At 56.8% G+C, this 54,818-nt stretch carries 61 protein-coding genes, 1 tRNA gene and 1 pseudogene (1 of these 63 running past the window's edge); 33 read left to right on the forward strand and 30 right to left on the reverse strand.

Going from position 1 to position 54,818, the window contains the following annotated elements; translation table 11 throughout:
• The first annotated feature begins 224 nt into the window (after positions 1-224).
• The 3 genes from FJ145_06530 (at position 225) to FJ145_06540 (ending at position 1,051) form a co-directional block, all read left to right on the forward strand.
• Positions 225-362 carry a redoxin domain-containing protein gene (locus tag FJ145_06530; protein ID MBM4261085.1) on the forward strand — a complete coding sequence of 46 codons (138 nt, stop codon included), beginning with the start codon at positions 225-227 and terminating at the stop codon, positions 360-362.
• A 9-nt stretch (positions 363-371) separates the two neighbouring features.
• Positions 372-695, forward strand: coding sequence for a redoxin domain-containing protein (locus tag FJ145_06535; GenBank protein ID MBM4261086.1), 324 nt, complete (start codon positions 372-374; stop codon positions 693-695).
• A 116-nt stretch (positions 696-811) separates the two neighbouring features.
• Complete coding sequence (locus FJ145_06540; GenBank protein ID MBM4261087.1) at positions 812-1,051, forward strand: hypothetical protein; 240 nt, start codon at positions 812-814, stop codon at positions 1,049-1,051.
• A 71-nt stretch (positions 1,052-1,122) separates the two neighbouring features.
• On the opposite strand, the gene FJ145_06545 is transcribed toward FJ145_06540, so the two are convergent.
• From FJ145_06545 to lysW, 6 genes are all read right to left on the reverse strand, one after another.
• The gene (locus FJ145_06545; GenBank protein ID MBM4261088.1) at positions 1,123-2,286 is read right to left on the reverse strand and encodes an acetylornithine/succinylornithine family transaminase; all 1,164 of its coding nucleotides are present in this window, start codon (positions 2,284-2,286) and stop codon (positions 1,123-1,125) included.
• Entirely contained in the window at positions 2,283-3,074 is a 792-nt protein-coding gene (locus FJ145_06550) for a [LysW]-aminoadipate kinase (GenBank protein ID MBM4261089.1), read from the reverse strand. The genes FJ145_06545 and FJ145_06550 overlap by 4 nt, the downstream gene beginning before the upstream one ends.
• The gene (locus tag FJ145_06555; GenBank protein ID MBM4261090.1) at positions 3,071-3,709 is read right to left on the reverse strand and encodes a hypothetical protein; all 639 of its coding nucleotides are present in this window, start codon (positions 3,707-3,709) and stop codon (positions 3,071-3,073) included. The genes FJ145_06550 and FJ145_06555 overlap by 4 nt, the downstream gene beginning before the upstream one ends.
• 131 nt (positions 3,710-3,840) lie before the next feature.
• Positions 3,841-4,890, reverse strand: coding sequence for an N-acetyl-gamma-glutamyl-phosphate reductase (locus FJ145_06560; GenBank protein MBM4261091.1), 1,050 nt, complete (start codon positions 4,888-4,890; stop codon positions 3,841-3,843).
• A gap of 1 nt (position 4,891) precedes the next feature.
• Positions 4,892-5,734, reverse strand: coding sequence for a lysine biosynthesis protein LysX (gene lysX / locus FJ145_06565; GenBank protein ID MBM4261092.1), 843 nt, complete (start codon positions 5,732-5,734; stop codon positions 4,892-4,894).
• A gap of 1 nt (position 5,735) precedes the next feature.
• Positions 5,736-5,900 carry a lysine biosynthesis protein LysW gene (gene lysW / locus FJ145_06570; GenBank protein ID MBM4261093.1) on the reverse strand — a complete coding sequence of 55 codons (165 nt, stop codon included), beginning with the start codon at positions 5,898-5,900 and terminating at the stop codon, positions 5,736-5,738.
• 190 nt (positions 5,901-6,090) lie between these two features.
• Here lysW and FJ145_06575 point away from each other — a divergent pair, with 190 nt between their 5' ends.
• Positions 6,091-6,885, forward strand: a complete 795-nt coding sequence (locus tag FJ145_06575; protein MBM4261094.1) for a hypothetical protein — start codon at positions 6,091-6,093, stop codon at positions 6,883-6,885.
• Positions 6,886-6,962: 77 nt separating this feature from the next.
• Here the strand turns inward: FJ145_06575 and FJ145_06580 are convergent, their stop codons facing one another.
• The 10 genes from FJ145_06580 to FJ145_06625 all read right to left on the reverse strand — a co-directional run bounded on the left by FJ145_06580 (position 6,963) and on the right by FJ145_06625 (position 18,826).
• On the reverse strand, positions 6,963-7,574 hold the full coding sequence (locus FJ145_06580) for a DUF1565 domain-containing protein (protein MBM4261095.1): 612 nt from the start codon (positions 7,572-7,574) through the stop codon (positions 6,963-6,965).
• Positions 7,575-7,654: 80 nt separating this feature from the next.
• Positions 7,655-8,383, reverse strand: a complete 729-nt coding sequence (locus FJ145_06585; GenBank protein ID MBM4261096.1) for a PKD domain-containing protein — start codon at positions 8,381-8,383, stop codon at positions 7,655-7,657.
• Positions 8,384-8,905: 522 nt separating this feature from the next.
• Positions 8,906-11,047: a ribonuclease R gene (gene rnr / locus FJ145_06590; GenBank protein MBM4261097.1), complete on the reverse strand. Its 2,142-nt coding sequence runs from the start codon at positions 11,045-11,047 to the stop codon at positions 8,906-8,908.
• A gap of 13 nt (positions 11,048-11,060) precedes the next feature.
• The gene (locus FJ145_06595; GenBank protein MBM4261098.1) at positions 11,061-11,357 is read right to left on the reverse strand and encodes a DUF4911 domain-containing protein; all 297 of its coding nucleotides are present in this window, start codon (positions 11,355-11,357) and stop codon (positions 11,061-11,063) included.
• Positions 11,358-11,365: 8 nt separating this feature from the next.
• Positions 11,366-14,077: an AsmA family protein gene (locus FJ145_06600; protein ID MBM4261099.1), complete on the reverse strand. Its 2,712-nt coding sequence runs from the start codon at positions 14,075-14,077 to the stop codon at positions 11,366-11,368.
• 185 nt (positions 14,078-14,262) lie between these two features.
• The gene (locus tag FJ145_06605) at positions 14,263-15,465 is read right to left on the reverse strand and encodes a thiolase family protein (protein MBM4261100.1); all 1,203 of its coding nucleotides are present in this window, start codon (positions 15,463-15,465) and stop codon (positions 14,263-14,265) included.
• Entirely contained in the window at positions 15,462-16,208 is a 747-nt protein-coding gene (locus FJ145_06610; GenBank protein MBM4261101.1) for a 3-hydroxybutyryl-CoA dehydrogenase, read from the reverse strand. The genes FJ145_06605 and FJ145_06610 overlap by 4 nt, the downstream gene beginning before the upstream one ends.
• Positions 16,195-17,061, reverse strand: coding sequence for a 3-hydroxybutyryl-CoA dehydrogenase (locus FJ145_06615; protein ID MBM4261102.1), 867 nt, complete (start codon positions 17,059-17,061; stop codon positions 16,195-16,197). The genes FJ145_06610 and FJ145_06615 overlap by 14 nt, the downstream gene beginning before the upstream one ends.
• 70 nt (positions 17,062-17,131) lie before the next feature.
• Positions 17,132-17,911, reverse strand: coding sequence for a 2-(1,2-epoxy-1,2-dihydrophenyl)acetyl-CoA isomerase (locus tag FJ145_06620; GenBank protein ID MBM4261103.1), 780 nt, complete (start codon positions 17,909-17,911; stop codon positions 17,132-17,134).
• Between the two features lie 141 nt (positions 17,912-18,052).
• Positions 18,053-18,826, reverse strand: a complete 774-nt coding sequence (locus FJ145_06625) for an enoyl-CoA hydratase (GenBank protein MBM4261104.1) — start codon at positions 18,824-18,826, stop codon at positions 18,053-18,055.
• 110 nt (positions 18,827-18,936) lie between these two features.
• Here FJ145_06625 and FJ145_06630 point away from each other — a divergent pair, with 110 nt between their 5' ends.
• The 3 genes from FJ145_06630 (at position 18,937) to FJ145_06640 (ending at position 21,071) form a co-directional block, all read left to right on the forward strand.
• Positions 18,937-19,713 (forward strand): TetR/AcrR family transcriptional regulator, encoded by a 777-nt coding sequence (locus tag FJ145_06630; GenBank protein MBM4261105.1) that lies wholly within the window; start codon positions 18,937-18,939, stop codon positions 19,711-19,713.
• Positions 19,714-19,726: 13 nt separating this feature from the next.
• The gene (locus FJ145_06635; protein MBM4261106.1) at positions 19,727-20,254 is read left to right on the forward strand and encodes a peroxiredoxin; all 528 of its coding nucleotides are present in this window, start codon (positions 19,727-19,729) and stop codon (positions 20,252-20,254) included.
• Positions 20,255-20,345: 91 nt separating this feature from the next.
• A complete protein-coding gene (locus FJ145_06640) occupies positions 20,346-21,071 on the forward strand; it encodes a hypothetical protein (protein MBM4261107.1) in 726 nt (241 codons plus the stop codon).
• Positions 21,072-21,077: 6 nt separating this feature from the next.
• On the opposite strand, the gene FJ145_06645 is transcribed toward FJ145_06640, so the two are convergent.
• The 4 genes from FJ145_06645 to FJ145_06660 all read right to left on the reverse strand — a co-directional run bounded on the left by FJ145_06645 (position 21,078) and on the right by FJ145_06660 (position 24,537).
• Entirely contained in the window at positions 21,078-21,959 is an 882-nt protein-coding gene (locus tag FJ145_06645; protein ID MBM4261108.1) for a deoxyribonuclease IV, read from the reverse strand.
• Positions 21,960-21,981: 22 nt separating this feature from the next.
• Entirely contained in the window at positions 21,982-23,601 is a 1,620-nt protein-coding gene (locus tag FJ145_06650) for a DUF885 domain-containing protein (GenBank protein MBM4261109.1), read from the reverse strand.
• A 269-nt stretch (positions 23,602-23,870) separates the two neighbouring features.
• Positions 23,871-24,230 carry a hypothetical protein gene (locus FJ145_06655; protein MBM4261110.1) on the reverse strand — a complete coding sequence of 120 codons (360 nt, stop codon included), beginning with the start codon at positions 24,228-24,230 and terminating at the stop codon, positions 23,871-23,873.
• Positions 24,231-24,237: 7 nt separating this feature from the next.
• Complete coding sequence (locus tag FJ145_06660; protein ID MBM4261111.1) at positions 24,238-24,537, reverse strand: hypothetical protein; 300 nt, start codon at positions 24,535-24,537, stop codon at positions 24,238-24,240.
• Between the two features lie 119 nt (positions 24,538-24,656).
• On the opposite strand from FJ145_06660, the gene FJ145_06665 reads away from it, so the two are divergent.
• From FJ145_06665 to FJ145_06720, 12 genes are all read left to right on the forward strand, one after another.
• Complete coding sequence (locus FJ145_06665) at positions 24,657-25,067, forward strand: EVE domain-containing protein (GenBank protein ID MBM4261112.1); 411 nt, start codon at positions 24,657-24,659, stop codon at positions 25,065-25,067.
• 42 nt (positions 25,068-25,109) lie between these two features.
• Entirely contained in the window at positions 25,110-26,147 is a 1,038-nt protein-coding gene (locus tag FJ145_06670) for a methyltransferase domain-containing protein (protein ID MBM4261113.1), read from the forward strand.
• Between the two features lie 509 nt (positions 26,148-26,656).
• Complete coding sequence (locus tag FJ145_06675; GenBank protein MBM4261114.1) at positions 26,657-27,364, forward strand: hypothetical protein; 708 nt, start codon at positions 26,657-26,659, stop codon at positions 27,362-27,364.
• Between the two features lie 20 nt (positions 27,365-27,384).
• On the forward strand, positions 27,385-28,383 hold the full coding sequence (locus FJ145_06680; GenBank protein MBM4261115.1) for a cupin domain-containing protein: 999 nt from the start codon (positions 27,385-27,387) through the stop codon (positions 28,381-28,383).
• Positions 28,384-28,425: 42 nt separating this feature from the next.
• Positions 28,426-29,430, forward strand: a complete 1,005-nt coding sequence (locus FJ145_06685) for an ABC transporter substrate-binding protein (GenBank protein ID MBM4261116.1) — start codon at positions 28,426-28,428, stop codon at positions 29,428-29,430.
• Positions 29,402-30,940 (forward strand): UbiD family decarboxylase, encoded by a 1,539-nt coding sequence (locus tag FJ145_06690; protein MBM4261117.1) that lies wholly within the window; start codon positions 29,402-29,404, stop codon positions 30,938-30,940. Before FJ145_06685 ends, FJ145_06690 begins: the two co-directional genes overlap by 29 nt.
• A gap of 252 nt (positions 30,941-31,192) precedes the next feature.
• Positions 31,193-31,783, forward strand: a complete 591-nt coding sequence (locus FJ145_06695) for a hypothetical protein (GenBank protein MBM4261118.1) — start codon at positions 31,193-31,195, stop codon at positions 31,781-31,783.
• A 31-nt stretch (positions 31,784-31,814) separates the two neighbouring features.
• Complete coding sequence (locus FJ145_06700) at positions 31,815-32,600, forward strand: glycosyltransferase family 2 protein (protein MBM4261119.1); 786 nt, start codon at positions 31,815-31,817, stop codon at positions 32,598-32,600.
• Between the two features lie 44 nt (positions 32,601-32,644).
• A complete protein-coding gene (locus FJ145_06705; GenBank protein MBM4261120.1) occupies positions 32,645-32,881 on the forward strand; it encodes a hypothetical protein in 237 nt (78 codons plus the stop codon).
• Positions 32,770-33,153: a hypothetical protein gene (locus tag FJ145_06710; protein MBM4261121.1), complete on the forward strand. Its 384-nt coding sequence runs from the start codon at positions 32,770-32,772 to the stop codon at positions 33,151-33,153. Before FJ145_06705 ends, FJ145_06710 begins: the two co-directional genes overlap by 112 nt.
• 19 nt (positions 33,154-33,172) lie before the next feature.
• Positions 33,173-34,021 carry an SDR family oxidoreductase gene (locus FJ145_06715; protein MBM4261122.1) on the forward strand — a complete coding sequence of 283 codons (849 nt, stop codon included), beginning with the start codon at positions 33,173-33,175 and terminating at the stop codon, positions 34,019-34,021.
• Entirely contained in the window at positions 34,015-35,091 is a 1,077-nt protein-coding gene (locus tag FJ145_06720) for an SIS domain-containing protein (protein MBM4261123.1), read from the forward strand. Before FJ145_06715 ends, FJ145_06720 begins: the two co-directional genes overlap by 7 nt.
• A 1-nt stretch (position 35,092) precedes the next feature.
• Here FJ145_06720 and FJ145_06725 read toward each other — a convergent pair whose 3' ends face one another.
• The 6 genes from FJ145_06725 to sfsA form a co-directional block, all read right to left on the reverse strand.
• Positions 35,093-35,515, reverse strand: coding sequence for a response regulator (locus FJ145_06725; protein MBM4261124.1), 423 nt, complete (start codon positions 35,513-35,515; stop codon positions 35,093-35,095).
• A gap of 215 nt (positions 35,516-35,730) precedes the next feature.
• Positions 35,731-36,816, reverse strand: coding sequence for a cupin domain-containing protein (locus tag FJ145_06730; GenBank protein ID MBM4261125.1), 1,086 nt, complete (start codon positions 36,814-36,816; stop codon positions 35,731-35,733).
• 76 nt (positions 36,817-36,892) lie between these two features.
• A complete protein-coding gene (locus FJ145_06735; GenBank protein ID MBM4261126.1) occupies positions 36,893-38,164 on the reverse strand; it encodes an ABC transporter substrate-binding protein in 1,272 nt (423 codons plus the stop codon).
• Positions 37,945-39,006 carry a cupin domain-containing protein gene (locus tag FJ145_06740; protein ID MBM4261127.1) on the reverse strand — a complete coding sequence of 354 codons (1,062 nt, stop codon included), beginning with the start codon at positions 39,004-39,006 and terminating at the stop codon, positions 37,945-37,947. Before FJ145_06740 ends, FJ145_06735 begins: the two co-directional genes overlap by 220 nt.
• Before the next feature lie 224 nt (positions 39,007-39,230).
• Complete coding sequence (locus tag FJ145_06745; protein ID MBM4261128.1) at positions 39,231-40,199, reverse strand: aldolase; 969 nt, start codon at positions 40,197-40,199, stop codon at positions 39,231-39,233.
• Positions 40,200-40,705: 506 nt separating this feature from the next.
• Positions 40,706-41,401, reverse strand: a complete 696-nt coding sequence (gene sfsA, locus FJ145_06750) for a DNA/RNA nuclease SfsA (GenBank protein MBM4261129.1) — start codon at positions 41,399-41,401, stop codon at positions 40,706-40,708.
• 92 nt (positions 41,402-41,493) lie between these two features.
• Here sfsA and FJ145_06755 point away from each other — a divergent pair, with 92 nt between their 5' ends.
• Together FJ145_06755 and FJ145_06760 are read left to right on the forward strand one after the other, a co-directional pair.
• Positions 41,494-43,716: a xanthine dehydrogenase family protein molybdopterin-binding subunit gene (locus FJ145_06755; protein ID MBM4261130.1), complete on the forward strand. Its 2,223-nt coding sequence runs from the start codon at positions 41,494-41,496 to the stop codon at positions 43,714-43,716.
• A gap of 95 nt (positions 43,717-43,811) precedes the next feature.
• Positions 43,812-44,303 carry a GNAT family N-acetyltransferase gene (locus FJ145_06760; GenBank protein ID MBM4261131.1) on the forward strand — a complete coding sequence of 164 codons (492 nt, stop codon included), beginning with the start codon at positions 43,812-43,814 and terminating at the stop codon, positions 44,301-44,303.
• A gap of 30 nt (positions 44,304-44,333) precedes the next feature.
• On the opposite strand, the gene FJ145_06765 is transcribed toward FJ145_06760, so the two are convergent.
• A complete protein-coding gene (locus FJ145_06765) occupies positions 44,334-45,044 on the reverse strand; it encodes a dienelactone hydrolase family protein (protein ID MBM4261132.1) in 711 nt (236 codons plus the stop codon).
• Between the two features lie 20 nt (positions 45,045-45,064).
• The gene (locus FJ145_06770; GenBank protein MBM4261133.1) at positions 45,065-45,760 is read right to left on the reverse strand and encodes an HAD-IA family hydrolase; all 696 of its coding nucleotides are present in this window, start codon (positions 45,758-45,760) and stop codon (positions 45,065-45,067) included.
• A gap of 52 nt (positions 45,761-45,812) precedes the next feature.
• On the opposite strand from FJ145_06770, the gene pncA reads away from it, so the two are divergent.
• The 8 genes from pncA to efp all read left to right on the forward strand — a co-directional run bounded on the left by pncA (position 45,813) and on the right by efp (position 50,836).
• The gene (gene pncA, locus FJ145_06775) at positions 45,813-46,400 is read left to right on the forward strand and encodes a bifunctional nicotinamidase/pyrazinamidase (GenBank protein MBM4261134.1); all 588 of its coding nucleotides are present in this window, start codon (positions 45,813-45,815) and stop codon (positions 46,398-46,400) included.
• On the forward strand, positions 46,397-47,197 hold the full coding sequence (locus FJ145_06780) for a 3'(2'),5'-bisphosphate nucleotidase CysQ (GenBank protein ID MBM4261135.1): 801 nt from the start codon (positions 46,397-46,399) through the stop codon (positions 47,195-47,197). The genes pncA and FJ145_06780 overlap by 4 nt, the downstream gene beginning before the upstream one ends.
• Before the next feature lie 4 nt (positions 47,198-47,201).
• Complete coding sequence (locus tag FJ145_06785) at positions 47,202-47,525, forward strand: hypothetical protein (GenBank protein ID MBM4261136.1); 324 nt, start codon at positions 47,202-47,204, stop codon at positions 47,523-47,525.
• A 113-nt stretch (positions 47,526-47,638) separates the two neighbouring features.
• On the forward strand, positions 47,639-48,118 hold the full coding sequence (locus tag FJ145_06790; protein MBM4261137.1) for a Rieske 2Fe-2S domain-containing protein: 480 nt from the start codon (positions 47,639-47,641) through the stop codon (positions 48,116-48,118).
• Positions 48,119-48,133: 15 nt separating this feature from the next.
• A complete protein-coding gene (locus FJ145_06795) occupies positions 48,134-48,499 on the forward strand; it encodes a Rieske 2Fe-2S domain-containing protein (protein MBM4261138.1) in 366 nt (121 codons plus the stop codon).
• A gap of 19 nt (positions 48,500-48,518) precedes the next feature.
• Positions 48,519-48,863 (forward strand): histidine triad nucleotide-binding protein, encoded by a 345-nt coding sequence (locus tag FJ145_06800; protein MBM4261139.1) that lies wholly within the window; start codon positions 48,519-48,521, stop codon positions 48,861-48,863.
• 73 nt (positions 48,864-48,936) lie between these two features.
• Entirely contained in the window at positions 48,937-50,160 is a 1,224-nt protein-coding gene (locus tag FJ145_06805; protein MBM4261140.1) for a Glu/Leu/Phe/Val dehydrogenase, read from the forward strand.
• Positions 50,161-50,275: 115 nt separating this feature from the next.
• A complete protein-coding gene (efp, locus tag FJ145_06810) occupies positions 50,276-50,836 on the forward strand; it encodes an elongation factor P (GenBank protein ID MBM4261141.1) in 561 nt (186 codons plus the stop codon).
• Here the strand turns inward: efp and FJ145_06815 are convergent.
• Entirely contained in the window at positions 50,829-51,425 is a 597-nt protein-coding gene (locus FJ145_06815) for a dephospho-CoA kinase (protein ID MBM4261142.1), read from the reverse strand. The two genes, efp and FJ145_06815, sit on opposite strands and share 8 nt — an antisense overlap.
• A gap of 156 nt (positions 51,426-51,581) precedes the next feature.
• On the opposite strand from FJ145_06815, the gene grxC reads away from it, so the two are divergent.
• Positions 51,582-51,842 carry a glutaredoxin 3 gene (grxC, locus tag FJ145_06820; GenBank protein MBM4261143.1) on the forward strand — a complete coding sequence of 87 codons (261 nt, stop codon included), beginning with the start codon at positions 51,582-51,584 and terminating at the stop codon, positions 51,840-51,842.
• A gap of 44 nt (positions 51,843-51,886) precedes the next feature.
• Here grxC and FJ145_06825 read toward each other — a convergent pair.
• Positions 51,887-51,962: transfer RNA gene (locus FJ145_06825), tRNA-Cys, on the reverse strand.
• A gap of 111 nt (positions 51,963-52,073) precedes the next feature.
• Between FJ145_06825 and FJ145_06830 the strand changes: the two are divergent.
• The 3 genes and pseudogenes from FJ145_06830 to FJ145_06840 form a co-directional block, all read left to right on the forward strand.
• Positions 52,074-52,316, forward strand: a pseudogene (locus FJ145_06830) (YfhL family 4Fe-4S dicluster ferredoxin).
• Positions 52,317-53,529: 1,213 nt separating this feature from the next.
• Positions 53,530-53,955 carry a ribosomal-protein-alanine N-acetyltransferase gene (gene rimI, locus FJ145_06835; GenBank protein MBM4261144.1) on the forward strand — a complete coding sequence of 142 codons (426 nt, stop codon included), beginning with the start codon at positions 53,530-53,532 and terminating at the stop codon, positions 53,953-53,955.
• Positions 53,956-54,350: 395 nt separating this feature from the next.
• Positions 54,351-54,818, forward strand: the 5' portion of a protein-coding gene (locus FJ145_06840; GenBank protein MBM4261145.1) for a CarD family transcriptional regulator. It continues 15 nt past the right edge of the window; only the first 468 of its 483 coding nucleotides appear in the window; it begins with the start codon at positions 54,351-54,353; its stop codon lies off the right edge, out of view.

The raw sequence follows: 54,818 nt of genomic DNA on the forward strand, positions 1-54,818 counted from the left end.
ACGAACAGCGGCGCTGACCAGTCGCCGGGTCACCCGCTCGATTATACCGCCCCAAACTGCCGCCCAGCATCCGCGTCTACGTATGTGCCGTTGACCGTCGGTGCGGAACCTTAGAGCGGAGTTATGGAGCGACGCAAATCGTTGAAACCAGCGCAGATATTTGGGTATATTGATCGGGACGTCATCGTCAGACGGCAAATTCTACAAAAGGAGTAAAAGACGGCATGATTGAAGTTGGCAAACAAGCGCCTGACTTCGAGCTGGTGAGTCACTTGGCCGGAACCAAGTTCACCCTCAGCCAGTTCAAAGGTCAGAAAAACGTCATGTTGGTGTTCTATCCCCTGGATTGGACTCCCACTTGAAGCAGGGAGGTGCCTGGACTCGAAGCTCTGAAGAGCGATTTCCAGGCCTGTGACACCCAAGTTTTGGGTGTGAGTATCGATAGCAGATTTTCCCACGACAACTGGGCGAAATCTTTGGGCGGTGTGTCGTTTCCGCTGCTGCAGGATTTTCATCCGAAAGGGGCGATGGCGGAGAAATACGGTGCCTATATGGCTGACAAAGGCATCACCGATCGCGCCACCGTGATCGTCGACAAACAAGGCGCGGTGCGCTACTCGGTGTCGGTCACGCCGGCCGGCGAGCGCAATCCGAAGGATCTTTTGGCGGAATGCCAAAAAGTTAACAAAGGGTAAGCGCATCGAACAAAGAGTTTCTCGCGCAAAGCTCGCAGAGGCCGCAAAGGAATTAAATCGATTCCGAGCATGGCGGCTTTTGCGTTCTTTGCGCGAGACAATCGACGAGTAGCAATATGGCGATGGAACTTTTTTTCTACAACGAATGCGGATTTTCTCAGAGCGTGCTCAACTGCATGGTCAATCTTCATTGCGAAGATAAGATCGTCAAGAAAAATATCCGGGAGAACCCGGACAATGAAAAAGAGTTGATCGACTGGACCGGCGCTAAGACCGTTCCGGTTTTGGTTGTCGATGGCAAGCCGATTAAAGGCTCGGAAGCGATCAATCAGTTTCTTGTGGGGAAGTTTCTGTAGTTGGTATTGGATCAGTGCGCAAAAAGGGGATGGATGACCTCCATCCCCTTTTTTTTGAGATTTGCTTTTGCTTAACTCACTTTTGGCAAGACCGCAGCGACCTTGTCGGCGACGAAATCCAATTCTTCCTTTGATATCGTGAGCGGTGGCAAGAAGCGCAACACCGTCGCGCCCGCCGGCATGGCGAGCACGCCAAGCTCCATCAGCTTGACCAAATAGGGCTGGCCTTTTTCTTTCAAATCCATTCCCACCATCAAACCCATGTGGCGGATCTCGCGGACATTGGCGAATTTTTGTTGGCCGAGTTTACCAATGAAATATTCGCCTTTTTCGCGCGCCTGATCGGCGAGTTTGTTTTCGGTCATAAAATCGATAGCGGCGCTGCCGGCAGCGCAAGCGAGCGGGTTACCGCCGAAGGTGCTGCCGTGTTTGCCCATCGGCGGTTGAATTTTTTCCGAGCAGACAACGGCGCCCATGGGCACGCCGCCTGCGATGCCCTTAGCCAGGCAGAGAATGTCCGGCTGTAGATCGAAGTGCTCGCAGGCGAACATTTTACCGGTGCGGCAAAAGCCGGTTTGTACTTCGTCGATGATCAGAAGAATATTTTTCTCGTCGCAGAGCTGGCGCACCTTGGTGAAATAGTCGCCCGTGCCGGGATGGACGCCGCCTTCGCCTTGTACGATTTCGAGGATAATGCCTGCCGTGTCGTCGGTAATGTTTTCTGTGAGCTTGTCGAAATTGTTGAACGCGACGTATTTGAAGCCCGGCACCAACGGCTCGAACTCTTTGCGATATTCCGGATTGAACGTCGCGGTGGTCGAGCCCAGGGTGCGGCCATGGAACCCGCGCATGGCGGTGATGAATTCTTTTTTCTTGGTGGTGAAGCGGGCGAACTTGATCGCCGCTTCGATGGCCTCCGTGCCCGAGTTGCAGAGAAAAGCACGCGTGAGATTCTTTGGCGTGACCGAAAGCAGCTTTTCCAGGAAACGCGCGCGGGTGTCATTGTAGAGCGTCATCGAGCAGCTGATGAGCAGGCGCGCTTGTGCGGCAATCGCGGCAGCGACGCTTTCGTTACAGTGGCCGACGTTGGCGACGCCGTGGCCGGCAATGCAGTCGATGTATTCCTTGCCGTTCGAGTCCCAGACCTTGGCGCCTTGGCCGCGCACCAAGACCAGATCGCGTTTGGGATAGACGTCGAACTCGTGGTTTTTTTCCAATTCAATGAAGTCAGTCATTGGATCGTCGTTCCCTTTCCCGCCAAAGCGTCTTGGATCGGATGGGCGACGCGGCCGTCGCTTATCAGAATTCTCTGCGCGCCCGATTCGGCGAGCTTCTTAAGAGCGAGCATTTTGCGTTTCATGCGACCTTCGACCTGGGCTTCGCGCGCGTCGAGCTCTAGCTTCGAAATCGTTCTTACCAGTGAGTTTTCGTCTTTGAGATCGTCCATAAAGCCCGGCGCTTCGATGAGCTGAATCACAGTCTCCGCGTGCAGTTCGTCTTGCAGCAGGGCGACAATGTCGTCGTTCTCGGAATTGATCGCGAAGTTGTTTTCGTCGATGATCGGGATGCAGATCACCGGCACGTAGCCGTTGTCCAACAAAAGTGTAATCAGACTTTTGTTGACGGCCTTGGGCTTGCCCGAGAAGTCGCGCATCATGAGGGTCTTTTCATTTTGCCGCACGCGGATGCCTTTGTTGCGCGCGCCTTGCACCAGCTTGCCGTCGAGGCCCGACAGTCCGACGGCGTTGATGCCATGCTGCTGGCAGAGCTCGACGAGTCGCTTGTTCTGGATGCCGGCGTAGCCCATCATGATCGCGTCAATGGCATGCTCGTCGGACAAAACGCTGGAGTAGCCGGAAACCGAAGTGACGGTCTTGGTGGGAAAACCCATTTTCGCAGCGATCTCGTCGCGCACTGCGTTGGCGCCGTGGACGATGAGGAATTTTTCATTCAATGCGGCGAGGTCTTCGACCACGCCTTTGAGATTGTTTTCTTTGCCGCCGCCGATTTTGACGATGATCATGTAACTGCCTGCACGGTGTTGTTTTCAATGGATTGCCAGGCCGCATCGCCCGGCAGCGGATCGGAAGCCACGATCAATGTGCCGTTCTCAGTGGCGCGCCGCATGGTGAAGTAGTCCGGGTCTTCGTTGAAGATGGACGCGACGTAGGCATTGTCCTTATCGGCCAGAATGATGTTCATGGCGCGGATGTATTTCGTGCGCTTGCGAATCAGCTCAGTGCCGCGCTTAAGCGCTTCGAGCATATCGCCATGATCGAAGCGCTTGATGAAATTGAAAATCTTCTCAGCGCCAATGCGCCCCTGCTCGGCGATTTTCACACCGCGCAGCTCGCCGTTAAAAATAAACACGTAGCGATCGTCGTAGAAGGGCATGTTGTTTTCGACGACGATGCCTTCGTCTTTAAAGGCGCTGCGCGCATGGGCGACTAGCAATCGACTGCTGCCAAAGGAGGGAAAATCATCTTCCCAGATTGGTTTAATGTTCTTGTAGTAGCGCCATGCGCCGTTGTCCAGATAGGCGCAGCCCCAGCCGTGGCCTTGGAACTCGCGGCTATTTTTCGCGATGTGGGCGAAGCGCCGCAATTGTTCGGCGATGTCGACGTCGCGGTCTGATTTGACGAGTAGGAGACGGCACATGACTAAAAGATTTGTTCACCACGAAGCACACGAAGATCACGAAGTTCGGAAAACAATAGGCTGAGACCTTCGTGTTCTTCGTGACCTTCGCGGTGAATCATTGCATTTTTGAACATGACGCGACTCTTCGATCAGAGCGGATGAAGCCCAGTGAATTCTAAACCCATGGTTTCATCGAGGCCGTGCATCAAATCAAACGCTTGCACGGCCTGGCCGGCGGCGCCTTTCATCAGGTTATCGATGGCGCTGATGATGACCAGGCGATTTGACTTTGGGTCGCGCTCGAAGCCGATGTCGCAATAGTTAGTCCCGGCGAGCCATTTTGGCTCGGGGTAGCGATGCGTGCCGTCGGCTTCTTTGACGATACGAATGAAAGGCTCGTTGCCGTAGAACTGGCGCAGCGCTTTCCAGATGTCTTTGTCTTCGAGCTTGTCTTTCAGAAATAGGTGCGACGTCGCCAGTGCGCCGCGGACCATTTCGATGGATGTAACAGACATGTGTACTTGATTGGATTCAGCCAGGCCCAGTTCCTGCAGCACTTCGCCGGTGTGGCGATGGCCCGCCGGCATGAACGAACGCACGGCGCCGCTGCGCTCGGGGTGGTGCGACGAAGCGCTGGGTTGATTGCCGCCTTCGCTCGAGCCGACTTTGACTTCGACCACGGTGCGCCCAGGTTCGATCAGGCCAAGCTTGTAAAATGGATAGAGTCCCAAGATTGTCACGGTCGCGTTGCAGCCGGCGCTCGATACCCAGCTCGCTTTCTTCATTTCATCGCGATGGAGCTCGGGAATACCATAGACGAACTTGCCGAGCAGATCGGGGCGCGCGTGCGATTTACCGTACCACTCTTTGTAGGCGCTTTCGGAAGCGAGGCGAAAATCTGCGCTCAGGTCGATGAGTTTTGGCGCGAGCGCTTTGAAGGAATCTATCTTGCCCATGGATTCGCCGTGCGGCAGACAAAGAAACAGCAGGTCACAAGGTTTCAACTCCGCCATCTTGGTGAACTGCAGCGTCGTGCGCTTGCGCAGGTTCGGGTGAGATTTGAAGACCAGTTTGCCGGCGGAGCGTTCGGAGGTGATCTGGGTTACTTCGGCATTCGGATGTCCGAGCAACAGTCGGAGCAATTCGCCGCCGGTGTAGCCTGAGCCGCCGACGATGGCGACTTTAACTTTCTCGGCCATCTTAGTTCTTAGCCGCCTTGAGCACGTAATCGACGATCAACGCCGGAATATTCACGCCGGTGGTGGCGATGCTGTTGCGAAATTCCATCGTGTAATTCACTTCGTTGACCTGTAGACCGTGCTCGGTTTCAAACACATCGATGGCGACGACACCGCCGCCAACGGCGCGTGCGGCGCGCACGGAGAGATCTTTCAATTCATCGGTCAGTGGGCAATTGGTTGCCTTGCCGCCCTGGGCGGTGTTGGTGATCCAGTGCTCGGAATTGCGATAGATTGCCGCGATGCATTCGTCGCCGACGACGAAGCTGCGAATGTCGCGGCCTTTTTTGTCGATATACTTTTGCGCGTAGAAAATCGAATGGTGATAGCTGCCGAGGGTCACTTTATGTTCGAGAATGGTCTCGGCGGCGTCGCGATCGTTTACTTTCGATAACAGTCTGCCCCAGGAGCCGACTGCCGGTTTCAGCACGACCGGATAACCCATCTCTTCCATGGCTTTGACGGTCGAGTCTTCGGTGAAGGCGATGCGCACTTCGGGCTGCGGCACTTTATTTTCCTCCAGCGCGATCGAGGTGAGGATCTTGTCGCCACAGATGGTCGCAACTTTGGAGGTGTTGACGCATTTGACGCCGGCGCATTCGAACAGCCTTAAAGCATGGAGCGCGCGGGAGTGATTGATCGAGCGCTCGATGACGACGTCGTAGTCGAACTTGTCTTGGCCCAAATTGAAGGCGAGCTTGCGATCGTCGATCATCGCCAGCTCGACGCCGGGGCGGCTTTCGAACTCTTTGATCAGCAATTTCTCTTCGGGGCGGATCAGCGAATGGAGAAATCCAACGTTCATGTCACTCGCCCCAATCTTCTTCTTCTTTGGGTGCTTCGGCGAGCACGAACGGATTGACTCCGGTGACTTCAAGCTCGGAGCCGCACTCAGCGCAGGGAATCAATTCTCCTTCGACGGTGTCGTCACCAAGCGTTACTGTGGCGCCGCATACTGGGCACTCGGGCATGCCAAATTCCTCCTGAAAGTTACTCTCCCGTTGTAGTCCTCGAAAATAGCGAGCGCCCGAATCAACGGGCGCTCATGTAGGACCTTCGGGCAGTGTCCGAGCATACATTTTCCGTCGAATCAGCTCAAGTTATGATTGGGCAGCGGCGCGGTTGCGAAGCCAGCAACTGACTATCATAATATTTCGCTAGATGTCTTTCTTAGCCGCCTCTTACAACGTTCTTGCGACAGCCTATGTCGAGCGCGCCTGGTATCCACGCACGCCGGCGCTGCTGCTCAATCCTGCTGCTCGGGTTCCGGCGCTGGTTCAGCATATCGCCCGCCTCAATGCCGATCTTCTCTGCCTGCAAGAGGTCGAGCCGCCGGCGTTGGCGGCGCTGCGGGCGACGCTCATTGGCCGCGGCTACGACTTCCAATATGCGCGCAAACGCAACAACCGGCCCGACGGTTGCGCGATCTTCTATCGGCACAGCTCCTTCGAGCTGGTGGAGAGCCAGACCATCGTTTTCGCCGACGGCGGCGGCAGGGCCGATTCCGGCTACGTGGCGCTAGCCGCGACGTTTCGTTTTGAGGATCGTTTGCTGCAAGTGATCAGCACGCATCTCAGTTGGGATCCGCCCGGCGTGAACTCAGTCGAGCAGCAGCTGGGTTATCGACAGGTGCGCCAATTATTAGCAGAACAAGCGGCGACTGCCCCGCGGGCCGACGGTCTGATTCTCGCCGGTGATTTCAATGTGACCCCTGACAGCGCGCTGGTGCAATCGATCGAGCAGTCCGGCTTGCAGCGGGCGCACCGCGGTCTCGACCGAGCCTACACCTGCAACGTCAACCGCGACGCGCGGGTTATTGACTATATTTTCCACTCCGGTTCTCTAAGGGCCGAGGCGTTGGCGCCCATGTCCATCGACGATCACACGACTCTACCCAACGCCGATCAGCCTTCGGACCACATCGCCATTCTTGCGCGATTTCACTGGCAGAGTTAACCCCAAACCGACAAATACTTCGCTTGTTGTTGCGTTCCGTTGCGGAGACAGCGTTGGGAACGGCATTCCGTAGGGTGTCATGCTGAGCGAAGCGAAGCATCTGCTTGGTCGCCCAACGCAATCGGCAGATGCTTCGCCGTCGGCTCATAAAAGGTGATGCCGTTTTCCCCGGCGTTGAGCACGGTGAGGTTTTCCAGGACGATGTTGGTTCCGGAAGTCGCGCGCACGCCGTTGCGCGCGCTGTTCTGCACGATCAGTCCTTTGACTGTGACGTAGCTGCGGTTGTCGAGCTGCAGCAGCGCATCGGTCGAGCCCATCGCGATGGCCGTGCCGTCAAGAATCGCTTTCTCGCCGGTAAAATTCTCGTAGGTGATTCTCGCATTGGCCGTGCCGCCGTTGGCGAGCCTGATGCGCTCGTTATAGGTGCCGCCGCGGATCAGCACATGATCGCCGGCAACAACCGTGTTTGCCGCCTTTTGGATAGTGCGCCAGGGTTGACTCTGTGTTCCAGCGTTCGCGTCATTGCCCGAGAGAGACACGTAGTACGTCGCAGCCAGGGCGTTGGCGCCGAGCTGCGCGCAGCATAGGAAAACCACAGCCATCAGCCGGACGAAGCGGTATTGGAGTCGGTGCGGCGGCGGACCGCTGTGTGTCGCCGGGTTCCTTTTTGTTAACTGCAAAACTTGCATGGCATAGCTGGTTTTCTGTCGATTCGCCCGCCGCCGGCGGCCGCGAGCGCCTTCAACCTGATATTGATTCCTTGCTCGGTCTAAGTCTTTTGCCCTTTGTGCCAGATGAGTTGGAAAGTGTTGGTAAAAGTATTCGACCCGCCTGGGCCGGTCACCGTAAGACTGGCGGTGTAGGTTCCCGGCGCTGTGTAGCGATGACTCGGATACCTGCTCGTGCTCGTGGCGCCGTCACCAAAGTTCCAGTTCCAGCGGTTAATTTTTCCCTTTGATATATCGGTGAACACGACCGTTAGAGTTTTTCTATTGTTCACGAGAGCGACTTTGAACCGGGCCATGGGTGCCGGCACGGGCAAGGGGATGCTGGCGCGGACTTCCGGCGAAAAAGAACTCTCATTTTGCTTTGAGGGGTCGTAGGCGGTGACAGCGAAATAATAAGTCTCCCCGGGATTCAGGTCGGAGACAACATAGTTGGTTTGATTGCCTACGTCCACCACCTTGGCGTAGTTCCCAGATGTTTGCCCATAGTAAAGCATGTAACCGCCAACCTGCGCCTCGGAGTTGGCCTCCCACTCGAGTGTCACTTGCGCCGCGAAGGAGTTGACGGCACATGTTAACAGCAGAGAAAACAGCGCCGCCAGCGAAATTGGCAGCCGGCATTTGAGGCAAACGAGGGTGGCGCCGTAGTTGGACCGGTTGCGCAAGCAATAGAGCGGTTTTGACCGCGAAGGACGGACGTCGATCATTGTCATTATGTCACTTGTCGAGAATTCTGCGATGAAAGGCCTATCAGCCTTTAGGCCGAAACGCATTCGCCACTTGCACAAGCAACAATTATTCCGCGCGCGAGTGAAAAAAATGCGTCGCACGTTGCTGCCTCCACCGGGGCATTTTGGACTTCAAATGCCGAGTTGAGAAGAGCGAGCGTGGCGCCATGTAGTTTTATTCCATCACCTGATGCGAAGGTTTTTTCGACGCTAAACCGATATGAGGGCGCAGCGCCGCATCGGTCCAAATGAGTGGTTCAACGAAACCGGAGCGATTGTTCCTGGACGTTTTCAGCACGGTCGCAGAGAGCCACAATCAACTTGACTGGCTGTGACGATTTGGTCTATAGCTTCCGCTGTTGGCATAAATTGTCGCGCAGGATATGAACGCATCGGGAGGAAGGAGATCGTTTATGCGAAAATCAGCGGCGGGGATGTTTGGTGGTTTTAGCTAGCAGCGAATTTTGGCCGGCACCTGGGCTCGCGCTTTGCCTGCGGGTTCTCATACCCGCAGGCAAAGCGCGACGAACGATTGTAGCTGCACACGCCGACCCGGCGCCGTCACAGCTACAGCAACTCAAAATCGATCTCACTGCGAAACGCATTGATGCGCGCGACTTTGACCCGCACGTTGTCGCCGAGCCTAAACCTTCGGCCATGGCGCCGGCCTTTGATGAGATATTCTTTCTCGTAATAGTCGTAGTCGTCGTCGGTCAATGACGATAGTTTGACCAGCCCTTCGATGAAGTAATCGTCCAATTCGACGAAAAAACCAAAGTTCGCCAGACTGTTCACGAAGCCGCCGAACTCTTCGCCAAGCTTGCCCATCATGAACTGGGCTTTTTTCAAGTCGACCATTTCCCGTTCCGCGTCCATGGCGTTGCGCTCGCGCTCCGAGGTATGCTTGCCGGCTTCGACAAGATATCGCTCCAGATCGGCTTTCGCGTTCGGTTTCAGTTTCTCGCCGCGCAAGCTGTTGGCGAGCATGCGGTGGACGATGAGATCGGGATAGCGGCGGATCGGCGAGGTGAAGTGCAGGTAGCAGCTCGATGCCAAGCCAAAATGGCCGATATTTTCCGGCTGATAGATCGCTTGTTTCATCGAGCGCAGCAGCACGCGATTCAACACGCGCTCCTCAGGTTTGCCTTTGCACGATTCCAGTAGCCGTTGGATCTCGCTCGGCTTGACCGTTTCCTTGCTGATCGGCAGGCGGTAGCCGAGGCTCAAGAGAAACGGCGCCAGCGCTTCAAGCGCTTCGCGATCAGGTCCCTCGTGGACGCGATAGAGTGTCGGCAACTCTTTTTCAGTCAGATGGCGCGCCACCGCTTCGTTGGCGGCGATCATGAACTCTTCGATGATGCGGTGCGCGATGTTGCGCTCGGCGCGGACTATGTTTTCCGGCGCGCCCTGGAGATCGAGAACGATCTCCGCTTCGGGCAGATCGAAATCCAAGTTGCCGCGCGCCTTGCGCGTCTCATAGATCCGCAAGGCCAACTCTTCCATCAGTCTGAATTGATCGACCAAAGGGGCGTAGCGCTCCAGGCAGGCGGGATCGTTGTCGACCAGAATGCGGCGCACATCGGTGTAGGTCATGCGCTCATGGCTGCGAATGACCGAGTTGAAAAAACGGCTGGCCGTGACTTCGCCTTTGGCGTTGAACTCGATCCAGGCGGTTTTCGTCAAGCGGTCTTCGCGCGGGTTCAAGCTGCAGATGCCGTTGGACAACGCTTCGGGTAGCATGGGAATCGCCCGGTCCGGGAAATAGACGCTGGTGGCGCGGGCGTAGGCTTCTCGATCGATGGCGGTCTCGGGACCCACGTAGTAGGCGACGTCGGCGATGGAGACAAACAGCTCATAACGGTGGTCCGTCTTGCGCACGAAAACCGCGTCGTCAAAGTCGCGCGCGTGCTCGCCATCGATGGTCACGATCGGCAAGGCGCGCAAGTCTTCGCGGGCGGCGAGCTCCGCCGCATCGATCGCGAAGGACGCTTGCTTCACTTCGCGATCGACTTCCTCGGGAAAGCTCGCCGACAGGCCAAAACGAAAGACGATCGACTGGGTTTGCACTTCGGGATCGTCGGGATCGCCGATCACTTTGACGAGCGTCGCCTCCGGCGGCGACATCGCGGTGCCGTAGCGGGAAATCTCCACCGCAATGATCTTGCCTGAGTCCGGCTTGAGGGCGCCGGTTTTTAGCGGCATGGCACCGATGCGCGTGTCCATCGGCACCAGATAGCTTTTGCCGGCAATCTCTTCGTAGCTGCCGAGCAGGCGCTGCAGGCCGCGCTCGGTGATTTGCACGATATGGGCTTCGCTGGCGCCGCGTGCTTTGCGATCGAGGCGCACCATGACCCGGTCGCCGTGCATGACCCGGCGCATTTCCCGGCGGTTCAGGTAAACGTCATCGCTGTCTTTGTTATCGGGAATTAGAAAGCCATAGCCGTCCGGATGGGCGTGAACTCTACCGGTGAGCAGATTCTGGCTATCGGGCAGGCCATAGTGATTTTTCTTAAGCCGCACCATGCGGCCGGCGCGGCAGAGCTCGCGCAGGGCGTCTACGATATTCTGCAATTCATGATTGGCGAAACCGGCGCGCCGTTGGATTTCCGCCGGCGTCAACCGCGTGCGCGGTTTCTTGGCAAAGAGCGCAAGAATGCGCTCTTGCGCTCCTGCGGCGGGAGCGTTGGGTTGGGTGGATTTTTCGGTCATCAAAAAACGTCGCTCAGGCTGTGGATTCGGAATCGTCCGGGGTATTGTTGGCCGGTTCGAGCTCGAGCATCAACCAATCGTCGGTCTTTTCGGCGGGACGCGGAATGACCCGAATGGAGATTTCTTTCTCAAGTGAGCTAATGATCTGGCGCGCCACCTCGAGGTAGGCGGGCATGGTCAACAGGACGATCACGGCCTGCTTGCGATACACCGTGCGAATGATGCCCACCTCTTCGTAAGATTCGATCACGAACTTCACGTAGGCGACATTTTTCGGGTCGGTTTCGAGGTAAATCTCGTGCAAATCCATATCCGGTCCTAGCGCAACATCTCTTCAAGCGAGCGTGGCAGCCACTCGTCTTTCTTCTTTTCGGCGCCTTTTTTTTCCTCGCTGCCGCTTGAGCCGCCGCGGACTCCCGTGCCCCAACGCAAAGCCTGGGCTAAAGCGCGATTCTCCGGGCGAATACGGAGGTTGGGCAGCGTGCCGTCAACGCGGAACGCGATGGCGAGCCGGCCGCGCCGATCGACAAAATAACGCAGCATCTTGTATTCCCGCTGAAGCTCCTGGGTAAGACTCGGCGAAAGCACCAATAGTCCGTTCCAACGGGTGCTGCGATCGGTTGCCACCCAGCCGGCGCCGGTAATGGTGTAATTGGGCGTCGCCAGTATCAAGTCGTCGCTCGACAGCCGTTGCGCGCGCCATTTGAAGCTGCCCTTGAAGGAGTCAAAAACCGTCTCGGGGCGTTCGACCAAAGCTTGTAGACCGGCAGGGAGCCGTGACGACGGCGTGCCACGGTTGCCGTGGCCAAACAGTTGGGCGACCAGGTTGAAGTTTTTAATCAGACCCTTGTTGATGAGCACTTCGCCGTCGCCGGTGAAAGGGTGCTCAGCACTGGATTCCATCGGATAGCCGCCGGCCAGGCGGCCGCGAAAATCGAGCCGGCCGGCAACTCGGGTTTTGAGGCGGGGAAACTTCTGTTCGAGCAAAGCGGTTAGGTCGACGGACTCCAAGCGCGGCGACCACTCGACGATTTGGCTGCCGTCGCGGTTACTCGCCCAGGTGCCGACAGCTTGCACGGTGCCGCCAAGCGTGCGCAGCGAAAGCTGCCTGACCCGTGTGCCCTGCGGTGACCAAACCAATTCCGCGCGCAAATCTTGAAAGGGTAAGTCCTCCAGAGTTCCCCCTGACGAGTTGACTGTTGCGCTTAGCGCTGGCGTGGCGTTTTGCCATTCAAAATTGCCATCGGCAACGAAGTTTCGGAGCAGATTTGCATGATTTGCAAACAGCGGCGCAAAGTCGGCGGCTTGGATGGCCTGGGCGCGCGCCCGAAAGGCCCCACGCAGTTCGGTTAAATCGACCAGGGTCACATCGAGGGCCAAAGGCGAGGCGCCGTAGCGCAACGTGACATTGTCCGCGCGAGCTTGGTCGCCGGTGAAATGGACCGTGCCATTGACGGCTTGCAAGGCTTGCCCCCTCTGCTTGGGGCGCAAGGCGGCGTCGTGTAATTGCAGTGTGCCGCGTAGGAGCCAAGGGTTGTCGCTGTTGGCCAAATCTTTGTTGAAGCGTAAATCCCAACTTGCCGCGCCGCTTGCCGAATGGTCCGGCTGGGGTTCTAAGAAAGCAATCAGCGCGGCGATGTCGCTGCGGCTTTCACTGGCGCGCAGCGCGACGGCGTCCGACGCAATGTGGCCGGTGAGCGTGGTCGCGAACCCGCCGACGTAGAGTCTTGAGTCGTGCACAACCACGTCATCTGCGCGCCGGGCAAATTGCCCTTGCCAAAGAGCGCGGGTTCCGGCGGGTTTTTTCAAGTGGTGCGCGTAGCTGAGCTCGGCGGCGCCAGCGTCGATGCGCGCGCCCACGCGCAAGAAACGCCAACTCCCGGCAAGGTTGCTACTGACGCCGATGGAACCGCTGGCTTGGAAGCGCTGTGAGAAAACATTCTTCAGATAGCTGAGGCGACGCAGCTGGGCGATATCGATGCCCGGCATTTTTACGGTGCCCGCAACCTCAGAGCCGGCCCAATCGCGATCGGCGGGAATCTTTACCGTTCCTTGAGCAATCGCATTGTACTCGGTGGCGCCGAAGAGCGGCACTTTCAGCAGCACCTCATTCAGGATCGGCGCTCGCAATGTCCCAGTCAGGCGCGCCCGCAGGGTGGACGGTGCCGTGATGCCGAGCTCCGAGAGCAGGTTGTCCTTGAGCCCGGGCAGGGCTGCTACCACGAGGGGCAAGTGCAAAGAATCGAAGCGCAGGTCGAGATCGAGCTGGCGCTCGGTCCAGAGTTCCGGTTTGGGCGGCGCACTTACGCTGCCCTGGATGGTGATGTCCTGAGTGAGGCCTCCGGTGAGGGCACCGGTAATTTTTACGCGCATCGGGCTGGCGACGCCCAGGCCAGTGGCATGCATCTGCACGTTTCTAATTTGCAACGTCGCCGCCGAGCTACCGGAGCGGTCAACGCAATAGAGCTGTCCATCGACGATTTGCACGCTGCGGATGGTGAAATTGACGCGATCGCGGAGCTTTTCCGGCCCCGGCGCGGCGATGCGCGGGAACGTGCTCAAGGCTTTCTTACGTTCCACCAGCGCAGTTACGTTCACAAGGCCGTTCTCGTCGGCGATAACTTGAAACTCCGGCCCGTCAAGCGCAAGGGAATCGATGACCAACCGGCCTCGGGCCAGGTCGAGCAAGCTCAAACCCAGATGCAGCGCGCGGGCGCGCAAAAACGGCGTGGCGGCGAAGCGGCGGTCGTCGTCGATGCGAAATTCCTTGGCGACAAAGCCGAGCCCGCCCCACAGGGTTGCTTCCAAACTGTCGAAGTTGACGTCCTTGCCGAGAATGCGGTGCAATTCCTGTTGGACGGTGTCGCGGTGGCGCGCCGCCAGATTGTCAAAGACCTGCAGCAAAACAAAGCAAGCGCCAACCAATAGCAGCACCCCGAGCAAAAGATGTCTGCGATAACGGCCCACGGCGCGCAGCAGCAACGGCAAGGAAAATCTGCGTGTCGTAAATGGGGCCACGATCGGATTCATAGGGGGTTAAAGGCGAGGCCAAGCACACCGTCCCAGGGGCGAACCAATGTCGCGCGCTGATGGTTTGGACCAGGAGAGCAGGCGGTTACGTCGGTCCTGTCGATGTCGGGACACAACGTCAGTGTACAGCGGAGCCTGAGAAGGGCAAGACCTTCAAGGTTTGGCGGATTTTCTGAAGCTATAGGCTAGTTCACGCGCTCGACGATCGTGGCGATCCCTTGGCCGACGCCGATGCACATGGTGGCCAGGCCATAGCGGCTGCCGCGCTTTTGCATCTCGTGCACCAACGTCGCCATCATGCGCGCGCCGCTGCAGCCGAGGGGGTGGCCCAAGGCGATGGCGCCGCCATTGACGTTCAACTTGTTCAGGTCGATGCCGAGCTCGCGGCAGCAGGCGAGGACTTGAGAGGCGAAGGCTTCGTTCAACTCGACGAGATCGATTTGATCGATGGTGAGGCCGGCGCGTTTGAGCGCTTTCTGGGTGGCCGGGATGGGGCCGATGCCCATGTAGTTTGGATGGACACCGGCGGCGGCCGAGGCGACCACGCGGGCCAGCGGTTTGAGTTTCAACTGCTCGGCTCTTTGCGGCGAGGTGACCAACAACGCGGCGGCGCCGTCGGACAGCGGCGATGAATTTCCGGCGGTCACGCTGCCGCCTTTTTTGAAGGAGGCCGACAGCTTAGCGAGAACCTCCAATGACGTATCGGAGCGTGGGTTCTCGTCTTTGTCATGCACCAAAGTTTTGCCGTTGCGCTGCGGAATTTCAAACGGAATCATCTCTTCTTTGAAGCGCCCGGCTTGCTGTGCCGCAATGGCTTTTTGGTGACTCGCCAACGCGAGCTTGTCCTGGTCTTCGCGGCTGATGTTGTATTTCTCGGCGACGTTTTCGGCGGTCTCGCCGTTGTTGATCAGCGAATAGAGCTCGCCCATGCGTTTGTTGGGAAAGCGCCAGCCGAGCGAGCTGTCGAACATGTTGATATCGCCGCGCTGAAATGCATTGGCCGGTTTGCCCATGACCCATGGGCCACGGGTCATGCTCTCGACGCCGCCGGCGACGTACAAATCGCCATTCTCGGTTTCGATCGAGTGCGCCGCCTGATTGATCGCTTCGAGGCCGGAGCCGCACAACCGATTCACCGTTGCGCCAGGAATCGTGTAGGGCAGCCCGGCGAGCAGCGAAGCATTACGCGCCACGTTGCGGGAGTCTTCGCCGGCCTGATTGGTGCAGCCGAAGTAAACGTCCTCGATCTGCTCTTTGTCGATGCCGGTCTTCTCGACCATTTTCGCGATCACGTAGGCAGCGAGATCATCGGTGCGAACGTCTTTTAAGATGCCGCCGTGGCGGCCCATGGGCGTGCGCACGGCTTCGACAATGACGGCTTCTTTCATGGTTTCACCTGAGTTTCATTATAGCTGTAGAATCCGCGGCCGCTAGTCTCGCCCAAGAATCCGGCCGTGACCAGCCGTTTGAGCAGCGGCGCCGGGCGGTAGCGATCGTCGCCGGTTTCGCCGAGCAAGCCTTCTAAGACCGCCAACACTTCGTCGAGGCCGATCTGATCGGCCCACTTGAGCGGTCCCTGAGGGTAATTCACGCCGAGGCGCATGGCGACGTCGATTTCTTCGGCCGACGCCACGCCTTCTTCGAGGGCGCGCGCCGCTTCGTTGATGATCAAACTCAAAATGCGCGGGAAGGTTAAGCCGGCGGTGTCCTTGACCAGAACGGTTTCCTTGCCCAGAGATTTGAAAATTTCCGCGGCACTGCGCGCTGTGCTTTCGCTGGTGCGCAGGCCGCGCGCCAACTCGACGACCTTGCGATCTTTCAATGGATAAAAAGTCGCGAAGCCGATAAGGCGCTCAGGCTTTTTGATCCACGATGCCAACTCGGTGACGCCGAACCCTAAGCAGGAACTGACGATGACCGCATTGGCGGGTAGAAAGTCGTCAAGCTTTTGCAGCAAGGCCTTCTTACGATCTCGATCGCCGGCGCAGGTTTCGATGACCAAAGGGGTCGTCGGCTCTAAATCGGCTGCGTTGGCCGAGAAGGCAGCCTCGAGGTTCTTTTCTTTGCAGGCCGCGGCGAGATCCTGGGCCAACCGGCTGTTGCCGACGATGGCGAGATTACTTTTTGGCATAGACGTAAAAACCGCGGCCGGTCTTTCTCCCCAGGTTGCCGCCGAGCACCATGCGCTGCTGGATCGGGCTCGGGCGAAAGCGCGGGTCCTCAAAAAACGAACGGTAGAGCGATTCCGTCGCGGCGAAATTAATATCGTTGCCGATGAGATCCATTAACTCAAACGGCCCCATGCGGAAATTGCCGGCCTCTTTCATAACCTTGTCGATGTTTTCGACCGAAGCGTCACCGTCGCCCAGGATGCGCAGCGCTTCATTATAAAAGGGCCGGGCGATGCGGTTGACGATGAAGCCAGCGGTGTCCTTGGCGCGCGCCGGGGTTTTGCCGATGGCTTTCATCAGCGCGGTGGCTTTCTCAATCGTTGCGCTGCTGGTGCGATCGCCTTGAATGACTTCCACGAGTGCCATCAGCGGCGGCGGGTTGAAAAAGTGCAGCCCCAGCACGCGTTCCGGGTGCTGCGTGCTGGCAGCGATGGCGGTGACGTTAAACGAAGAAGTATTGCTTGCTAGCAGTGTTTCCACACCGCAAACGGCATCGAGCTGCCGGAAAATATCGCGCTTGAGCTCGAGCTTTTCCGGCGCGGCTTCGATCACCAACGCGCAGCCTTTGCAGTCGTCGAGGCTGGTGGTGAGTTGGAAGCGATCGAGGATTTCTTTCTCTTGTTCCGCGCTCAATTTGCCGCGCTCGCGGCTGCCGGCGAGGAAGGCTTTGATCTTGCCCATGCCGGCATCGATGAATTCCTGTTTGATATCGTAGAGCAGCGTCGGGAAGCCGGCCTGCGCGGCCACCTGCGCGATACCCGCGCCCATGGTGCCGGCGCCGAGGACGGCGATCTTTTCAGTTTTGTTGGCCATAAGATTCTGTTTCGAGTTTCGGGTTTTGGGTGCCGGGTTCAACTCGAAACCCGAAACTCGCAACGCAAAACTATTTGCCGGTAAACACGGGTGTCCGTTTTTCCAAAAATGCTTTGACGCCTTCGTCGTAGTCGGCGCTGCGACCGGCGATCTCCTGCAAGTGTGCCTCGTATTCCAAATCGGAATCGACGTTGGGCAAATTCGCATGATTCACCGCGCGCTTGATCAAACCGATACCGCGCGGCGCCTTGGCGACTTGCTCGGCGATCTGTCTTGCCGACGCGGCGAATTCCACCGTGGGAAACACACGGGCGACCAGACCGATGCGCTGCGCCTCTTTGGCGTCGACGGTGTCGCCAAGCAGCAAAAGCTCCATCGCTTTGCTCAAGCCCACCAGGCGCGTCAGGATGAAACTGCCGCCCGAGTCGGGCGCGAGACCGACGCGCACGAAAGATTGGATAAACTTGGCGTCCTCCGAGGCAACCCGTAGATCGCAGGCCAGGGCAAAGTTGCAGCCGGCGCCGGCGGCGACGCCGTTGACCGCGGCGATGACGATCTTTTCCATGGCGCGAATCTGTTTGATCATCGGGTTGTATTTTTCCCGCAGCGACGCACCGAGCGAGCCTTTTTGATCGGGGGTGCGACCTTTTAAGTCTTGGCCGGCGCAAAAAGCCCGGCCGGCACCGGTGATCATCATACAGCGTACTTCTTTGTCGCGCTCGCCGTCTCTTAGCACGTCGAGCACTTCCTTGTTCATCTGCGGAATGAACGCGTTGAGCGACTGCGGCCGGTTGAGCGTGATGGTGCCGACGCCGTTTTGTTTCTCGTAGAGAATCGTTTCGTAGGCCATGATAGATTAGCTGGATTAACTATTCACCACGAAGGCACGAAGGTCACGAAGTTTCGGGCTGAATATAAATACTTTTTTATCTTCGTGTTATTTGTGTCTCCTTCGTGGTGAGTCATTGTTGGCGCCCGTGAACACAGCGAGCTATCTTCCTTTGAATTCCGGTTTGCGTTTTTCGAGAAACGCTTTCATGCCTTCGCTGCGGTCCTCGGAGGCAAACAGCAAATAGAAAGATTTGCGCTCGTATTCCAAGCCCTCGTCGAGGGGGGCGTTGGCCGACTTCAATACCGCTTCCTTCGCAGCCTTGATCGCCAGCGCCGGTTTGGCGGCGATTTTTTTGGCGATGGTTTTGGCTTCTTCGAAGACTAACTCGTTGGGGACGACCCGATTGACCAAGCCCAAGCGCTCCGCGTCGGCGGCGCTGAGCATATCGCCGGTGAGCACTAACTCCATGGCGCGGTGTTTGCCAAGCACGTGGGTGAGCCGCTGGGTGCCGCCGCTGCCGGGAATGATGCCCAAATTGACCTCTGGTTGACCGAAGCGGGCATTTTCCGAGGCGACAATGATGTCGCAGCTCATCGCGAGTTCGCAGCCGCCGCCGAGGGCAAAGCCGTTGACGGCGGCGATGACCGGCTTGGTAATCTTGTTTATCTTGTCACGGTAAGCGAGGCGTTCGAGCACGGGCGCATCGAAGGGACCTTTGCCGGCCATTTCTTTAATGTCGGCGCCAGCAGCGAAAACTTTTTCGCCACCGGTGACGACGATGACGCGAATATCCGCGTCGGCATCCAGTTCCTGCATCGCCAACGACAAATCTTTGACCAATCCGTAGGAAAGCGCGTTCAATGCTTGCGGGCGATTGAGGGTGACAACGCCGATGGCGCCGTCTTTTTCAACGATGACGTTTTCGTAACTCATGGCGTAAGCGTTCTAAGACATACACCAAGGGTATGGGTGATTCAAGAAATGCTGGGAAGACTTTCACCACGAAGACACGAAGGCCACGAAGGAAAAAAAGAAGATGATTTTTGTCCGAACTTCGTGTCCTTGGTGCCTTCGTGGTGAAATTAGAATTCGGCTCGTTGACAGCCCAACGCTTTGCCAATATCTTTTTTGCGATGTCCAATCGGGTTGAACCGGCGACTCGTCATCACGACGAAAAGCTTCAAGACATTCTGAAAACCTCGGCGCGGATTTTCGCCGAGAAAGGCTTTCACCACACCTCGGTTCGCGATATCTCGCGTGCCACCAAGATGAGTCTGTCCGGGCTCTACTACTATTTTACGACCAAGGAAGACCTGCTCTATCTGATCCAAGAGCGGTGTTTTTTGACGCTGCTGCAGAGTTGGGAGCAGACGCCGCGCGGCGAGCTCGATGTGCGCGCGCGGATTCGTGCTTTTGCTGAGAATCATTTGAATTTCTTTCTGCACAACATGCATGAAATGAAAGTCATGGCCCATGAAGACGAGTCGTTGACCGGTGACTTCGACGATAAGATTCTCGTGCTCAAGCGGCGCTACGTCAAAGTGATCATGGATTTGATCGGCGAGCTACAGGCGCAGGAAGGCGCGCAGGGGATCGATTTGCGCGTCGCGACCTTTGCGCTGTTTGGCATGATGAACTGGATCTACACCTGGTATCAGCCGCGGCGCGATTTGCCGTTTCCGCAGTTGATCGAGCAAATGCTGCGTATCTATTTTTTTGGCGTGCTGCAGGGCGGCGCGGCGGATGCCCCCTGGTTCGCGGCGGGAGCGGCGATGGCGGACAAAGATGCGTTTTCGCTTTGGCAAAATCATTCATCGTAAGAGGTAGAGCCTAATGTTGCGCATCGGCGAGAAAGCCCCTGAGTTGAATCTGCAAGGCGTTGCGAACGGCAAAGTCGCAAGCTATTCGCTGCGCGGGTTCCAAGGAAAATGGCTGGTGCTGTTTTTCTACCCCGCCGATTTCACATTCATTTGTCCGACCGAAGTGACGGGCTTTAGCCAATTGGCCAGAGAGTTTCGCGCCGAAGGCGCGGAAATTCTCGGTGTCAGCGTGGACTCGATCGAGAGCCACCGCAAATGGGCCGAGGAATTGGGTGGGTTGAACTATCCGCTCTTGAGCGACGAGACGCGAACCTTGAGCCGGTCCTACGACGTGCTCGACGAAAAAGAAGGTGTCAGCGCCCGCGCCACCTTCATCATCAGCCCCAGCGGCGAAGTAAGCTACGTGGTCGTCAGCCACACCAACGTCGGCCGCAGTGTCGAAGAAACCCTGCGCGTCGTCAAAGCGCTGCGCTCCGAGCGGCTGTGCCCGGCGGGATGGAAGCCGGGTGAGGCGACGGGCGACGTGAGCTTGAAATTCTGAGACAAACTCGATTCCAAATTCAAAATTCCAGATTCCCAATCCGAAAATCTTGAATCTGGAATTTGTAATAATTTGTAATCTGTAATTCACCATGGCCGTTTCCCTCGAAGAAAAGAAAGCCGTCATCGAAAGCCGCTCACGCATTCGTGAGCTGGTGTTCGGCGTGCAGGATGGTTTGATCAGCACGGTGGGCTTGCTTGCCGGTGTGCAAGGCGCGACGGAAAGTACGGTGGTCGTTATCATTACCGGCCTGACGGCGATGTTTTCCGGCGCCATTTCCATGGCGGCCGGGTCCTACCTTTCGTCCAACGCGCAGAAAGACATTTTCGACAAAGAGCTGCGCGAAGCGGAGCTCTTGGCCGCGCAGGAACCCTATGTCGCGGCTGAAGGGCTGCTCAAATCGCTCAGCGACGAAGGCCTCTCGCGCGAGCAAAGTTACGGCATCGTCAAGCAGCTCTTACAGCAGGAGCAGGTTTTTCTGAGAACGTTTCAGGAAAAAGTATTCGGTCTTGGCTCGGCCGACATCAACCAGCCGCTCAAAGGCGCGCTGGTCATGGCGGCGTCGTTTATCTCCGGTGCCGTGATTCCGATCCTGCCGTACTTGTTCATCAAGGGAAATCAGGCGCTCTATCTTTCCATCGCGCTGTCGGCGCTCACGCTCTTTGGCGTCGGCTATTTTAAAGGCGTGCTCGCCGCCAAGTCGCCGGTGGCTTCCGGCATGCAATTTTTTTGTATCGCCGTGAGCGCGGCCGGCTTGGGTTATCTAATTGGCTTGGTGGTGCAGTACTTCTTTCCCGGCGTGCAGATTGCCGCGTAGTTGGTCTCAGCCTTTAATCAAGCTTCTGAGCAGCGTCAGATTCTCGCGGTCTTCTGTTAGCTCTTTGTCCTTCGGTGTTTCTAGGCACATCGGCAAGCCCCAGAAGCGTGGGTCGTTCATCAGCAAGCGAAACGCTTCGACGCCGATGAAGCCTTTGCCGATATGTTCGTGGCGGTCGACCCGCGAGTGAAAGTCTTTTTTTGAATCGTTTAGGTGAAAGGCGGCGAGGCGATCGAGGCCGATGGCTTCGTCGAATTCGGCAAATGTCCGCTCATAGCCTTCTTTAGTGCGAATGTCATAACCGGCGGCGAAGGCATGTTCGGTGTCGAAGCAAATGCGTATGCGGTCGCCGGCTTTCGTCGCGTCGATGATCTTGCCCATGTGCTCGAAGCGGTAACCGACGTTGGAACCTTGGCCGGCGGTGATCTCCAAAGTGACCTTGACGTTGAAGCCTGGGCAGGCCTTGTGCACTTCGTCGAGCGACTGGGCGATGGTCTTGATCCCTTCCAACTCGCCGGCGCCGACGTGAGCGCCGGGGTGGGCGATGAGATTCGACACGTTCAAGGTCTCGCAGCGCTCCATCTCGTCGATGAACGCGCCGATCGAGCGCTTGCGCATGGCGCTGTCCGGCGAGCCTAGATTTAACAAATAGGAATCGTGCGCGACGATGGTATCGATGCCGGTTTCTTTGCGGTTGATTGTGAATTGATCGATTTCGTCTTTGCCCAGCGGCTTCGACGCCCACTGGCGCGACGATTTGGTAAAAATCTGGATGGCATTGCAGTCGACCTTCTTGCCGTCGAGCAGCGCATTGCCAACGCCGCCGGCGATGGACATATGGGCACCGAGCAGCGGGCCTTTCTTCTTCGGTTTGGTGGAATTCGCCATTGGTGAGCGGTCCCCTCGCGCCTCAAGCCACCTGCCGCGAAAAATGTCGTCTTTCGACGAGCGGCAACGAGATGCTGCCGGCGCTCAACAGCTTGTCGTGAAATTCGCACAAGTCGAATTTGCTGCCGAGGCGCTGACGTTCCTGTTCGCGCAGGCGATTGATAATCGACCAGCCGAGCGCGTAGCCCATCGGCACGGCCGGTGACTGGCTGTACCAGTTCAAATCGCCGCAGGCTTGGGCGCGGGGAAAATGCAGCTCGCGCGTCATCAAGTCGGCGGCTTCGTCGTAGCTAAGTCTGCCGGTTTGGGTTTTGACGTCGATGATGATGCGAAGGGCGCGCCAGAGCCGGTCTTTGAGCATGACGAAGCGGTGCTCTTTGGATTTTAGAAATCCTTGCTCTTGCATGAGCTGCTCGCAATAGAGCGCCCAGCCTTCGTAGAACACCGACGACTCGTTCATTAGCCGCGGCAATGTCGCCGCTGCCGCTGTGCAGTTGGCGATGGAAAACTGCAGGTGATGGCCGGGGTAGCTCTCGTGCACCGAAGTGTTCTCCAAGCCGACCCAGTTGTGCTCGCGCAGCAAATCGCCATCGGCGGCGGGCGTGACGTAGTAGTAGCCCACCTGGTTGGGATCTTTCGGCGACGGCGACATATAAGCCGCAAACGGAATCTCGTGGCGGCGAAACACCGGCGTGTTCACCACATGCAGCTCTTCTTTGGCGGGGAACGTGACCAGCTTGTTGGCGCGGACAAATTCCCGCGCGGCTTTCATCGCCTTGTCGTAGGCCGATAGAAGGTCGTCGCTGCTTGGATGGTGCTCCTGAATTTTTCGCGCTGCCTCTTCGATACCTCTGCCGGGCGCGAGCTCTTGCGCTAGCGCTTGGAGCTCGCGTTTGGTCTTGGCGAATAATTCTTCGCCGAGCGCAAGCAAGCTGTCGGCATTGTAATCGAGAAAGTGTTTCTGTTTGAGCAGTAAATTGAAATGCTCGGTACCGACGGCGTAAATGCCGCTGCTGCGAGGTAGAAGGTCGCGTTCGATAAACGCGACGTAATCCTGGATCGCACTTTTGGCCTTGTCGATGGCACTGTGCAGCGCGGCCTTGTCCGGCACCCCGGCGGCGACTTTGGGATGTTCAGGGAGGCTGTCGAGAAACGTGATGCCGCCGTTGGCGCCTTCGATGGCGTTCTCAGTCCAGAGTTTGGGCGGGTTGGCGTCCTTGCGGCCCAGGTTGGTGATGCCCTGCTCGATGACCGCGGGAATGCGATTCAACCGGCTCAATAAATTGCCCGGCAAATCATTGGTCTCGCGCACCGTCAGAATGTAGATCGCGTCAGTCGGCACATAGGTGTCGGGCCATTTGAGACGATAGTCTTGCTTGTTGTGCTCGTAGTTCTGAATCGTCAATTTGCCTTGCAGCAGCGCATGATCGATGGTCTCGTCGGCGCTGAGATCGCCGGTTGGAATCTGCCGGAGCGTGTTGAGCGACTCCTCGACGAAGGCTTTCTCGGCGAGATAGGCCGCGTCGGAATAGTCGTTCAACAGGTGGTCGTATCCTGCGATGCCGTAATAGATGGCATCGGTGGGATGGAGGTCGAAATAGCGCTTGAAGTACGAAGCGCAGAAATCACTGAATTGGGACATAGTATAGTTCCTAGCTTAGACTGTTCGCAGCATGAGCGCGATCGAGGCGAAACCCTTCCGGAGCAAAGGCAACAGGGCATTGCATCAACGCCGCGATGTAGGGGCGACCGGCGGTCGCCCTGCTCTGCGAATCGCAGTGGAAAGGTCGAAGAGATCCCAAGCATCGGCGAATCAAACCGAACGATCTACGCTGATGCCTCCGCTCCTCCAGAGTTCCACTTCGATCGACACAGTGTCATGGGTTTTCCCCGTCGCATGAATAATTCGGGCTAGGGAGTCAGCTGCACCTTGTCGATGAAATATTCGGTTTCGCCGAAGCAGGAGCTCGGCACGCCTTTGTGCTGCGCATAGCTGAGCGTAACGCGCTTGCCCATACTGTCCATCAGTCGTTTGGCCACTATGTCGTCGCGCACGGAAAAAAGAAACTTCTCCGGAATGGCGCCGGGCACTGTGGTTAGCAAGAGCTCGCCCTCCCAGGTTTTGCAGATCCAGCCCTTCTTGGAAAATTTCTGAATGAACCCAGCTCGTTCGCCAGTGGAGTAGGACCAATTGAGCGTAACCCAAGTGTAAGCAGCGGCCAAGCCTACTACAATAGCAAAAAACGACAGCAAGCCGACGATGACTTTCATGATTTATTTATTCCTCAGTCACGGACTCGACGAAATATTGCTCGACCCGCGCTATGAGGCGCGCCGGGTCCGGAGATAAACGGCGTCGTTCGTCGGACTGGTAGAAGGCCTGGTTGTTGGCCTGCCAGTTCGCCGCGTCGTCGTGGCTTAAGAACCAGACAAACTGATTGGTTGCCGCCACGGTCCAGCCGCCGTCGACGCGAAAGCCGAACTTTTGCCGCAGCGGCTTGATGTGATCGCGCCATTCGGTGGCGAACTCCTGCAAGGCGCCGCGATTGATCGTGTAGATATGCAGCTCAGTGGGCATGATTGGCTCGGATCAGCTAAACGGTAGTCGCTGGATATATAGAATTGGCGTTATCGTCAAGGGATTGTATTGCTAGGGCGTGTCGTTTTATAAACCGAATGCAGGAGGGGTTTGGTAATATGGCAACGCGTTGGTTATTTAAAAGTGAGCCATCGGTCTATTCCTATCAACAATTGGTCAAAGACAAGAAGACCGTGTGGGACGGGGTGGCCAATTTTCTGGCGCTCAAGCATGTCAAGGACATAAAAAAGGGCGAGCTGATTTTTATTTATCACACCGGCGACGAAAAAGCCGCAGTGGGCGTGGCGCGCGCGTTAAGCGGTGCCTATCCCGATCCTGAAAAAGACGACCCGCGGTTGTTGGTGGTCGACGTCGAGCCGGTGCGGGCGCTGGCCAAGCCGGTGACATTGGCGCAAGTCAAAGCCCATCCGAAGTTGAAGAACTTTGATCTGGTCAAGAACTCACGGCTGTCGATGATGAAAGTCACCGACGAGCAGTGGGAGATCATGGAAGAGATGGCCAAGAAATAAATTCAAAATTACAAATTCAAAAATATAAAAGTAGGAAAAAAGATGGCGGACGAACATAAGCACGGACACAAGGGCGAGCATGCACATGGGCATGACCATGGCCACGATCATGGACACTCCCAGTCCCATGGCGAGCATAAGCAGGATCACGAGCCTAAAGCGCATAGCCACGATCACGGCCATGAGCATGAGCATAGTCATGGCGAGCACTCGCATAGTCATGATGCGCATGGCCACGGCCATGGTCACGCGCATGGCCATTCGCACGATCACGGCCATGGACTCGATCATAAGTCGCGCTTTCACGATCCGGCGCACGCGCGAGACTTCGATAGCCGCGGCTTGTCCGACATGCGCACCGACTTGACCGAGAAACTCATCGAAGCGTTGACGCTCAAGGGCGGCGAAGCGATTCTCGATTTGGCCACCGGCACCGGCCGGGTGGCGCGGCCGCTGTCCAAGAAGCTCAAAGGCGGCCGCATTGTCGGCGTCGATGAAGCGATGGCGATGCTCGACGTCGGCCACCACCACAAAGATCCGATCGAGCATTATGAACAGTCCGCCGGCCAGGCGGACAAGCTGCCGTTCAAGACCGGCACCTTCGACCGTGCCTTTGTCTCGTTTAGCTTGCACCATTTCGGCAATCCCGCCGGCGTAGTAGCCGAAGTGCTGCGGGTGTTGAAGCCGAGCGGGCGTTTCGTGGTCGTCGATCCGATCATCGAAGAAGCCAAGGACGCGGTCGATAGCGCGTTGGAGGCCAAGATCAATCAGGTTTTCCGGCGCACCCATGGCGACGGTTTCAAATTTCACACCTCCAGCAGCATTCAACGCTTGCTCTCCAAGGCGGGCTACCGCGTGCCGCGGGTGAATGTGCTTTCCTATTCCTTCAATCAAGAAGGCATGGACGGCATCCCCACCGGGCGCCATTGGCTCGAGGCCGCGCTGGAATTAGAGAAGGAAGCGCCGGAGCTGGCCGAGCGCATGAAGAAAAACTATTTTACCTGGCATTCGCACGGCGATCATGCCCATGTGAAGGGCAGTTTTTCCTACGCCGTGATCACCGGAGTAAAGCCGGCGTAATTAGCCGTCTGGCGTTTAGCGTCTAGGGTTTCGCGTGCTTGGCCACAACGCTAGACCGCAGACGTCAAACGTAATCTGCCAACGGAGTAATTGTGAAGAAAGCCGACTTCCGAACCTTCTACAAAGATGCCCACGCGGTCGAGTGTCTAACTGAGCGGGAAAAAATGCTGATGGGGCTGGCCGTCGCAATCATGCGGTTGTGCGATCCCTGAGTGGAGCGCCGCCTTGCGGACGCAAGGAAAGCCGGCATGACGGAGGAAGAATTGGACGCCGCCGTCGATGTCATCGCCGCCGTCGATGCCGGGGTGTTGCAGTCGCTCAACCAGCGCATCAAGGCGCGCGCCAAGGTCTGACCATTTCTGGTATCGGTCCGGTGGAATTTTAAGGACGCGGTGGCGGCGCTGAACCTTCTGCCGGGCCCTGATGGCGCTTCGAGCTTGACAATACTTCGAACGATCAGTTAGTGCTAACAAATTGAAATTGAACGGCAAAATTCGGGAGGAGTTACTATGAAACCGCAGGAATGGCGCCAAGCGCTGGGCGAATGCGTGCGCGATTTGTTTCGCTCGCCGGAGATGGAGCATTTCTATTCGATACCCATGAACATCAAACGGGCGCAGATTTACCTGTTGCAGCTGAGTCTCTACGTCCGGCAGCGGCGCAATTTTTGGCCGCAGGTCGCCGCCAATTGCAACGAGTTCGACGTGAAACAACGGATTATGGAACATGAGCATGAAGAGTTAGTCGAGGACGAGCATTCCAAACACGGTCATCTCGATTTGATTTTTCGCCAGGGCAAGGAGCTTGGATTGAGCGTCGACGACGTGCTCAACGCCGAGCCGCTGCCAACCACCAAGGCGGCGATTTACGGTTGGTTCTGGATTGCGCGCAATCGCCCCTGGCAGGAAGCCATTGCGGCGTCGACCATCGCCGAGTGGACCAACGATGATCGCTTGCTTGGCGATTTGGGCGGCGCCAATTGTAGCCGGCTCTACAAGATCTGGTCGCGCGATCTGAAATTCACCGACAAGCAAATGCCCAACTTTACCGCGCACAGCAAAGCCGATGTGAAGCACTCCGATATGTTCATCGACGTGTTGGAAAGATATGTCGAGCCGGGGCGGGAAAAAGACGTGCTCCATACGGCGAAGGAATCGATGGATTTGCACCGCGCTTACTTTGGCGGCATGGCGCATGCGATGGAGAAAACTGCGTAAGTTAATCAATCGGGGTTGCAATGAAGCTTGAAGAGCTTGACAGCCAGCTTGAGAAGAATCAACTCTCGGGCTTTTGGCGCACGCGCGTGCCGGGGCACGCGTCCGAGGCGCCCTACCTATGGAAATGGGAGCCGCTGCTCGACGGTTTGCTCAAGGCGAGTGAGACCATCGGCATCGATCAAGCGGAGCGGCGCGCGATTCGCTTGGTGAGCCCGCATTTGCCGATCAAATCGACCTCGCACACGCTGCAAATTACGTTTTCCATCGTCAACCCCGGCGAAGTGGCCAAAGCGCACCGACACAACATGGCGGCGATTCGCTTCGTCGTCCAAGGCAAAGGCGCCTATACCGCGGTGGACGGCGAAAAGTTTTTCATGGAAGAGGGCGATCTGATCTTGACGCCCAATTGGACTTGGCACGACCATCACAACGAATCACAAGATCCGATCATCTGGCTCGATGGCCTCGACGGACCGCTGATTCAGTCGTTGAACGTGTTGTTTTTCGAGGATGCGGAAAAGCCCGAGCAGGAGATTACGCGCCAGACCGGCGAATCTTTGAGCCGCATGGGTTTTGCGCGCACGACTAAACCGAACGAATCGTTCAAGCGCGGCACGCCGTTTCGCTACTCATTCGTAGACACTTACAAGGCGCTGAAGGCGATGACCGAGGCCGATCGCGATCCCTACGACGGGATTTTGCTGCGCTACATCAATCCCGCGACCGGCGGCTATACCTACCCGACCATGTCGTGCGAAATTCAAATGCTCAACGCGAAGGATGTCACCAAGCTCCATCGCCACACGAGCACGGCGCTTTATCACGTCAACAAAGGTCAGGGCCGCACCAGGGTCGGCGAGGGCTATCTTGAATGGAAAAAGGGCGATTCCTTCGTGGTCCCCCTTTGGCAGTGGCACGCTCATGAAAACTTGGGCAGCGACGAGGCCATTCTTTTTTCGATGAACGATCGCCCGGTGATGGAAGCGCTGCAGCTCTATCGCGAAGAATCGGCCAGCTGAGAACTTTTCACCTCTCACACGGAGAGGTCAGAGTAAACCCCTATGGCTTCTCCCATTCACGTTCGGCTCGCGAGCCGCGCCTACGACGGTGTTTTGCCGATCCTGCGCGGCCAGATGAAAATTCCCGGGTTCGAATTTGACGTCACCGAAACCGAGGACGTGCCCGGCATGTTCGCCGGCATGTTCAAAGGACAGTACGATATTTCGGAGATGTCGCTCGGCGAATTGATTTATTATACCTCGCGCGGCAAGGCGGATTTTGTCGCGATCCCGGTCTTTCCCTCGCGCATGTTTCGCCACGGCTTTATCTTCACGCGCAAGGCTTCGAACATCAGAACCCCAAGCGATCTGAGCGGCAAGAAAATCGGCTTTCTTCGTTGGGTGCAAACCGCGGCGATCTGGATGCGCGGCATGTTGATCGACGAGTACGGTGTGTCGGCGAAAAATTCCGAATGGTATGTCGCTTCGATTCATCACTGGGACGATCACGATCCCGGCGCGACGGTCGAGCCGCGCGACGGTTCGGTGATCCGCATGATTGAAAACAGCGGCAAGAACACTTCCGAGCGCGCTTGCAAGGCTATTTTCGATGGCCAGGTCGATGCGCTGGGCGTGACCGAGTCGCAATTTGCCACACTGCTCGCCAACGACACCGTCAAGAAGTTGTTTGAGAACTCTCGTGAAGTCGAAGCCAGCTATTTTCGCAAGACCAAGATCTTGCCGATCATGCACGTGCTGGCGATGCAAAAATCGCTGGCGGAAAAACATCCGGAGCTGCCGGCGCAGCTGTTTCGTCTCTACGTCGAAGCCAAAAGCTGGGGCCAGCGCTGGCGGCGGGCGGTTCCCAGCCTGGCCGAGGCTTGGCCCAATCCGTACATCGAGGCGGAACAAGAAATTTTTCAGTGCGATCCCTGGGCGTACGGCTTGGAAGCCAATCGCCACGTGTTGAATCGCTTTTTCGCCTATTGCGATGCCCAGGGCGTGACCGCGAGAACCACGGCCCCTGAAGAAATCTTTCATGGCAGCACAGTCAAGCTCAGCGAATAGCAATAAGGAGTCCCCTATGGCGACGGCAGCGGCGACCCAGGCCCCATCCAGCTCAGTGTGCGATCTGCGCGATTGGCTCAAAGACGTCAAGCGCCTCGAACAGTTGGAGCAAATTTCCGGCGCGCATTGGAATCTCGAGATCGGCGCGCTCACGGAAATTATTCTTGAACGGCTGTCGACACCGCCAGCGGTGGTCTTTGACAACGTGCCGGGCTTCGATCCTGGCCGGCGCGTCCTGGTCAACATGCTGGAGACTCTGGAGCGCACGGCGCTGACGCTTAACTTGCCGCTCGATCTCAAAATCATTCCGCTGATCGACGCCCTGCGCGCCAAACTGCGCGCCATGCAGCCGGTCAAAGCCAACGTGGTCAAGACCGGGCCCATATTTGAAAATGTCGAGCGCGGCGATCAGATCGACCTAACCAAATTTCCCGTGCCGTTCTGGCACAAAGGCGACGGCGGCCGCTATCTCGGTACCGCTCACCTGGTGGTCACCCGCGATCCCGAAACCGATGTGGAAAACGTCGGCTGCTATCGCGTGATGCTGCAGGATAAGGACAAAGTCGGTTTGTACATATCGCCGGGCAAGCACGGCAAGATGCATTACGAAAAGGCCATGAAGGCGGGCAAGACTTTCCCAGTGGCGATGGCTTTCGGCCAGCATCCACTGCTTTATGTTGCGTCATCGCAGGCCGTGCCGTTTGGCGTCAACGAGTACGACTGGGCCGGCGGCTTGATTGGCCAACCCATTGACGTGATCGAAGGGCCTATCACCGGGCTGCATTTTCCTGCCAACTCGGAGATTGTCATCGAGGGCGAGATCGTGCCGGGGGAAACGATGCAAGAAGGGCCCTTCGGTGAGTGGCCGGGCTATTACGCCAGCGCCAACCGGCCTGAGCCGTTTGTGCGCGTCAAGGCGCTCTACTATCGCAACGAGCCGATCATCTGCGGCGCTGCGCCGTTTAAGCCGACGATACACGGCATGTACCGCTCCTGCTTGCGCGCGGCGACGGTTTGGAACGGCATGGAGCAAGCCGGCGTGCCCGACATCAAAGGCGTTTATCTGCCGCCGCCGGCGCAACGCTTCATGATCGTGGTGGCGATCAAGCAGCGCTACCCCGGGCACGCCAAACAGGCGGCGTTGGTGGCGTGCCAGTGTCATGCCGGGGCCTATCTCGGTCGCTATGTGGTTGTCGTCGACGACGATATCGACATCACCGATACCAACGAGGTCCTGTGGGCGATCTGCACCCGGACGGATCCGGCCCTTCACATGGACCTGCTGCGTCGCACCTGGAGCGGCCCGCTCGACCCCATTATCCCTCCAGGCCAAAAGGGCCTTAACTCGCGCATGATCATCGAAGCCGTGCGGCCTTGGGAATGGCGCGATAAGTTCCCGGCCACCAGCGCGATCACCGATGAGACCCGCCGGGAGTATTCGACCAAATGGGCCAAGCAGCTTGCGAATGTCCAGGCGCGCCAGGCCCAGGCTCGTTTCCGCCAAGACTAGACGCGGCCCGGACATGGGTAGCCTCGGCCTTATCAAGGGAGCATCAAAACAATAATATGGATTGTCATTCCATTGGTTTTTGCGGTCCTCTGGCTAGTCACCATGATTAGAACGGGTAGGCAGAGAGCTGGCTTGTTCGCGTTCGTTCTCCTAGCGCTCTCTAGTCTCGTCATGTATGTGCTTGCGGACGGGTTCTTCCTTTGGTTGTGGCTACCATCACGCTACGTTCAATACACAGTCCCGATCGTTTGTGTGGCCATCGTTAGTTTAGCCATTGATCGTTTAGTTGCCAAAATCCCGCTGGCGCGCGCCAGAGTCGCGGCGCAGACTTTTGTCGTCGCAATCCTACTTTTGCATTTTGACCTCAATCAGAGCGCTGCGTTGGATAATCAATCGGACAAGAAAGAGCTTTTCATGACCGTAGCTGCGCTGCCGAAAGGAGCGATGATAGCGGCACATCCAATGCTTGCCGATTACATTCCGACATTCTCCAGGCGCAAAGTGTTTCTAAATTACGAATTGTCTCAACCCTACAAAGACCGCTATTGGTTAGTTCTGAAAGAAAGAACATTTGAATTTTTTAATGCCTATTACTCCACTGACATTTCGAGCGTTGTGCAGTTCTGTCAGAAAAACAAGATCGATTACTTGATCGTTGACAGGCGACATTTTACTTCAGAGTTTCTTCGTGCGAATCGCCTTTATTTCGAGCCCTTTAATTCTTACCTAAAAGAGTTGACACGAGATCGATCCCGATATGCATTGGCCTCGTACGCTGGAGAGCGTAGAGAAATCATGGACAATAGCATCTATATCGTAGACGTGCGTGCGCTCGGTCAATGAGCGGTGCGTCGAGCTTTGATTCCTTAGAACAATGACAGCAATAACGTCAAACCAAGCCCGACGAAAGGTCGTCGTCGTGATGCCGGCTTACAATGCCGCTCGGACCCTCAGAATTACCTATGACGCGATTCCGATGAGCAATGTCGACCAAGTCATTTTGGTGGATGATGGAAGCCGGGATGAAACTCTGAAGATCGCCAAAGAACTTAAGCTTGAAGTGTTCGTGCATGCTCGCAACATGGGATACGGCGCTAACCAGAAGACGTGTTACACCGAAGCGCTCAAAGCCGGTGCTGATATCATCGTCATGCTCCATCCGGATTATCAATATGATCCGACTCTGCTGCCGAACTTGATTGCCCCTATCAAGGCGGACGAGGCTGACATTGTGCTCGGTTCGAGATTGCTGGGTGGTGACGTCGTTGCTCAGGGGATGCCGTGGTGGAAATTTTTAGGGAATCGGTTTTTGACTTGGGTGGAGAATAAGATTCTTGGGCTGGCATTATCCGAATATCATACCGGTTACCGGGCCTATAATCGCCGAGTGTTAGAACAAGTGCCGTTCTTGCTCAATTCGGATAATTTTGTTTTCGATCAAGAGATGATCGTTCAAGTCGCACATTTAGGATTTCGTGTTAAAGAGGTGCCAGTGCCAACGCGGTATTTTCCCGAAGCCTCAAGCGCGAGTCTCATCGCCAGCGTTAACTATGGGTGCAGCATTCTTGTGCTGATGGCGCGTTATGTGTTGCATCGGCTCTCTTGGTTCAATCAAAAGCAATTCGAGTGTTTTGCGGCGCGTTACAAGAGAGCCGATTAGTTCTTTTTGAAAAACCTGCATTGAGCTCATAACAGACTGGCTTCATGTCTACTTACGTGCTGGGAATATCAGCTTTCTATCACGACTCAGCAGCCGCGCTTGTGCGCGACGGTGAAATCGTCGCTGCTGCGCAAGAGGAGCGGTTTACCCGTGAGAAGGGAGACGCGCGATATCCCGCAGCTGCGATCGATTATTGTTTGACAGAAGCCAGCATTGGCGTGCGCGATCTCGATTACGACAGCGCTACGGTGTGCCGGTGGGTTATTCCGGCCATGAAGTAGGGTTGGCGCCTTCGTCGATCGCGGCTGCGGCTTTGGGCTCGTGTATGATCGAACGGCATATCACGCTGGACCGAGCCATGTGGGGCAGTGACCAAGCCGCTTCGGTGGAATGGCAAGGGTTTTGGCGCCTGGTGAAAGATGTGCGCGCCATCGAGAAATCCATGGGCGATGGCATCAAACGCGTTTATGCGAGCGAAGTGCCGATCATAAAGAAGCTGCGACGCGTCGGTGGCAACCTCAACAACGGCTCTTCGGCCAGCGCAAGCAAATGATGGCGGGGTCCGGTGTCCTATGAGCCTGGCATCATCTAGTGTGCGCGAGCGCTTTGAGCTGAAGGACCATGTCGCCATCATTACCGGTGGCGCCGGTCTACTGGGTACGCGCCATGCCGAAGCGATTGCGGAGATGGGCGGCACGCCGGTGCTTGTCGACGTGGACGAACGCTTGGCGCAGGAGCGAGCGCGCCAGCTCGCAGCGACTCACGGATGCAAGAGCCTGGGCATTGGTGCAAACATCTGCCAGCCCGACGAAGTTAAGGAAGCTTTGCGCACTGTGCTTGCTAATTTCCAAAGAGTCGATATCTTGATTAATAATGCAGCTAATAATCCCAAGGTGGACGCAGGAGCGCAGAGCGGCGGCCACTGGTCGCGTCTGGAAAATTTTCCTCTGGCCACGTGGGAACAGGCTGTTGCGGTGGGCTTAACCGGGGCTTTTCTCTGCAGCCAAATTATCGGTTCGGAGTTGGCGCGGCGCGGCTGCGGAGTCATTCTCAATATTGCGTCCGACTTGGGCATCATTGCACCCGACCAGAGAATCTATCGCGACAGCAAGCTGCCGGCCGATCAACAACCAACCAAGCCGGTGAGCTATTCGGTGGTTAAGCATGGAATCGTCGGCCTGACGCGCTACTTGGCGACTTACTGGGCGGACCGCGGGGTGCGCGTCAACTCGCTCTCTCCCGGCGGTGTATTTACTGGGCAGGACGAGGATTTCGTCGGGCGTTTGGTCAACCTGATCCCGCTCCAACGCATGGCTGATAAAGACGAGTACAAGGCTGCGATCGTGTTTCTCGTTTCCGATGCCTCGTCTTACATGACCGGGGCCAACTTGGTGATCGACGGGGGCCGGACAGTATGGTGAAAGATATTTTGGTTCTTGCGTTGGATATTGACGGCGTTCTTACTGATGGCACTGGGGTGTTCCAGCAGAATGAATCATACGAACCTCGCTTTGACTTCCATGATCTAGATGCGGTGACCACCGCACGCCGTTCTGGCCTGGTCCTCGCGTTGGTGACGGGCGAAGACACCGAGCTTGTCGATCGCATTGCCAAGCGCTTTGCTATCGAAAACGTGATGCGCGGCGCGAAAGACAAAGTCGCAGCGTTGCAGGAGCTTTCCAAGAAGCTTGGGGTGTCGTTGGAAAACTTCTGTTTCGTTGGTGACGGAGACCGCGATGCAATGGCGTTTCCAATCGTTGGATTTGCTCTGACGCCGCGCAACGCCACTGCCAAGGCCAAAGAAAACGCACACCATGTGTTAACGTCCGCTGGCGGCGCGGGCGCGGTGGCGGAGACGGTAACTTTGCTGCAACGTCTCAGAGCTGACAGCGCAAGCGGTGACAAGTTGGAAGAAGAATTGCGTATCATCGTTAGAGACAGCATAAATGCCCACCAAGAGCTACTTCGGCACTCTTTGCCGGTGCTTGTGGAGGTCACCCAGACGCTTATTCGAGCGATTCGGTCAGGGCATAAGATCCTGCTTTTTGGTAACGGTGGCAGCGCCGCCGACGCACAGCATGTGGCGGCTGAATTGATCGGACGCTTCGCCCAAGAAAGTCAACCTTTTGCAGCGGTTGCACTAACGACCGACACCTCAGTTCTAACTTGCGTCGGCAACGATTGGGATTACAGCCAAATATTCTCCCGGCAAGTTCGCGCGCTTGCAAAGCCTGGTGACGTGGTTGTCGGGATCAGTACCAGCGGTAAATCACCCAATGTCCTGCGTGGGTTAGACGCTGCACACCAATGCGGTGCGTTTAGGATCGGTTTTACTGGCGCTTCTGCGGGACCCATCGTGCAATCGAGCGATCTCTGTTTCATCGCGCCGGCAAGGTTCACGCCGCGAATTCAGGAGCTCCATCTTCTGGCATGGCATGCCGTTTGTGAAATGGTGGAGCGACGGCTATTAGCGGCCTCTGACCCAAGCTAATCTATGACTTTGGCTTAAGGACGTTTTTGATGGCGACTACGGAAACGCATTCTCGGCGCACACTTCCCTGGCATAAGAAGGCGTTGTTTTCGCTGATTGTCGCTTGCGCCACAATAGTCGCCTTGGAAGGCGCCGCCACAATCACGGGAACGTCACTCCAGGTCTCGGCGATGCGTTGGCTCAGCTCCACGCCGCTTATACCCGGCAGGCGAACGTCGGTGATGACGAGATCGACGTCTCGGTTTTCGAGAATTTCCAGTGCTTCCTCGCCGCGGTGAGCGACGGTTACCTGAAAATTGTTGAGTGCATAGAGGCGCTGCAGCTGCTCACAAATGACTGTGTCGTCATCGACGACGAGGATGTGCGGTGTCAGGGTGAGCGGCGCAGAAGTTGCCGGTCGCGTCGAGTTTGTATGGGGTTTCATTTTTTACGTCTAGCCGGGTCGCCTGGCGATGTAAGGCATCATTATAGCCCGCTCCAGGCGCAGAGCAAGATTTTGGCCTTTCGCACGACCTATTTCCCGCAAAACTTTTCCTACTCCCACCCTCCAAGTCCTCGTAACCTCCTTTCTTCCCGTCCGTTTCTCCTGTCGGGTTTCCAATGTTTGGCTGCTGAGCCGCGCGAAGCTTGGTCGGTAAGTCAGGCTTTCGCGTAATATTTCTCCATCATGTTTTTGACGCCGGCCTTGGTGCAGGCCTCGTCGAACCATTTTCTTACGACCGGCGCTTCGTCTTCGTATTCGATCTGGTTGCCGCCGAGCTTGACGTCGATGTCGACCTTGCCGCGGCCTTCGCCCCAGAGCTCGTGATACTTTTGGCTGCCCCAGCGCAAGGCTAGGTAGCGCGCCGGTTCGCTGCCAGCGTTGAAATGCTGGTGGAACCAGCCGCCCGGCGGCACGACCAGGCTGCCTGGCTTCCAGTTGTAACGTTTGATCTCTTGGCCTTGCTGCCATAGCAGCGAGTAACCTTGGCCGCGCAAGATGATCACATGCGCACCGGGGCCGTGGAAGTGGGCTTTTTTGTAGGTGCCGACGGAAAACTGCGAGACGTGCCCGCACAAGGTGTTTTCCGACAATTCAAACCGGACTTGCGAGCCGCCGCCACCCCGCTCCTTCCATTCGAGCAATGGCAAATTCTTCACGTCGGCGACGAAATTCGTTAGCCAGGTCCGCCCAGAGTACCAGGTCCCCGGACTGCTGAAATAGTTTTCTTCCGAGTTGAAACGTTCGCGAAACACGTAGGGACAATTGAAAATAAAGTCGGTGCTGTGCATCAGGTTCATCATGATCGGCGCGCTGGTGACGGCAAGAAAACGCGCCGGCTCGGAGCCGTTGACGTTGAAAATCTGATGCCAGGAGTTGATCGGCGGGGAAAATAGCGAGCCTTCCTGCCATTCGAAAGTCCGCTTCGGTCCACCTTCGTTCCAGATCGTCGTCGCGCCGCGGCCGCTGATGACGTAGATCAGCTCTTCGTACATGTGCTTTTCCGGCTCCAGCGCTTTGCCTGCTGGAATCTCGCAAATGTAAGCATCGTTGGTTTCGCCCGTGCCTTCCAGGCAGAGCCGCACGCCCAGGCCGCCGGTGCGCTTCCACGGTTCCAGCGGCACGGTGGCGACGTCTTCGACGAAAAAGCTTTCGACGAGCGGAACGCCTTCGCTCTCCACCCATTTTTTATATGTGCCGCCGGTGCCGACGACGGACTCGGTGGATATTATTGGTTCTGTCATGGACTAGTGCTCCACTGATTTTCGGATTGCCTCGCGCAAAGGCGCAAAGGGCGCCAAGAAAGGAGTTAAGAGATTGTCATTTCTTTGAGCGTGCGTCGAAAAACTTCTTGTAGAATCCGTCTTTTTCCAATTCGTCGATAACGCTCTCGTCGACGAATCCGGCCAGATTTGGTTCTTTGACATCTGTTGTTTGCCTCACAAGTTCAAGAGTCGTCGTAATGCCGCTGCGATCCAGGCGCGGTGGAAAGGAAAATTTTGCGCCGTAGAAGTTGTGGGTTTCTTCGAGGATCGTCACATCCTTTTGCTTGAGCCGATTGCCGTAGACCTTAATCGCTTTTTCTTTGTTGGTTTTGAATTCAAAAATTCCTTCGCTATAGGCGCGCAAAAATCGTTTCACGGTATCTCGTCGACTTGTCAGGTAAGAGCGCCGTGTCATGACGAGAGTTTGGGGGAACGATGCGTTCAAGTCGCCCAGGTTGGCCAGAATACGCAGCCCGGCGCGCGTCGCGGCGATGGTCTCCGGCGGCGACAGAACCGTAGCGTCGATATTGCCGTTCATCAGGGCCGCGAGCCTTTCGGGTGCGCCGCCGGCAGCGAGAATTGTGACGGCGCTGCGCGGGATGTTCCATTCCTTAAGGGCCAGCGTCACGCCAAGATCATTGGAGCCGCCGAAATTGACGATGCCCATCTTCTTGCCGACGAGCTCGGCCGGCGCGCGTATCTCCTTGCGGACCACCACGCTCAACGGCAGTTTGTTGTAGGCGGCTGCGATAACGACGACGTCCGCGCCGCGCACGTAGGCGGCAAGTGGCGCCGTGGCGGAGCCTTGAATGAACGGCACGCTGCCCGAGAGCAGTGCCGCCATGCCGCGGGCGCTGCCGGGAATCAAAATCAATTCGCCGTTAAGGCTGTGTTTTTCGAAAAGGCCAAGATCTTTGGTCGCCCAGATCGCGCCTTGGAAACCCGCGTGGCCGTCATAGCCGACGAGGATTTGCTCTTGGGCGAAGAGGGGGGTGGAGAACGCGAACAGAACCGCGACGAGGATTGAAAATTGAAAATGGAAAATTGAAAACGTCGGAATTGCATGATGGGAGGGGGAGCGGTGGGCCATTTTCGATTTTCCATTTTTTAGAATTTCAGCCTGACTTCGACGCCGTTGTTGGCGCATTCTTTGATGAACGTCTCGTGCACTTCGGGGTCCTGGTCTTTGTAATCGATCTGGGTGCCACCGCTGGCTTCGACCTCCAGCGTCTTGACCAAATCTTCTACTTGATAGGTGAAGCCCCACGGTTTGAGCGCAAGGTAGCGCGCCGGCTCTTTGCCGGGATTGAAGTGCTGGTGAAACCATTTGGCCGGCGGCACGAACAGGCTGCCGGGCTTCCAGTCGATGCGCTCGCGCTTTTTTCCCGGCTCCCAAAGAAACGAGTAGCCTTCGCCGGAGAGGATCAAGATGTGCGCGCCGGGGCCATGCCAATGGGCGCGCGGGTACGTTCCTACTGGATACTCTTCGATGTGCGCCGACATCGTGTTGGCGGCGAAGTGCAGCAAAATGCCGCGCGCACCCTGGCCGCGGGCGTTGTGGTCCAATAGTTTGAAATTGGGAATGTCGGCAATGAAGTTGGAGTCCCAAGTCCGATGCGTTTCCACCGCTGTGCCCTTGCCGCTGAAATAACCGTCTTCGCCGCTGAAGCGATCGGTGAAGGCAAAACTGTTGTTCATGACGAAGTCGAGATTGCGAAAGCGGTTGATCATCACCGGCGCGTCGGTCAAAGCGACGAAGCGCGCCGGTTCATCGCCGGTGGCGTTGAAATGTTGCCGCCAAGTGTTCAACGGCGCCGAAAACATGCTGCCCTCGTGCCATTCAAAAGTCTGCTTGCGCCCGCCCTCCTGCCACACCGTCGTCGCACCCCGTCCTTTGACGACGTAGACCAGCTCTTCGAATAGATAGTGCTCTGCCGCTGTTTGGCTCTTGGGCGCGATCTCGCAGACGTAGGCGTCGCAGCTCCGCCCGGCACCGAGCATGTTGATAAACGCGCCGGAGGCGCCCTTGCGCTTCCACGGCCCGAGCTTCATCGCGCGCAGATCGTCGATGCCGAGGCCGCGGTAAATCGGAATGTCTTCCTGCTCTTGCCAAATCTCGTAGGGCGTCTTGTCCGAGTAGGCGGCTTGTTTGGTCAGATCGATGGCCACGTGTTTCTCCGGATCGGAAATTTAACCGCAAAGCATGTCCTGAGCACCTTCGAAGGGAACGCAGAGAACGCAAAGTTCGGAATCGGAAAGAACCACGAAACACACGAAAGACACGATAGTAAGACTTTGTAGAGTCGCGGTGCTCAAATTACGTATGTTTCGTGCTTTTCATGGTTATTCTTCTCTCCGAACCTTCGTGTCCTTCGTGCCTTCGTGGTGAGTGACTATCCGAGCGCTTTCGAATATTTCTCACGCAGTTTGGCGTAGCGCTGGCCGCCTTCGGTGGCCGCCTTGCGATACTCCTCTGGCATATAGTTGTACGGCGGGCGGATCGGGCCGGTTTTGCAATAGCCCGAGGCGGCCATCAGGACTTTTTCCAATTGGATGTTGTACGCCGCGAAGATTTCCTGGGAACCCGTGATCGCGTGGTGCGGCTCGTTGGCCCAGGCGATGTCGTCGGCGACGGCTTTGGCGCCGGCGGCGTCCTTCGCTGCAAGAGCTTTCATCAGAGCGATGGCGACCTGCGGGCCGACTGAGGGTATCCAGCACGTTGTCTGCGACTCGGGCGAGATTTGCGCCATTTCATAAGCCAAGCCGACGGGTGGCACGAAGTTCACCCGGCCTTTGCTCGCCGCGACGCATTGTTTCAGGATCGCCTTGCTAGAAAACTTTGCCGACATGACCGTCGGCGCTTTCTCCGATACTGGACCCCAGAAATCGGCGCCAAAGTCGTAACGAAAAGCGCGCGGATTGGCGTAGACCATGATTGGAAAATCGGGGAAGGTCTCGGCGACGTCGGCGTAGAATTTCACCGCCATGTCGGTGTTGGCCGGCTGCCACATGGGAATGCCAAGCAACGTACCCGTGGCGCCGATGCCCTTGACGAATTTGATGCGGCGCGCGATCTCGTGGCCGCCCAGCGCGGTGGTGCCGACAAACGTCGGGATACGGCCGCGCACGGTCTTCACCAGGCAATCGACGTAGGCCTCGTAGTCAGCCTGCGACGTGGTCGCGCATTCGCCCATGGTGCCGAGCGCCATGATGCCATTGGCGCCGTCGCGCACCAACGCTTCGGCGAGGCGAGCGGTTTCGTCAAGATCGACCGTGTTGGTGGTGTCCAAACGCTCGGCGCCGGGGTTCGCCGGCGTCGGCATGATCGCCAATGCACCTTTAATATCTTTTGCGGTTAGCATGTGAGCCTCCTTGAGTTAGTGGGTTGAGAAACTGAAAGATATCTATGTGTGCGTGTCTATCATTGATGCGGCGTGACAGGCAAGTTTGCGGATAGGCAAAGGTGTGTCATCCCGAACGTGCGAGACCGGATTATTTTCACGGTAGGGGAGCGATCGAGGTGAAACCCTTCCAGAGCGAACGCTAGTCTTCGCTCTCTCGCTCGGAATCTCAGATTACAAATTTCACATTGCAGAATCTGTACTCTGAGATTTGCCATTTGAGATGCCGAAGGCCGCGCTTTCGCTCCGGAAGGGTTTTACTTCGATCGCCGCGAGCAAGAAGGAGGGGCCCTTGCTTGGAATGATTGTGCGGAAAACACCCTCGGAGTTCTTCTATAAGCTCAGGACGAACGAAACGAAGTTGAATTCGTTCGACAAAAATCCGTTCATGCTGAGCCCGTCGAAGCATTCTTAGGTTTTTCAGCAGAGTCTTGAAATGCGCACGATGGTTCAGGATGACCGCTTGTTCAGAGCCGGGTCTCGATCCGTTCAGTAAGAAATATTTCTTTCGGTGTGACTTTGGCGATGTAAGGCAGTGCTTCGACTCCAGCCTTCACGGCTTTGCGCAGCCAGCGGCCGTATTCCATATCGATCTCATCGGCTGGACGAAACGCGTGGCAGTCGGGACGTTGAATCACGAAAACGATCGCCGCTCGGTGCCCTTTACGGTGCAGCCGCATGAGCTCTCGCAAGTGCTTGGTACCGCGCTCGGTTATCGCATCCGGAAACGCCGCCACCCCCTCTGTTGCTAGCGTGACGTTTTTCACTTCGACGAAACAGTTCCCGTTCTGGCTCTCTAGGCACAAATCCAGGCGGGTGTGGGCACTGACTTTCACTTCTCTACGGATGCAGTCGTAGCCAGCGAGCTCTTGGATCGCACCGGATGCGACGGCTTCGGCGACTAACCGGTTCGGATGCATGGTATTGATGCCCACCCAGTTTCTATTAATTTCGATCAACTCCCAAGTGTAGGGCAGTTTCCGATTCGGGTTGTCGCTGCGCGAGAGATAAACGGCGCTGCCGGGCTCCTTGCAGCCCATCATGCTGCCGGTGTTGGTGCAGTGAGCGATAACGATTTCACCGCTCGGGAGTTCCACGTCAGCGAGAAAGCGCTTGTAGCGCTGGATCAACGTGCCGCGAATCAGGCGTGAGTTGAAACGCATGCCGATGGTTATAGCGAAAGTGACGAACGCATTGAAGTCCAACTGGCGCTTTGTTAGGTATCGAAAAGGATATTTTTACTAACGGAGAATTCATGGCCAAAGCGGAATTGAAATATGTCGGCAAAAACGTGGCGCGGGTCGATGGCGTCGAAAAAGTTACCGGTAAAGCGAAGTTTGTCGGCGATATCACCTTGCCGGGCATGTTGTACGGTAAGATTTTGCGCAGCACCTACCCGCATGCGCGCATTCGCTCGATCGACGCGTCGCAAGCCGAGGCGCTGCCGGGCGTTGTGGCGGTGCTGACCGCTGCCGACATTACGGATCTGACGCCGACTTACAATGGCCGGCCGGTGATCGCGCGCGAAAAAGTGCGCTACGTCGGCGAGCCGGTGGCGGCGGTGGCAGCGATCGATGTCGCGACGGCAGACGAAGCGTTGTCGTTGATAAACGTCGATTACGAGGAACTGCCAGTGGCGGCCAACATCGAAGCGGCGCGCAAGCCCGGCGCAGCGCTGGTGCACGACGACAAGCCCGGCAACATTGGCACCCATGAGAAGGTGAACCGCGGTAACGTTGATGATGGCTTTGCGCAGTCCGACGTTATTTCGGAAGAGAACTTCACGTTCCCGATGGTCTATCACTACGCGATGGAGCCGCACTCGGTCATTGCGCACTACGCTGCCGACGATGAGATCACGGTATATTCTTCGGCGCAGCACCCGTTTCAGGTGCGCGGCGATATTTCCAAAGTCTTCAAAGTGCCGGCGGCGAAAGTCCGTATGATCATCAATTACTTGGGCGGCGGCTATGGCAGTAAGTCGTACACCAAATTTGAGCCGCTGGTGGTCGCGCTGGCACGCAAGGCAAAGCAGCCGGTGCGCATCTGCAATTCCGTCGGCGAGTCGATGGTGACGATTCGGCGCCACGGCGCGCGCGTGCGCATCAAGACCGGCGTTAAAAAAGACGGCACGATCATGGCGCGCGAGGCGGAAATTTATCTCGACACCGGCGGCTACGACGACAATGGGCCGCAGGTGACGGCGCGCGCAGCGACGCGCATTCTTGGGCCTTACTGGATTCCCAATATTCGCACCAACGCGTATCAGGTGTATACCAACACCGGCTCGGCGGGCTCGTACCGAGCCATCGGCGCGCCGCAAGTGATTTACGCTGGCGAGTCGCAGATCGAAATTCTCGCCGGCAAGCTCGGCATGGATCCAGCCGAGTTGCGCATGAAGAATCTGCTCAAGCCAGGGCAGGAACTGCGGCCTGGTTTGAAAGGCATCGACGCGAAATTATCGGCGAGCTTGAAGGCGCTCGTCAGCGCGAGCCATTGGAAGCGATCGATCAAGAGGAAAAACGCGCCGGTGGGCATGGGCTGCGCCGTCACCAACGCTGGCGCCACGCCGGTCTCCGTGGCGATGATCCGCATGCAGTCCGACGGCATCATGAATATTGCCGCCGGCAGCACGGAGATGGGGCAGGGGGTGCGTACGACGCTGACGCAGATTGCGGCGGAAGAATTGACCGTGCCGATGGATCAATTTCGCGTCGCGGGTGCGGACACTAAAGTGACGCCCTATGACAGCTCGACCGGTTCGAGCCGTTCGACGACGTTGATGGGCACGGCGGTGCAAAAGGCGTCGCGGGATTTGAAACAACAATTCATCAAGCTCGCCGCGCAAAAAATGGGTGCAAAGCCCAACCAAATCAAAGTCGTCGATGGCGCGTTGATCTGCGGCGAGTCGCGCATGACGTTCAAGGAAGCCTTCGAAGTCCGCTTCGGCAAAGCCTCGGGCGGCGAAATGATCGGCCGCGGCGAAGCCGGGCCGGATATCACCGACAACCAATTGCCGGTGTTTTGGGAAGTGGGCATGGGCACCAGCGAAGTCGAGATCGATCGCGAAACCGGCGAAGTGAAGTTGAAAAAATTTATTTCCGTAGCTGACGTCGGTAAAGCGATTCATCCCGAGCACTGCGTTGCCCAGGAAGAGGGTGCGGCGATGCAGGGAATAGGGCACACGTTTTTCGAGCAGCTCGTTTACGACAACGGCCAGCTGCTCAATCCCAACTTGGTTGACTATCGCGTACCTTCCTTCAATGAAGTCCCGGAGGAGTTTCATACGGTTTTGGTTGAGAACGGCGACGGTCCCGGCCCTTTCGGCGTGCGCGGCATGGCCGAGGGCGGCATTCTTTCCGTGGCGCCGTCGGTGTGCAACGCGATTGACCGGGCGACCGGCGTGCGCATTCGCGATTTGCCGCTGACGCCGGAGCGCGTCTGGCGCGCTTTGAGAGACGCGAAGCGGAAAGAATAATCTCGCGCAGGGACGCAGAGGACGCAGAGTTCGGAACCGTAGGGGCGGGTTTGAAACCCGCCCTCTTTTTTGAATCGATCGACAGGAGTCCAACCATGCCCAACATCCCCGCCTACGAAATTCGCGTTGCGACAGAATCAGAGATACCGACGATTTTTTCTTTCATCAAAAAACTCGCCGAGTACGAAAAACTTTCCCATGAAGTCGTCGCGTCCGAGGCCTTGTTGAAGGAAACACTCTTCGGCGCGCGGCGTACCGCCGAGGTCGCCATCGGCTATTTCGAGGGAACGCCGGTGGGCTTCGTTTTGTTCTTGCACAATTTCTCGACGTTCTTGGGACGGCCCGGACTCTACATCGAGGACCTGTTCGTTGAAGAGCCATACCGCCGCCGCGGCTTCGGCGGTGCGCTTTTGCGCTACGTTGCGAAGTTGGCGGTCGAGAGAAAATGCGGCCGGCTCGAATGGTCGGTGCTCGATTGGAACCAGCCGGCGATTAACTTTTACAAAAAGCTCGGGGCTTTTCCGATGGACGAGTGGACGGGTTTTCGGGTAACTGGGGAGAATTTGAAAAAGCTCGGAGCAGCCTGAGTCCGAGCTCTCCTACTGTTGCCTTTGTTCCTATCCCAAGTGCCGCTTTAAAAATTCCAGCGCGCGCGGCCAAGCTTGTTCGGCCGCGGCGGCGCGGTAGCTCTCCTTTGTGTTGTCCAAGAACGCATGGCCGGCGTTCGGGTAAGAAAAGAATTCGTGCGGCTTATTTTGCTTCTTTAGTTCAGCGTCGAGCTTTTGCATATCTTCGGGCGACGGGTTCTTGTCGTCTTCACCGAAATGCCCCTGCACCGGGCAGTGAATTTCGCCGCTGCGCTCGAACGGCGATGGGATATCGCGGCCCCAGGCGCGACCGGTGTTGCCGGGGTAGAAGGTTACAGCGGCTTTGAATTCTGGAATCGCTGCGGCCATCAAGTAAACCACTCGGCCGCCCATGCAGAAACCGATGATGCCGATCCTGTCGCGGTTGACTGCTGGGTTCGCTTGCAGCAGCTTCACCGCCGCGGCGACGTCGTTGGAGACGCGCCGGTCGCCCAGGCGCGTGCTGCGCGTGCGCATGTCGTCTTGGCAATTGGGACCGTCGCGATGGTACAAATCCGGGGCGGCGGCGACGTAGCCTTGTTCGGCCAGGCGCTTGGTCATGCTTTGAATAAATTCATCGACGCCGCTTTGGTGCTGGATGACAATCATCGCTGGGAAAGGGCCGCCGCCGTCGGGCGTGCTGATGTGAACTGGCATTTTGTTGCCATCGGATTCGGTCTCTTGCCAGTTTGATGTGGTCATGAACTCTCCTTGGATTCTGTTCAATCTAAGTGCTCTAAGATTTGCTGTAAGTCACTAATGCGGCCTTCGGCGCGGGAGGGATTTTGGCTCCGATCCACCAATAGGCCTTTCAATCCTGCGGCATTGGCGCCGCGCCAGTCGTTTTCTTCGCTGTCGCCAACATGGGCGGCGTTCTCCGCATTGAGTCCATGGTTGCGCAGTGCCAATTCAAAAATGCGCCGATCTGGTTTTGCATAGCCAACCCGACTCGACACGTAGATTTCTTCAAACCATTCGGTTGTGTCCAGGCCGTGTAGAATTTTGATCAGGCGCGAGTCGAAGTTGGAAATCACCGCCAGCGTCATGCCGCGCCGTTTCAGCGCACTGAGAGTTTCCAATACCTCGGGAAACAAGGTCCATGCTTGCGGTTGGGAAAAGTAATCGAACAGGTCATCGAAAAAGTCATCGAAGCGCTCGAACGGTTCCCAGGGCTCGAAGACTTGGCGCACTAAGGTTTTCCACCAGTCGCGTTCGAGTTGGTCGATTGTGGAATGATCTGCATTAGGGAAAGCGAGGGGCGCGGCGCGCCCGAAGGTAACTTGAAAGCGTCCGTTTAACTCCGCCGGCGCAACTTGGACGCCGTACTTGGCCGCGGTGACGGCGTAGCTCTCGCCGACTTTTCTGACCGGCTTAATTAACGTGCCCGCGGCGTCGAAGAAAACGACTTTGATTGCCATGAACGTGACCGTTTGATTGCATGGACCGTAGCATCCTTTATAATGAAAATCGATGGAACGTGACGCTGCGCTGATTCTCGTCGACGTGCAGAACGACTTCTGTCCCGGCGGCGCGCTGGCCGTCGCAGAGGGCGACCAGATCGTGGCGGTGTTGAACCGCTACATCGAGAAGTTTGCTGCCGCCGGTTTGCCGATCGTCGCCACGCGCGATTGGCATCCGGAAAAAACTCGCCACTTCAAATCAGGCGGCGGTATTTGGCCGTCGCATTGTGTGCAAGGCAGCGAAGGCGGCAAGTTCCATCCGCAGTTGGCGCTTGACGATCGCGTGATCGTCATGTCCAAGGGCGAAAGCCCCGACGCCGATAGCTACTCAGGATTCGATGCGGTGACCAGCGACGGCGTGCGTCTAGGCGAATGGCTGCGCGCGCGTGGTATTCGCCGCCTCTACGTCGGCGGTCTGGCCACCGATTACTGTGTCAAGCACACGGTGCTCGACGGCTTGAAAGAAGGATTCAAGGTTGTGCTTTTGGAAGACGCGATTCGTGGCGTAAATCTGCAGCCGAGCGATTCTGAGCTTGCGATCGCAGAGATGGTACGCGCCGGTGCACAACGAGGTGCGGAAAGTTCGGTAATCTCATGAGTGAAGGATATAATTATCGTCAAGAGCTTGCCGTCGCAGAGACGGCTGCGCGCGCTGCCGGCACACTAATCATGGGCTTGTTCAAGGGCAAGTACGACGTCCAGGAGAAGTCGAAGAATAATCCCGTGACAACGGCCGACCTCGAAGCCAATCGGGTGATCCGCGAGACGATCCACAGAAATTATCCGGGCGACGGTTGGCTCTCCGAAGAAGACGCCGACAACACGCAACGGTTGAGCGCGTCGCGGGTGTGGGTGATCGATCCCATCGACGGCACGAAAGAGTTCATCGAAGGGGTGCCGCAATTCGCCGTCTCCATCGGTTTTGTTGTCGATGGCCGCGCCAAAGTGGCGGTGGTGTACAATCCGGCCAAGCAGCGCTTTTACAAAGCGTCGGCAGGACAGGGCGCGTATCTAAATAGTCAACCGATCCAAGTGACCACGCGCAGTGACGTCAACGGCGCAAAACTTTTAGTCAGCCGTTCCGAGCCGCAAAAAAAATTCCAAGTTTTCGTCGATCGCTGCGAGATCAAACCCGTTGGCAGCATCGCTTATCGTTTGGCCAAAGTCGCCGGCGGCGCCGGCGACGCGACGCTGACGTTTCGAAACATTCACGAATGGGACATCTGCGCCGGCGTGCTGATGGTCGAGGAGGCCGGCGGCAAAGTCGTCGACGGCGACGGCAACCCGATGTTGTTTAACCGCGAGACGCCTAAGCATCGCGGCGTGGTCGCTACCAGTAAAAATCTTTTGTCGGGTTTGCAGGGGCTCTGGGCCCAGGCGATGGCGCAGAAGTAATCCTATGCGACAATGCATCTACTGCGGCCAGGGAGCCGGGTTGTTGGCGCGCATCTGCGCTGACTGCAAAAAATTGCTTGCGTGCGTGGAACAGCTGCGTGGCAAAGTCGGCTACGGCGAGTTTCTCGATGGCTTGGAGCGCACCGGCGTCGCCAAAGAGAAGATCATGGTTTTTTTGAAAGCCGACCCCGAGGGCAAAGGCAGCGTGCAAGATCAAGTGACCGCCGAGATGACCACCGACCTGATGAAGGTGATGGGAATCGCCGGCAAGCAGACGCCGCAGGGGGTCAAACAGATCCGTCAGTTCGTCGATAAGGAATCGAAGTAAAACTCTCACCACGAAGCCGCCAAGGACGCGAAGTTCGGATTTGGGAGGAGAAGCCGAGCTGCAGTCTTGAGCTCAAAACCCGAAACGCGGAACCCGAAACAAATCCCTTCCCGATGGCCCTCACGATTTATCTCTCCCTGTTTTTTCTGGCGGCCTATCTTATCGGCCTCGCCATCCATCGCTTCGTTTTCGTGCGCGACAAAAAACGGATGGCGGCCGAGAGCCGGCTCGGCGGGCGGGCGATCGCAAACGTAGAAGAAGTGGCGCCAGGGACGGTGAAAAAATTTTGGCTGATCTGCCAGCAGTACCGGCTCGACGCTTTTCTCGTCAACGATGGCGGCAACTTTCATGCGTACGTCAATCGCTGCCGGCACATGCCGACGCCGCTCGATTTCGTGCGCGACGAATTCCTCACCGAGGACCGCAAGCACCTGCGCTGTTACACGCACGGCGCGGTTTATGAATTTGGCACAGGGTTGTGCATCGACGGGCCCTGCAAAGGAGAGTCGCTTTACAGACTGCCGGTTCAGGTGGACGATGGGGAAGTGTTGGTCGGCTGCCCCGAGGGGGACTTGAGGCCGCTCGCTGAGTGAGTGTAGAAAGAGGCTATGACAGTAGACAAGAAACCTTCTGGGACCCTAGTGGCGGCCATTGGCGAGATCGAGCCGGGCAAGAGTCGAAAATTTCGGATGAAACGGGGCAACCGGGAGTTGGAAGCATTCCTGGTCAACTATCAAGGTAACCATTTCGCGTTTATCAATCGCTGCCCGCATACCGGCATCGCCCTCGATTTTGTCGATAATTTGTTCTTCAGCTCCGACGAGCGCTACGTCATGTGCGCCACCCATGGCGCTGTGTTCGAGCCGCCGACGGGCGAATGTATTTGGGGCCCCTGTGTCGGTCTCTCGCTGCAAAGCTGCCCCGTCGAAATTGCCGACGGGCAGATCTACGCGCGCCTGCCGGGCTCGGACTGATTGAAAATTGGAGAGCGCTATGGCGGATTGTCTTTTTTGCAGTATTGCCGAGGGCAAGATCAAGGGACAGATCGTTTACCAAGACGAATCGGTCGTGGCGTTCAGAGACATCAGCCCAAAAGCACCGGTGCATATCTTGATTATTCCGCGCAAACACATTGCCGGCGTGTTGGACCTGAAGCCGGAGGACGGATCTTTGGTCGGTCATATCTACCAAGTCGCGGCAAAGTTGGCGCGCGAAGAGGGCATCGCGGAGAGCGGCTTTCGTGTCGTGGTCAACTCCGGCGCCGATGCCGGGCAGTCGGTTTTTCATATTCACTATCATCTCCTCGGCGGCCGTCAAATGAGTTGGCCGCCCGGATAATTGTTCCCAACCAGTATTACTTTTGCACGGAGACATCATGGCGATTACCGAATCGACCAACGCGACCCAGGCGATGGCGGTGCAGCAGTTCGAAACCGCTGCGGCGCGGTTGAACCTCGATCCAAACGTCGCAACTCGGCTGTGTCGGCCCGATCGTGCCATGATCGTCAGCGTGCCGACGCGCATGGACGACGGCCACGTGCATGTTTTTACCGGCTACCGCGTGCAGCACAACGATGTCTTGGGTCCGTTCAAGGGCGGTATCCGTTACCATCCAGAGGTAAATCTGGGTGAAGTATCGGCGTTGGCGATGTGGATGACGTGGAAATGTTCGCTGGTGGGCCTGCCGCTGGGCGGCGCCAAGGGCGGCATCACCTGCGATCCGGCGCTGCTCTCGCGCCACGAGCTGCAGTCGATGACGCGCCGCTACACCGCCGAAATACTCAACTTTATCGGCCCCGAGGTCGACGTGCCGGCGCCGGACATGGGCACCAACGAGCAGGTGATGGCCTGGATCATGGACACCTACTCGCAGCACAAAGGCCACGCCGTGCCGGAGATCGTGACCGGCAAACCGGTGGCGATCGGCGGCACGCTAGGGCGGCGTGAAGCAACCGGACGCGGCGTTGTTTATACGATTATTGAGGCGGCGAATCATTTGAAGATTGATTTGCAGAAATGCACGGCGGTTGTGCAAGGTTTCGGCAACGTCGGCTCGGTGGCGTGCAAGGAGCTCGCCGCCGCCGGCGTGAAAATAGTCGGGGTGGCTGACCGCACCGGCGGATTTTACGATGCCAAAGGATTGCCGATCGACAAACTGTTGGAAGTGGCCGATAAAAATCACAGCTTGGAAAGTTGCCCGTACGGCGAGAAAATCACCAACGCGCAGTTGCTTGAATTGAAATGTGACATTCTCGTGCCGGCGGCTTTGGAAATGCAGATCACCCAGGAGAACGTGGGCAGATTGCAGTGCCGCATCCTTGCCGAAGGCGCAAACGGTCCGACCACTCCTGAAGCCGATGAAGTGCTCCGAGATAAGGACGTGTTTTTGATTCCCGATATTCTCGCCAACGCCGGCGGAGTTGTGGTCTCGTACTTTGAGTGGGTGCAAGATCTGCAAAATTTCTTTTGGACCGAAGACGAAGTCAACAAAAAGCTCAGAGATATTTTAGTCAAGGCGTTTCACGACGTGCTGGCGATGAGCCACAAGCACAAAGTCGATATGCGCCAGGCGGCGCTGATGATCGGCATCGAGCGCGTCTCTAAGGCGATGTTGTGGCGCGGGCTGTACGCTTAATCGTTGTTCAAACCGTTGGGACAACGATCGCGCGCAGGTGAGCGTTCCGGCGAATTGAAGGTAATGCCCTAAACTGCTAGAAATCTACGATTCCGCTTAGGAAGGATTGCGTTTTATGGTTCAAGCGACCCAACTACGGCCGGGGATGATTATCGTGCACGAAAAGGATTTGTATCGCGTTACTGCGGTGCATCATTTAACGCCCGGCAACAAGCGCGGCTTCATGCAGACGAAAATGAAAAACCTGAAGACCGGCATCGGCACCGAGTACAAGTTCCGCTCGGAAGACCGCGTCGATCAGGCGATCTTGGACACGCGCCGGATGCAGTATCTCTACGCCGAGGGCGACATGTACACGTTCATGGACACCGAGAACTATGAGCAGATCGCTCTGACGGCCGACGATATCGGCGATTTGCTCAAGTTCCTGCTGCCTAATTCGGTCGTGAGTATCGAATTCTACGAAGAGAAACCGGTCGGTATCAACCCGCCGTCGACAGTCGACTTGGAAGTGATCGATACCGAGCCGCCGATGAAAGGCGCGACCGCGAGCGCGTCTTATAAGCCGGCGAAGTTAGAGACCGGTGTCACTGTGCAGGTGCCGCCGTTTATTACCGTGGGCGACAAGGTGAGAGTCGATCCGACCGACGGCAGCTATCAGGAGCGGGTCAAGTAGCTTTGATTCTATCGATGACTTCGTGCACTTGACGCTCGAGCTCGGCCAGACTGCCGTTGTTTTCAATCGTATAGTCGGCGAGTTTCCGTTTTTCATCCAGACTCATTTGCGCATCGATAATTTTTTGCGCAGCCTCGGAGCTGACGTTGTCGCGCTGCTCCACGCGGCGCCGCTGGGTTTCTAGGTCGCAAGCCACCAAGATGACCGGACGCAGCCATTCATGAATTTTGCCCTCAAAAAGCAGAGGGACTTCGTAGACGATCAGCTCGAAGCCGGTGGCTCGATGCTCGGCAATGCGCTGCTCTGCCAAGGCGCGAACGCGTGGATGAATAATCACTTCGAGCTGTTTGCGCGCGCCGGGATTGTCGAAGATAATCTTGCGCAATTTTTGCCGGTCGAGCTTTCGGTCGGCTTGCAGGACATCGGCACCGAAGGTGTTGACGATCTCTTGCCAGGCTTGCTGGCCAGGCTCAACAACTTCGCGCGACAAAACGTCGGCATCGACGATGGCAGCACCCATGCGCCGAAGGATGTCTGCGACTGTGCTTTTGCCTGAAGCGATGCCGCCGGTGAGGCCGATCAATTTCATTCGCACAGTAATTACAAATGGTCGCTAAAAACGCAAAGGACGCAAATAGAAAAAGCGCAAAGTGAATCCGAATGCGGGGCGAGTTTGAAACTCGCCGGCCGATTGGACGGATGTCGGGTATGCGCATTGCTGGTTACGCAAGGGGAGCAAGCAAACATGGCAACAGTTGTGATCTACACGACCGATTGGTGTCCCTATTGTAAGGGCGCAAAGCAATTGCTACAGGCGAAAAAAGTAGATTTTGAAGAGATCGACGTAACCGACGACCCCGCGCGCCGCGCCGAGATGGAGCGGCTATCGCAACGCCGCACCGTGCCGCAAATCTTTATCGATGGCCGGCCGATCGGCGGCTACGACGACGCGCGCTATCTGGACTCGACAGGGGAGCTGGACAGGTTGCTCGCCGCCGCGAGCTGAAACTCTGAAACTGCTTCTCGATCCGGGATGTGGAGAAGAGAATTTGGAGGCGGCGAGCGGATTCGAACCGCTGCATCGAGGTTTTGCAGACCTCTCCCTTAACCACTTGGGTACGCCGCCCCGAAGTGATTAGGTAACATGAACGTTCCGGCACTTGCAACAAACCCGCAAATGATTGACTTCGCAGCCCGGACCGAGTAATAAAAATCAATAAAAACCGGGGGTTTCTGAATGGCCACGATGATAGCGGCCGATTGTATTAATTGCGGCGCATGCGAACCGGAATGCCCCAATAATGCGATCAGTCAGGGCGATCCGATCTTCAAGATCGACCCGTTACTGTGCACGGAATGCGTCGGATTTCACGACTACGAAGCTTGTGCGGCGGTTTGCCCGGTCGACGTCTGCATCACGGACCCGAACAATATTGAAACCGAAGAAGTCCTGCTCGCGAGGGTAAAGCAGCTTCACCCCGAAACCGACTTCAGCCAAAATTTACAATCGCGTTTTCGCAAGGGCGAGGGAGCAGCTGCTGCAAAACCCGCTGCCAGCGAGGCCAAGCCTGCAGCGCCGGCCGCTGCCGCAGCGCCCGCAGCTGCGCCGCTGGCGAAAGCCGCGGCGCCGGTTGCGCGCCCTGCGGTACAAGCCGCCGCACCCAAACCGGCTCCTGTCAAAGCGCCGCCGCGGCCGAAGAAGACCTTTCCGAATGAGCTGCCGGGCAGCTTTGAAGAGGTATCGACCCAGTATCAAAGTGGTGGATCGCTCAGCCATGGCTTGGGCAAAGCGATAGTGATTCTGGCGCAGCCAATCTTGGGTGCGCTGCCACACAACGTTAAGAAGCGTCTAGAGTTGGCGGTGGCCAGCCCGCTTTTTACTTCGGCAGGTAGCACTGCGGCGAACATATTACACAACTTCGTGCTCTATCCGCTTATTTGCATGGTCGTGGCTACCATGGTTAAAGGCCCGCAGATTATTTTTAGCAACGCGATCAATAGCTGGGTGCTGATCGGCATTCTTGTCGCGGTGGTCGAAGGTCTGTGGCGTATGCGCAAGGGCATTTTCGGTGTGAAGCCGGCCGATGAAATCGAATTCCCGGCTTCGGTCTACGGCGCGCCGCTTGGCGGCATCGTCGCGCCGTTGGTCGCGAAGTACGGCGGTCTATTGCGCGATTTGCCGATACCGGTCGATGGTTTTTATTCGAAAGGATTTGTCGACAAGCTCGAGCGCGAGCGCCGCTACGGCAACGTCTATACGCTCGAGGATCGCGGCGGGGCGTTTCTCCTCAAGATGGAATTTCCGCGCTGGATGCCCGACATCGGTGTGGCGAAAAAGCCGCAGTTGCCCGAGGAGCTGCCAGACTACGACTATGATTTGGCGCTGCAGGACGGTCAACTGATCGTCAAAGCCAAATGCACAGACGAACAGGTGCGTAAGATTTCTTCCAGTGTCGGCGCCTTTCCGCCCGAGTTTACTACGGCGATTCCCTTGCGCGATCGGGTCATCGGTTTCGCGCACCATTTTGGAAACAAGCTGCTGCAAGTGATCTTACTGAAGGATAAAGGCAGCCACTGGGGAAGAAGCTATCGCTAGCGAAAAAATATTGGAGATCGAGTCTTTTGAAAAGCCACAGGGAGAGGAGTCTTCCCGTGGCTTTTTTGTCTACGCTAACGGTGTGTCGTTTCGGCCCATGGACCCGACCGACATCAATGAGGTCATGGCGATCGAACGCACGGCGTATCGTTATCCGTGGAGTGAAAAGTTTTTTCTGCAGGAAATCGGCGTGCAGTGTGCCCGTTCAGTGTTAGCAGAAATCAACGGTAAGATCGTCGGCTATGTTCTTTATTGGGTCCTACCTGACGAAGTCGATATTCATAACATCGCGGTTCATCGGGAGTTTCGCTGTGTCGGGATCGGCCGCAGGCTGCTCGATCACGCCGTGCGCGCGGCACGGGAACGAGATTCCCTGCGGGTCACATTAGAGGTCCGTAAATCGAATTCAGTGGCGCAAAAGCTCTATCTTTCGCAGGGATTTGTCTTTACGGGGGAGCGCCGGGGCTATTATTCCGACGATGGCGAAGATGCCCTCCTGATGTCGCTAAATCTCAACTTTTAGGTCCGTTTTTGGGCGCAAGTTGCTGGATTTCTGGGTTCTTGCTCCAAGTTTGCCTTTGCGCTGTAAGTGCTTGAAAAAATTATTATTTCGGGAAAAAAGAAGCTCTCTTGACGGCTCTGTTACGCCTGTTGTATAAGTATTTTGTTTGAAGTGAATGACATGGCGGTCTCGTGTGTCGGACCGCTAGTTTTTTTAGCGGTTATTCACAACAAAAGACGTAATGGAAAGCTGCAAATTTAACACTCTCGACCAGAACGCGCAGCTAAGACAACAACTCTCCATTTCACCTCTGCTCTCCCCTTTGTCAATCCTTAGTCTCAGTCACCGTTCAGTCTTCTACCTTCGGTCTCAGTTTGAACTAACGCAGCAAAGCGATCGGTCACTAGGAGGTCACTATGTTCAAGGTCGGTGAGAAAGTCGTCTACCCAGCGCATGGGGTCGGGGAAATCGAAGCAATCCGAAGTCACGTGATTTCGGGCACAGAAAAAAAGTTCTACATGTTACGGATCCTAGAGACCGACATGAAAATCATGATCCCGATCGACAACGTCGACTCCGTGGGGCTCAGAAAAGTCATTGATCGCGCCATGGTGACCAAGGTCTATAAGATTTTGCGCCAGAAAAAAATCGAAACCGACCAACAAACCTGGAACCGGCGCTATCGCGAGTACACCGAAAAGATCAAGACCGGCTCAATCCTGGAAATCGCGAAAGTTCTTCGTGACCTTTTTGTGTTGAAGGGTGACAAGGAGCTTTCCTTTGGCGAGCGCAAGATGCTCGATACGGCGCGCAATCTGCTGGTGAAGGAGCTTTCCATCGCACGCTCCCACTCCGAAGAGAAGATCATGGAGGAGCTGCGCCAC

This window comes from Deltaproteobacteria bacterium (genome assembly GCA_016874755.1).
Lineage (GTDB): Bacteria > Desulfobacterota > Binatia > UBA9968 > UBA9968 > DP-20.

What these genes read in the sequence shown, in the direction of transcription:
- FJ145_06780 (MBM4261135.1), top strand. Translation starts at nt 46,397, where the DNA reads ATGAGTGAAGGATATAATTATCGTCAAGAGCTTGCCGTCGCAGAGACG.
- grxC (MBM4261143.1), top strand. Translation starts at nt 51,582, where the DNA reads ATGGCAACAGTTGTGATCTACACGACCGATTGGTGTCCCTATTGTAAG.
- lysX (MBM4261092.1), bottom strand. Translation starts at nt 5,734, where the DNA reads ATGAACGTTGGATTTCTCCATTCGCTGATCCGCCCCGAAGAGAAATTG.
- FJ145_06605 (MBM4261100.1), bottom strand. Translation starts at nt 15,465, where the DNA reads ATGAAAGAAGCCGTCATTGTCGAAGCCGTGCGCACGCCCATGGGCCGC.
- FJ145_06660 (MBM4261111.1), bottom strand. Translation starts at nt 24,537, where the DNA reads ATGCCCACTGAGCTGCATATCTACACGATCAATCGCGGCGCCTTGCAG.
- FJ145_06675 (MBM4261114.1), top strand. Translation starts at nt 26,657, where the DNA reads ATGAAACCGCAGGAATGGCGCCAAGCGCTGGGCGAATGCGTGCGCGAT.
- FJ145_06670 (MBM4261113.1), top strand. Translation starts at nt 25,110, where the DNA reads ATGGCGGACGAACATAAGCACGGACACAAGGGCGAGCATGCACATGGG.
- FJ145_06755 (MBM4261130.1), top strand. Translation starts at nt 41,494, where the DNA reads ATGGCCAAAGCGGAATTGAAATATGTCGGCAAAAACGTGGCGCGGGTC.
- FJ145_06530 (MBM4261085.1), top strand. Translation starts at nt 225, where the DNA reads ATGATTGAAGTTGGCAAACAAGCGCCTGACTTCGAGCTGGTGAGTCAC.
- FJ145_06800 (MBM4261139.1), top strand. Translation starts at nt 48,519, where the DNA reads ATGGCGGATTGTCTTTTTTGCAGTATTGCCGAGGGCAAGATCAAGGGA.
- FJ145_06645 (MBM4261108.1), bottom strand. Translation starts at nt 21,959, where the DNA reads ATGGCGAATTCCACCAAACCGAAGAAGAAAGGCCCGCTGCTCGGTGCC.
- lysW (MBM4261093.1), bottom strand. Translation starts at nt 5,900, where the DNA reads ATGCCCGAGTGCCCAGTATGCGGCGCCACAGTAACGCTTGGTGACGAC.
- FJ145_06790 (MBM4261137.1), top strand. Translation starts at nt 47,639, where the DNA reads ATGGCCCTCACGATTTATCTCTCCCTGTTTTTTCTGGCGGCCTATCTT.
- FJ145_06635 (MBM4261106.1), top strand. Translation starts at nt 19,727, where the DNA reads ATGTTGCGCATCGGCGAGAAAGCCCCTGAGTTGAATCTGCAAGGCGTT.
- FJ145_06595 (MBM4261098.1), bottom strand. Translation starts at nt 11,357, where the DNA reads ATGGATTTGCACGAGATTTACCTCGAAACCGACCCGAAAAATGTCGCC.
- FJ145_06610 (MBM4261101.1), bottom strand. Translation starts at nt 16,208, where the DNA reads ATGCCAAAAAGTAATCTCGCCATCGTCGGCAACAGCCGGTTGGCCCAG.
- FJ145_06585 (MBM4261096.1), bottom strand. Translation starts at nt 8,383, where the DNA reads ATGCGTTTCGGCCTAAAGGCTGATAGGCCTTTCATCGCAGAATTCTCG.
- FJ145_06540 (MBM4261087.1), top strand. Translation starts at nt 812, where the DNA reads ATGGCGATGGAACTTTTTTTCTACAACGAATGCGGATTTTCTCAGAGC.
- FJ145_06765 (MBM4261132.1), bottom strand. Translation starts at nt 45,044, where the DNA reads ATGACCACATCAAACTGGCAAGAGACCGAATCCGATGGCAACAAAATG.
- FJ145_06655 (MBM4261110.1), bottom strand. Translation starts at nt 24,230, where the DNA reads ATGAAAGTCATCGTCGGCTTGCTGTCGTTTTTTGCTATTGTAGTAGGC.
- FJ145_06690 (MBM4261117.1), top strand. Translation starts at nt 29,402, where the DNA reads ATGGCAGCACAGTCAAGCTCAGCGAATAGCAATAAGGAGTCCCCTATG.
- FJ145_06680 (MBM4261115.1), top strand. Translation starts at nt 27,385, where the DNA reads ATGAAGCTTGAAGAGCTTGACAGCCAGCTTGAGAAGAATCAACTCTCG.
- FJ145_06545 (MBM4261088.1), bottom strand. Translation starts at nt 2,286, where the DNA reads ATGACTGACTTCATTGAATTGGAAAAAAACCACGAGTTCGACGTCTAT.
- FJ145_06600 (MBM4261099.1), bottom strand. Translation starts at nt 14,077, where the DNA reads ATGAATCCGATCGTGGCCCCATTTACGACACGCAGATTTTCCTTGCCG.
- FJ145_06575 (MBM4261094.1), top strand. Translation starts at nt 6,091, where the DNA reads ATGTCTTTCTTAGCCGCCTCTTACAACGTTCTTGCGACAGCCTATGTC.
- FJ145_06550 (MBM4261089.1), bottom strand. Translation starts at nt 3,074, where the DNA reads ATGATCATCGTCAAAATCGGCGGCGGCAAAGAAAACAATCTCAAAGGC.
- sfsA (MBM4261129.1), bottom strand. Translation starts at nt 41,401, where the DNA reads ATGCGTTTCAACTCACGCCTGATTCGCGGCACGTTGATCCAGCGCTAC.
- FJ145_06620 (MBM4261103.1), bottom strand. Translation starts at nt 17,911, where the DNA reads ATGGCCTACGAAACGATTCTCTACGAGAAACAAAACGGCGTCGGCACC.
- FJ145_06730 (MBM4261125.1), bottom strand. Translation starts at nt 36,816, where the DNA reads ATGACAGAACCAATAATATCCACCGAGTCCGTCGTCGGCACCGGCGGC.
- FJ145_06625 (MBM4261104.1), bottom strand. Translation starts at nt 18,826, where the DNA reads ATGAGTTACGAAAACGTCATCGTTGAAAAAGACGGCGCCATCGGCGTT.
- FJ145_06580 (MBM4261095.1), bottom strand. Translation starts at nt 7,574, where the DNA reads ATGCAAGTTTTGCAGTTAACAAAAAGGAACCCGGCGACACACAGCGGT.
- FJ145_06640 (MBM4261107.1), top strand. Translation starts at nt 20,346, where the DNA reads ATGGCCGTTTCCCTCGAAGAAAAGAAAGCCGTCATCGAAAGCCGCTCA.
- FJ145_06560 (MBM4261091.1), bottom strand. Translation starts at nt 4,890, where the DNA reads ATGGCCGAGAAAGTTAAAGTCGCCATCGTCGGCGGCTCAGGCTACACC.
- rnr (MBM4261097.1), bottom strand. Translation starts at nt 11,047, where the DNA reads ATGACCGAAAAATCCACCCAACCCAACGCTCCCGCCGCAGGAGCGCAA.
- FJ145_06705 (MBM4261120.1), top strand. Translation starts at nt 32,645, where the DNA reads ATGTCTACTTACGTGCTGGGAATATCAGCTTTCTATCACGACTCAGCA.
- FJ145_06615 (MBM4261102.1), bottom strand. Translation starts at nt 17,061, where the DNA reads ATGGCCAACAAAACTGAAAAGATCGCCGTCCTCGGCGCCGGCACCATG.
- FJ145_06720 (MBM4261123.1), top strand. Translation starts at nt 34,015, where the DNA reads ATGGTGAAAGATATTTTGGTTCTTGCGTTGGATATTGACGGCGTTCTT.
- efp (MBM4261141.1), top strand. Translation starts at nt 50,276, where the DNA reads ATGGTTCAAGCGACCCAACTACGGCCGGGGATGATTATCGTGCACGAA.
- FJ145_06665 (MBM4261112.1), top strand. Translation starts at nt 24,657, where the DNA reads ATGGCAACGCGTTGGTTATTTAAAAGTGAGCCATCGGTCTATTCCTAT.
- FJ145_06795 (MBM4261138.1), top strand. Translation starts at nt 48,134, where the DNA reads ATGACAGTAGACAAGAAACCTTCTGGGACCCTAGTGGCGGCCATTGGC.
- FJ145_06815 (MBM4261142.1), bottom strand. Translation starts at nt 51,425, where the DNA reads ATGAAATTGATCGGCCTCACCGGCGGCATCGCTTCAGGCAAAAGCACA.
- FJ145_06785 (MBM4261136.1), top strand. Translation starts at nt 47,202, where the DNA reads ATGCGACAATGCATCTACTGCGGCCAGGGAGCCGGGTTGTTGGCGCGC.
- FJ145_06805 (MBM4261140.1), top strand. Translation starts at nt 48,937, where the DNA reads ATGGCGGTGCAGCAGTTCGAAACCGCTGCGGCGCGGTTGAACCTCGAT.
- rimI (MBM4261144.1), top strand. Translation starts at nt 53,530, where the DNA reads ATGGACCCGACCGACATCAATGAGGTCATGGCGATCGAACGCACGGCG.
- FJ145_06650 (MBM4261109.1), bottom strand. Translation starts at nt 23,601, where the DNA reads ATGTCCCAATTCAGTGATTTCTGCGCTTCGTACTTCAAGCGCTATTTC.
- FJ145_06685 (MBM4261116.1), top strand. Translation starts at nt 28,426, where the DNA reads ATGGCTTCTCCCATTCACGTTCGGCTCGCGAGCCGCGCCTACGACGGT.
- FJ145_06735 (MBM4261126.1), bottom strand. Translation starts at nt 38,164, where the DNA reads ATGGTTTCACCAGCACTTCAATCCCGGCAAAGAGCCGGCGCGCTACCT.
- FJ145_06715 (MBM4261122.1), top strand. Translation starts at nt 33,173, where the DNA reads ATGAGCCTGGCATCATCTAGTGTGCGCGAGCGCTTTGAGCTGAAGGAC.
- FJ145_06725 (MBM4261124.1), bottom strand. Translation starts at nt 35,515, where the DNA reads ATGAAACCCCATACAAACTCGACGCGACCGGCAACTTCTGCGCCGCTC.
- pncA (MBM4261134.1), top strand. Translation starts at nt 45,813, where the DNA reads ATGGAACGTGACGCTGCGCTGATTCTCGTCGACGTGCAGAACGACTTC.
- FJ145_06770 (MBM4261133.1), bottom strand. Translation starts at nt 45,760, where the DNA reads ATGGCAATCAAAGTCGTTTTCTTCGACGCCGCGGGCACGTTAATTAAG.
- FJ145_06700 (MBM4261119.1), top strand. Translation starts at nt 31,815, where the DNA reads ATGACAGCAATAACGTCAAACCAAGCCCGACGAAAGGTCGTCGTCGTG.
- FJ145_06555 (MBM4261090.1), bottom strand. Translation starts at nt 3,709, where the DNA reads ATGTGCCGTCTCCTACTCGTCAAATCAGACCGCGACGTCGACATCGCC.
- FJ145_06745 (MBM4261128.1), bottom strand. Translation starts at nt 40,199, where the DNA reads ATGCTAACCGCAAAAGATATTAAAGGTGCATTGGCGATCATGCCGACG.
- FJ145_06760 (MBM4261131.1), top strand. Translation starts at nt 43,812, where the DNA reads ATGCCCAACATCCCCGCCTACGAAATTCGCGTTGCGACAGAATCAGAG.